General features: G+C 68.4%; 55 protein-coding genes, 4 tRNA genes and 1 riboswitch (2 of these 60 only partly in view). Of the genes, 17 read left to right on the forward strand and 42 right to left on the reverse strand.

Translation table 11 applies throughout. The annotated features are described in order from the left end of the window. From rplK to ACN8HC_RS00250, 4 genes are all read right to left on the reverse strand, one after another. Positions 1 to 171: the beginning of a 50S ribosomal protein L11 gene (rplK, locus tag ACN8HC_RS00235; protein ID WP_490072859.1), read on the reverse strand. Its footprint begins 258 nt before the window's first position; the window shows 171 of its 429 coding nt (coding positions 1-171); the start codon lies at positions 169 to 171; the stop codon falls past the left edge of the window. Positions 172 to 263: 92 nt separating this feature from the next. Next, complete coding sequence (gene nusG / locus ACN8HC_RS00240) at positions 264 to 1,139, reverse strand: transcription termination/antitermination protein NusG (RefSeq protein WP_490073670.1); 876 nt, start codon at positions 1,137 to 1,139, stop codon at positions 264 to 266. Between the two features lie 389 nt (positions 1,140 to 1,528). Continuing rightward, positions 1,529 to 1,768, reverse strand: coding sequence for a preprotein translocase subunit SecE (gene secE, locus ACN8HC_RS00245; RefSeq protein WP_490072860.1), 240 nt, complete (start codon positions 1,766 to 1,768; stop codon positions 1,529 to 1,531). Between the two features lie 39 nt (positions 1,769 to 1,807). Continuing rightward, positions 1,808 to 1,880: transfer RNA gene (locus ACN8HC_RS00250), tRNA-Trp, on the reverse strand. A 201-nt stretch (positions 1,881 to 2,081) separates the two neighbouring features. Here ACN8HC_RS00250 and ACN8HC_RS00255 point away from each other — a divergent pair. Next, positions 2,082 to 3,164 (forward strand): adenosine deaminase, encoded by a 1,083-nt coding sequence (locus ACN8HC_RS00255; RefSeq protein ID WP_490072861.1) that lies wholly within the window; start codon positions 2,082 to 2,084, stop codon positions 3,162 to 3,164. A gap of 25 nt (positions 3,165 to 3,189) precedes the next feature. Here the strand turns inward: ACN8HC_RS00255 and ACN8HC_RS00260 are convergent, their stop codons facing one another. From ACN8HC_RS00260 to ACN8HC_RS00305, 10 genes are all read right to left on the reverse strand, one after another. Next, entirely contained in the window at positions 3,190 to 3,588 is a 399-nt protein-coding gene (locus tag ACN8HC_RS00260; RefSeq protein WP_490072862.1) for a hypothetical protein, read from the reverse strand. Positions 3,589 to 3,647: 59 nt separating this feature from the next. Further along, the gene (locus tag ACN8HC_RS00265) at positions 3,648 to 4,736 is read right to left on the reverse strand and encodes a UDP-N-acetylmuramate dehydrogenase (protein ID WP_490072863.1); all 1,089 of its coding nucleotides are present in this window, start codon (positions 4,734 to 4,736) and stop codon (positions 3,648 to 3,650) included. Next, positions 4,736 to 5,152: a MaoC/PaaZ C-terminal domain-containing protein gene (locus ACN8HC_RS00270; RefSeq protein WP_490072864.1), complete on the reverse strand. Its 417-nt coding sequence runs from the start codon at positions 5,150 to 5,152 to the stop codon at positions 4,736 to 4,738. The genes ACN8HC_RS00265 and ACN8HC_RS00270 overlap by 1 nt, the downstream gene beginning before the upstream one ends. Continuing rightward, on the reverse strand, positions 5,149 to 5,598 hold the full coding sequence (locus ACN8HC_RS00275; protein WP_490072865.1) for an FAS1-like dehydratase domain-containing protein: 450 nt from the start codon (positions 5,596 to 5,598) through the stop codon (positions 5,149 to 5,151). Before ACN8HC_RS00275 ends, ACN8HC_RS00270 begins: the two co-directional genes overlap by 4 nt. Before the next feature lie 118 nt (positions 5,599 to 5,716). Continuing rightward, entirely contained in the window at positions 5,717 to 5,887 is a 171-nt protein-coding gene (rpmG, locus tag ACN8HC_RS00280; RefSeq protein WP_325550922.1) for a 50S ribosomal protein L33, read from the reverse strand. 51 nt (positions 5,888 to 5,938) lie between these two features. After that, positions 5,939 to 6,015, reverse strand: a tRNA-Met gene (locus ACN8HC_RS00285). A gap of 27 nt (positions 6,016 to 6,042) precedes the next feature. Further along, positions 6,043 to 6,115, reverse strand: a tRNA-Thr gene (locus tag ACN8HC_RS00290). A gap of 76 nt (positions 6,116 to 6,191) precedes the next feature. Next, the gene (locus tag ACN8HC_RS00295; RefSeq protein WP_490072866.1) at positions 6,192 to 7,061 is read right to left on the reverse strand and encodes a MaoC family dehydratase; all 870 of its coding nucleotides are present in this window, start codon (positions 7,059 to 7,061) and stop codon (positions 6,192 to 6,194) included. 126 nt (positions 7,062 to 7,187) lie between these two features. Beyond that, positions 7,188 to 8,555, reverse strand: coding sequence for a 3-oxoacyl-ACP reductase (locus ACN8HC_RS00300; RefSeq protein ID WP_490072867.1), 1,368 nt, complete (start codon positions 8,553 to 8,555; stop codon positions 7,188 to 7,190). After that, positions 8,552 to 9,835: an acetyl-CoA C-acetyltransferase gene (locus tag ACN8HC_RS00305; RefSeq protein WP_490072868.1), complete on the reverse strand. Its 1,284-nt coding sequence runs from the start codon at positions 9,833 to 9,835 to the stop codon at positions 8,552 to 8,554. Before ACN8HC_RS00305 ends, ACN8HC_RS00300 begins: the two co-directional genes overlap by 4 nt. A gap of 89 nt (positions 9,836 to 9,924) precedes the next feature. On the opposite strand from ACN8HC_RS00305, the gene ACN8HC_RS00310 reads away from it, so the two are divergent. Together ACN8HC_RS00310 and ACN8HC_RS00315 are read left to right on the forward strand one after the other, a co-directional pair. Next, the gene (locus ACN8HC_RS00310; RefSeq protein ID WP_490072869.1) at positions 9,925 to 10,605 is read left to right on the forward strand and encodes a TetR/AcrR family transcriptional regulator; all 681 of its coding nucleotides are present in this window, start codon (positions 9,925 to 9,927) and stop codon (positions 10,603 to 10,605) included. Beyond that, on the forward strand, positions 10,602 to 12,509 hold the full coding sequence (locus ACN8HC_RS00315; protein ID WP_490072870.1) for an acyl-CoA dehydrogenase family protein: 1,908 nt from the start codon (positions 10,602 to 10,604) through the stop codon (positions 12,507 to 12,509). Before ACN8HC_RS00310 ends, ACN8HC_RS00315 begins: the two co-directional genes overlap by 4 nt. Positions 12,510 to 12,722: 213 nt before the next feature. Here the strand turns inward: ACN8HC_RS00315 and ACN8HC_RS00320 are convergent, their stop codons facing one another. The 11 genes from ACN8HC_RS00320 to ACN8HC_RS00370 all read right to left on the reverse strand — a co-directional run bounded on the left by ACN8HC_RS00320 (position 12,723) and on the right by ACN8HC_RS00370 (position 23,122). Beyond that, positions 12,723 to 12,926 (reverse strand): cold-shock protein, encoded by a 204-nt coding sequence (locus ACN8HC_RS00320; protein ID WP_490072871.1) that lies wholly within the window; start codon positions 12,924 to 12,926, stop codon positions 12,723 to 12,725. Positions 12,927 to 13,171: 245 nt separating this feature from the next. Beyond that, a complete protein-coding gene (locus ACN8HC_RS00325) occupies positions 13,172 to 13,642 on the reverse strand; it encodes a hypothetical protein (RefSeq protein ID WP_490072872.1) in 471 nt (156 codons plus the stop codon). Positions 13,643 to 13,691: 49 nt separating this feature from the next. After that, positions 13,692 to 15,125, reverse strand: a complete 1,434-nt coding sequence (locus ACN8HC_RS00330) for an MFS transporter (protein WP_490072873.1) — start codon at positions 15,123 to 15,125, stop codon at positions 13,692 to 13,694. A 71-nt stretch (positions 15,126 to 15,196) separates the two neighbouring features. Then, complete coding sequence (locus ACN8HC_RS00335) at positions 15,197 to 16,051, reverse strand: PHP domain-containing protein (RefSeq protein ID WP_490072874.1); 855 nt, start codon at positions 16,049 to 16,051, stop codon at positions 15,197 to 15,199. A gap of 43 nt (positions 16,052 to 16,094) precedes the next feature. Further along, on the reverse strand, positions 16,095 to 16,895 hold the full coding sequence (locus tag ACN8HC_RS00340) for an ABC transporter permease (RefSeq protein WP_490072875.1): 801 nt from the start codon (positions 16,893 to 16,895) through the stop codon (positions 16,095 to 16,097). Next, on the reverse strand, positions 16,879 to 17,796 hold the full coding sequence (locus ACN8HC_RS00345; RefSeq protein WP_490072876.1) for a 2-aminoethylphosphonate ABC transporter permease subunit: 918 nt from the start codon (positions 17,794 to 17,796) through the stop codon (positions 16,879 to 16,881). Before ACN8HC_RS00345 ends, ACN8HC_RS00340 begins: the two co-directional genes overlap by 17 nt. Continuing rightward, on the reverse strand, positions 17,789 to 18,922 hold the full coding sequence (locus ACN8HC_RS00350) for an ABC transporter ATP-binding protein (protein ID WP_490072877.1): 1,134 nt from the start codon (positions 18,920 to 18,922) through the stop codon (positions 17,789 to 17,791). Before ACN8HC_RS00350 ends, ACN8HC_RS00345 begins: the two co-directional genes overlap by 8 nt. A gap of 10 nt (positions 18,923 to 18,932) precedes the next feature. Beyond that, on the reverse strand, positions 18,933 to 19,994 hold the full coding sequence (locus ACN8HC_RS00355; protein WP_490072878.1) for a 2-aminoethylphosphonate ABC transporter substrate-binding protein: 1,062 nt from the start codon (positions 19,992 to 19,994) through the stop codon (positions 18,933 to 18,935). Between the two features lie 197 nt (positions 19,995 to 20,191). Continuing rightward, positions 20,192 to 20,968, reverse strand: coding sequence for an MgtC/SapB family protein (locus tag ACN8HC_RS00360; protein ID WP_490072879.1), 777 nt, complete (start codon positions 20,966 to 20,968; stop codon positions 20,192 to 20,194). A 108-nt stretch (positions 20,969 to 21,076) separates the two neighbouring features. Continuing rightward, positions 21,077 to 21,988, reverse strand: coding sequence for a LysR family transcriptional regulator (locus ACN8HC_RS00365; RefSeq protein ID WP_490072880.1), 912 nt, complete (start codon positions 21,986 to 21,988; stop codon positions 21,077 to 21,079). Between the two features lie 36 nt (positions 21,989 to 22,024). Then, positions 22,025 to 23,122: a pyridoxal-phosphate-dependent aminotransferase family protein gene (locus ACN8HC_RS00370; protein ID WP_490072881.1), complete on the reverse strand. Its 1,098-nt coding sequence runs from the start codon at positions 23,120 to 23,122 to the stop codon at positions 22,025 to 22,027. Between the two features lie 143 nt (positions 23,123 to 23,265). Between ACN8HC_RS00370 and ACN8HC_RS00375 the strand changes: the two genes are divergently transcribed. After that, positions 23,266 to 24,234: an inorganic phosphate transporter gene (locus ACN8HC_RS00375; RefSeq protein WP_490072882.1), complete on the forward strand. Its 969-nt coding sequence runs from the start codon at positions 23,266 to 23,268 to the stop codon at positions 24,232 to 24,234. Next, entirely contained in the window at positions 24,231 to 24,866 is a 636-nt protein-coding gene (locus tag ACN8HC_RS00380) for a DUF47 domain-containing protein (RefSeq protein WP_490072883.1), read from the forward strand. The genes ACN8HC_RS00375 and ACN8HC_RS00380 overlap by 4 nt, the downstream gene beginning before the upstream one ends. 13 nt (positions 24,867 to 24,879) lie before the next feature. Here the strand turns inward: ACN8HC_RS00380 and pbfA are convergent, their stop codons facing one another. Beyond that, the gene (gene pbfA / locus ACN8HC_RS00385; protein ID WP_490072884.1) at positions 24,880 to 26,253 is read right to left on the reverse strand and encodes a (R)-1-hydroxy-2-aminoethylphosphonate ammonia-lyase; all 1,374 of its coding nucleotides are present in this window, start codon (positions 26,251 to 26,253) and stop codon (positions 24,880 to 24,882) included. Positions 26,254 to 26,265: 12 nt separating this feature from the next. Then, on the reverse strand, positions 26,266 to 27,726 hold the full coding sequence (locus ACN8HC_RS00390; protein WP_490072885.1) for an aldehyde dehydrogenase family protein: 1,461 nt from the start codon (positions 27,724 to 27,726) through the stop codon (positions 26,266 to 26,268). Between the two features lie 231 nt (positions 27,727 to 27,957). On the opposite strand from ACN8HC_RS00390, the gene phnA reads away from it, so the two are divergent. From phnA to ACN8HC_RS00405, 3 genes are all read left to right on the forward strand, one after another. Then, positions 27,958 to 29,223, forward strand: coding sequence for a phosphonoacetate hydrolase (phnA, locus tag ACN8HC_RS00395; protein WP_490072886.1), 1,266 nt, complete (start codon positions 27,958 to 27,960; stop codon positions 29,221 to 29,223). Between the two features lie 34 nt (positions 29,224 to 29,257). Beyond that, positions 29,258 to 30,403: a TIGR03364 family FAD-dependent oxidoreductase gene (locus tag ACN8HC_RS00400; protein ID WP_490072887.1), complete on the forward strand. Its 1,146-nt coding sequence runs from the start codon at positions 29,258 to 29,260 to the stop codon at positions 30,401 to 30,403. Positions 30,404 to 30,518: 115 nt separating this feature from the next. After that, a complete protein-coding gene (locus ACN8HC_RS00405) occupies positions 30,519 to 31,283 on the forward strand; it encodes a G1 family glutamic endopeptidase (RefSeq protein WP_490072888.1) in 765 nt (254 codons plus the stop codon). Positions 31,284 to 31,341: 58 nt separating this feature from the next. On the opposite strand, the gene ACN8HC_RS00410 is transcribed toward ACN8HC_RS00405, so the two are convergent. Next, positions 31,342 to 31,422: transfer RNA gene (locus tag ACN8HC_RS00410), tRNA-Tyr, on the reverse strand. Between the two features lie 126 nt (positions 31,423 to 31,548). Between ACN8HC_RS00410 and ACN8HC_RS00415 the strand changes: the two genes are divergently transcribed. After that, on the forward strand, positions 31,549 to 32,046 hold the full coding sequence (locus ACN8HC_RS00415) for a YajQ family cyclic di-GMP-binding protein (RefSeq protein ID WP_490072889.1): 498 nt from the start codon (positions 31,549 to 31,551) through the stop codon (positions 32,044 to 32,046). A gap of 148 nt (positions 32,047 to 32,194) precedes the next feature. Further along, positions 32,195 to 32,806: a hypothetical protein gene (locus tag ACN8HC_RS00420; RefSeq protein WP_490072890.1), complete on the forward strand. Its 612-nt coding sequence runs from the start codon at positions 32,195 to 32,197 to the stop codon at positions 32,804 to 32,806. A 50-nt stretch (positions 32,807 to 32,856) separates the two neighbouring features. On the opposite strand, the gene ACN8HC_RS00425 is transcribed toward ACN8HC_RS00420, so the two are convergent. Further along, positions 32,857 to 33,456 (reverse strand): TetR/AcrR family transcriptional regulator, encoded by a 600-nt coding sequence (locus ACN8HC_RS00425; protein ID WP_490072891.1) that lies wholly within the window; start codon positions 33,454 to 33,456, stop codon positions 32,857 to 32,859. 135 nt (positions 33,457 to 33,591) lie between these two features. Between ACN8HC_RS00425 and ACN8HC_RS00430 the strand changes: the two genes are divergently transcribed. The 5 genes from ACN8HC_RS00430 to ACN8HC_RS00450 all read left to right on the forward strand — a co-directional run bounded on the left by ACN8HC_RS00430 (position 33,592) and on the right by ACN8HC_RS00450 (position 39,425). Then, positions 33,592 to 34,395 (forward strand): SDR family oxidoreductase, encoded by an 804-nt coding sequence (locus ACN8HC_RS00430; RefSeq protein ID WP_490072892.1) that lies wholly within the window; start codon positions 33,592 to 33,594, stop codon positions 34,393 to 34,395. Beyond that, positions 34,392 to 35,378, forward strand: coding sequence for an NADPH:quinone oxidoreductase family protein (locus ACN8HC_RS00435; RefSeq protein ID WP_490072893.1), 987 nt, complete (start codon positions 34,392 to 34,394; stop codon positions 35,376 to 35,378). The genes ACN8HC_RS00430 and ACN8HC_RS00435 overlap by 4 nt, the downstream gene beginning before the upstream one ends. 30 nt (positions 35,379 to 35,408) lie before the next feature. Then, positions 35,409 to 36,164, forward strand: a complete 756-nt coding sequence (fabG, locus tag ACN8HC_RS00440; protein ID WP_490072894.1) for a 3-oxoacyl-ACP reductase FabG — start codon at positions 35,409 to 35,411, stop codon at positions 36,162 to 36,164. Between the two features lie 127 nt (positions 36,165 to 36,291). Continuing rightward, positions 36,292 to 36,498 carry a hypothetical protein gene (locus ACN8HC_RS00445; RefSeq protein WP_490072895.1) on the forward strand — a complete coding sequence of 69 codons (207 nt, stop codon included), beginning with the start codon at positions 36,292 to 36,294 and terminating at the stop codon, positions 36,496 to 36,498. 59 nt (positions 36,499 to 36,557) lie between these two features. After that, positions 36,558 to 39,425, forward strand: coding sequence for a helix-turn-helix transcriptional regulator (locus tag ACN8HC_RS00450; RefSeq protein WP_490072896.1), 2,868 nt, complete (start codon positions 36,558 to 36,560; stop codon positions 39,423 to 39,425). A gap of 28 nt (positions 39,426 to 39,453) precedes the next feature. Here the strand turns inward: ACN8HC_RS00450 and ACN8HC_RS00455 are convergent, their stop codons facing one another. The 13 genes from ACN8HC_RS00455 to ACN8HC_RS00515 form a co-directional block, all read right to left on the reverse strand. After that, complete coding sequence (locus ACN8HC_RS00455; protein ID WP_490072897.1) at positions 39,454 to 40,257, reverse strand: serine hydrolase; 804 nt, start codon at positions 40,255 to 40,257, stop codon at positions 39,454 to 39,456. Continuing rightward, positions 40,254 to 42,737 (reverse strand): aminopeptidase N, encoded by a 2,484-nt coding sequence (pepN, locus tag ACN8HC_RS00460; protein WP_490072898.1) that lies wholly within the window; start codon positions 42,735 to 42,737, stop codon positions 40,254 to 40,256. The genes ACN8HC_RS00455 and pepN overlap by 4 nt, the downstream gene beginning before the upstream one ends. 914 nt (positions 42,738 to 43,651) lie before the next feature. Beyond that, entirely contained in the window at positions 43,652 to 44,533 is an 882-nt protein-coding gene (gene htpX / locus ACN8HC_RS00465) for a zinc metalloprotease HtpX (protein WP_490072899.1), read from the reverse strand. 42 nt (positions 44,534 to 44,575) lie between these two features. Next, positions 44,576 to 46,024, reverse strand: a complete 1,449-nt coding sequence (locus ACN8HC_RS00470) for an NADH-quinone oxidoreductase subunit N (protein ID WP_490072900.1) — start codon at positions 46,022 to 46,024, stop codon at positions 44,576 to 44,578. Next, positions 46,021 to 47,523, reverse strand: a complete 1,503-nt coding sequence (locus tag ACN8HC_RS00475; protein ID WP_490072901.1) for a complex I subunit 4 family protein — start codon at positions 47,521 to 47,523, stop codon at positions 46,021 to 46,023. The genes ACN8HC_RS00470 and ACN8HC_RS00475 overlap by 4 nt, the downstream gene beginning before the upstream one ends. After that, positions 47,517 to 49,562, reverse strand: coding sequence for an NADH-quinone oxidoreductase subunit 5 family protein (locus ACN8HC_RS00480; RefSeq protein WP_490072902.1), 2,046 nt, complete (start codon positions 49,560 to 49,562; stop codon positions 47,517 to 47,519). Before ACN8HC_RS00480 ends, ACN8HC_RS00475 begins: the two co-directional genes overlap by 7 nt. After that, positions 49,559 to 49,864, reverse strand: a complete 306-nt coding sequence (nuoK, locus tag ACN8HC_RS00485; protein ID WP_490072903.1) for an NADH-quinone oxidoreductase subunit NuoK — start codon at positions 49,862 to 49,864, stop codon at positions 49,559 to 49,561. Before nuoK ends, ACN8HC_RS00480 begins: the two co-directional genes overlap by 4 nt. Further along, entirely contained in the window at positions 49,861 to 50,397 is a 537-nt protein-coding gene (locus tag ACN8HC_RS00490; protein ID WP_490072904.1) for an NADH-quinone oxidoreductase subunit J family protein, read from the reverse strand. Before ACN8HC_RS00490 ends, nuoK begins: the two co-directional genes overlap by 4 nt. Next, positions 50,394 to 50,861, reverse strand: coding sequence for a NuoI/complex I 23 kDa subunit family protein (locus tag ACN8HC_RS00495; protein ID WP_490072905.1), 468 nt, complete (start codon positions 50,859 to 50,861; stop codon positions 50,394 to 50,396). Before ACN8HC_RS00495 ends, ACN8HC_RS00490 begins: the two co-directional genes overlap by 4 nt. Then, complete coding sequence (locus ACN8HC_RS00500; protein ID WP_490072906.1) at positions 50,858 to 51,817, reverse strand: complex I subunit 1/NuoH family protein; 960 nt, start codon at positions 51,815 to 51,817, stop codon at positions 50,858 to 50,860. The genes ACN8HC_RS00495 and ACN8HC_RS00500 overlap by 4 nt, the downstream gene beginning before the upstream one ends. Beyond that, complete coding sequence (locus ACN8HC_RS00505) at positions 51,814 to 52,353, reverse strand: NADH-quinone oxidoreductase subunit C (RefSeq protein WP_490072907.1); 540 nt, start codon at positions 52,351 to 52,353, stop codon at positions 51,814 to 51,816. Before ACN8HC_RS00505 ends, ACN8HC_RS00500 begins: the two co-directional genes overlap by 4 nt. Next, complete coding sequence (locus ACN8HC_RS00510) at positions 52,350 to 52,919, reverse strand: NADH-quinone oxidoreductase subunit B (RefSeq protein ID WP_490073671.1); 570 nt, start codon at positions 52,917 to 52,919, stop codon at positions 52,350 to 52,352. The genes ACN8HC_RS00505 and ACN8HC_RS00510 overlap by 4 nt, the downstream gene beginning before the upstream one ends. 7 nt (positions 52,920 to 52,926) lie before the next feature. Beyond that, entirely contained in the window at positions 52,927 to 53,388 is a 462-nt protein-coding gene (locus ACN8HC_RS00515) for an NADH-quinone oxidoreductase subunit A (protein ID WP_490072908.1), read from the reverse strand. A gap of 165 nt (positions 53,389 to 53,553) precedes the next feature. Next, a riboswitch (SAM riboswitch) is annotated at positions 53,554 to 53,691 on the forward strand. Between the two features lie 90 nt (positions 53,692 to 53,781). Between ACN8HC_RS00515 and ACN8HC_RS00520 the strand changes: the two genes are divergently transcribed. Together ACN8HC_RS00520 and ACN8HC_RS00525 are read left to right on the forward strand one after the other, a co-directional pair. Then, positions 53,782 to 54,741, forward strand: coding sequence for a MetQ/NlpA family ABC transporter substrate-binding protein (locus ACN8HC_RS00520; RefSeq protein WP_490072909.1), 960 nt, complete (start codon positions 53,782 to 53,784; stop codon positions 54,739 to 54,741). Beyond that, a protein-coding gene (locus tag ACN8HC_RS00525; RefSeq protein ID WP_490072910.1) for a methionine ABC transporter ATP-binding protein crosses the window boundary here: on the forward strand, positions 54,738 to 55,501 show its 5' portion. The gene runs 307 nt beyond the window's last position; only the first 764 of its 1,071 coding nucleotides appear in the window; the start codon lies at positions 54,738 to 54,740; the stop codon falls past the right edge of the window. The genes ACN8HC_RS00520 and ACN8HC_RS00525 overlap by 4 nt, the downstream gene beginning before the upstream one ends.

Raw genomic sequence — 55,501 nt, forward strand, 5'->3', positions numbered from 1 at the left:
CGGGATCACGTTGCCGCGCTTGTCCGCCGTGGCGTCGTTGTACGCCTTGACGAACTCCATGATGTTGACGCCGTGCTGACCCAAGGCGGGACCGACGGGCGGGGCGGGGGTGGCCTGACCGGCCTGGATCTGCAGCTTGATGAAGCCGGAGACCTTCTTCTTGGGAGGCATGCTCTGTTCCTTTTCGTGGGCCTACGCCGTGGGCGATGACCCGGTTGCAATGTCCTGGCAGGGTGATCCCTGTCAGTTTGTCGTCATACCGATCAGATCTTTGCGACCTGGTTGAACGACAGCTCGACCGGGGTCTCCCGGCCGAAGATGGACACCAGCACCTTGAGCTTCTGGGTGTCGGTGTTGATCTCGGAGATGGAGGCCGGCAGCGTCTCGAACGGACCCTCCATGACGGTGACCGACTCGCCGACCTCGAAGTCGACGTCCGCGGACGCCGCCGCCTTGCCCGGCTTGGCGGTGCCACCGGCGGCGGCAGCCGCACCGGCCCCCGCCTCACCGGCCGGCTCCTCGAAGACCGGGTCGAGCATGGTGACGACCTCGTCGATCGAGAGCGGCGAGGGCTGGTGGGCGTTGCCCACGAAGCCGGTCACCCCAGGGGTATGGCGGACCGCGCCCCAGCTCTCGTCGGTCAGATCCATCCGGACCAGCACGTAACCGGGCATCCGCACGCGGGTGCCGGTCTTGCGCTGGGAGTTCTTGATCTCGGTGAATTCCTCCATGGGGACCTCGACCTGGAAGATGTAGTCCTCCATGTTGAGGCTCGTCATACGGGTCTCGAGATTGGCCTTCACGCGCTTCTCGTAGCCGGCGTAGGAGTGCACGACGTACCACTCGCCGAACTGCGCCTTCAGGTCGGCGATGAACGCCTCGCGCTGCTCCTCGGCGCTGAGCGCCGGGGCTTCGTCCTCGGTGTCGTCGGAACTCGTGTCGGTGTCCTCATCCGACGCGAGGTCCTCACCGAGGTCGGCTGCTTCACCGGCGACCGCGGCCTCGGCCTCTTCGTCGCCCTCGGCGCCGTCGACGTCGTTCTCGTCGTGTTCGGCATCGGCCTCGGCCAGCGGGTCGGCGTCGGCCTCGGCGATCTCGGCCTCCACCTGCGGGTCGTCCGTCGCCTCGGCGGCATCCAGGTCGAGGTCGCCGTCGTCGCCGTCAGCCCCGTCGTAGTCGCCGTGGATGGCCTCGAGCTCCGCCGGGTCGTCGGGGTCAGCACCCTCACCAGCGGCAGCCAGGGTTTCCTCGCTCAGGCTGTCGCCGTCCGCGAGGTCGAGGTCGTCCTCGTAGCTCTCACGCAGATCGTCGGCGGGCGCCGTCCGGGCGGCCTCGTGCTCGATCTCGAGCGCGTCCGCGTCCTGCGCGTCCTCAGCCCGGAGATCGGCGTTCCACGCCTGGTCCTCGGCGCGCTCCGCGTCCAAGGCTGCAGCCTCCTGCGGGTCCAGCTCGCCAGTCATTGCCCTGCTTTCCTTGATGTTCGTGTCGGGACCGATGCCTCCGCGAGACGCTTCGGCAGCGTCGCGGGTCAGCCGAAGACCCAGCCGACGAGATGCACCATCAGCTGATCCAGACCGACCACGTAGGCCATGATCAGCACCAGGAAGACGATCAGCGCCACCGTGTAGCTGACCAGCTCGTCGCGTGTCGGCCGCACGACCTTGCGCAGCTCATCGATGACCTGCCGGATGAACAGCAGGATCTTCCCAAGCCCGCGGGGGGATTTCTCCTCCGTCGAGCCACGCATGGAGGCGGTGCTCGTGCTCACGATGAATCCTGCCTTGTCGGTGCTGATGGACCTGTCCTGCAGGGCACGAGGGACTTGAACCCCCAACCCCCGGTTTTGGAGACCGGTGCTCTGCCAATTGAGCTAGTGCCCTCCGAGCGTTCAAACCGCGTCGCAGGCCCGTTTTTCGGGCATGCCACATCAGCTTGAGGTTGATCGGTGTGTCAAGCATACGGGGTCGGCCCCGCTCCCAACAAAACGGTGACCGACGACGTGCGGTTCCGTCGGTCCACGTCCCGTTGCCTCAGGGCCGCCCACGGTCTCGACCACCGAGCCGGTCCATTAGGTTCGAGCCATGCCGGAGCCGAGCACGGGCGCGCAGCACGGATCCCCGACGCGGTCGGTCCTCGCGCTGCCCAAGGCGCACCTGCACCTGCATTTCACCGGGTCACTGCGGATCTCGACGCTGCGCGAGCTGGCGGCCAAGCACGACGTACGGCTGCCCGAGGCGCTGCTCGCGCAGTGGCCGCCGACGCTTTCGGCCCGGGACGAACGCGGCTGGTTCCGCTTCCAGCGGCTGTATGACGCCGCCCGCGCCTGCGTCAGGGACGAGTCCGACCTGCGCCGCCTGGTGCGGGAGGCGGCCGAGGACGACGTCGCGGAAGGCTCGCGCTGGCTGGAGCTCCAGGTCGACCCGACGTCATACGCTGCCGGGCTGGGCGGCATCACTCCGGCGCTGGAGATCGTTCTGGACGAGGCACGGTCCGCGAGCGCCGAGCTGCCGATCGGGGTCGGCGTCATCGTCGCGGCCTCACGACTGAAGCACCCGATGGATGCCCGGACGTTGGCCCGTCTGGCGGTCAAGCATGCAGGCGATCGACCGGGCGAGGTCGTCGGCTTCGGCCTGTCGAACGACGAACGTCGCGGGGTGACAACCGACTTCGCTCCGGCCTTCGCGATTGCCCGCAAGGCGGGGCTGGCGTCGGTCCCCCACTCCGGGGAACTGCTCGGGCCGTCCGCCGTCAACGAGACGCTCGGCTCGCTGCAGCCGACCCGGCTGGGGCACGGCGTGCGATCGGTCGAGTCGACCTCGGTGCTGAACCGGGTCGTCGACTCCGGCGTCGCGCTCGAGGTCTGCCCCGGCTCCAATGTGGCTCTCGGTGTCTATCGGACGCCCGGCGAAGTGCCGCTGCGCACGCTGGTCGACGCGGGCGCGACGATCGCACTCGGCGCCGACGATCCGCTGCTCTTCGGCAATCGGCTTGCCGATCAATACCGTTCGGCGCGGGAAGACCACGCCTTCACCGATCGTGAGCTGGCCGCGCTCGCCCGTTCCTCCATCGACGCGTCCCTGGCGCCGGGGGACGTCCGCGAGGCGGCATACACGGACATCGAGAGGTGGCTCAACTCAGCGCCCGGGGGCCGGCCACCGTCGTGACCGAGCGGAGTAGTCGGTCATCTCGTCACCAGCGCAGGCCGGCCTCCTCCAGGGTGGCCTCCACCTCGAGCCGCTCCACCGAGGACCATTCGCGCGGCGGCAGATTATCGGTGACTTGCAGCGCCGCACAACAGGATTCGAGGACGTCGTCGTAGGCGAGAGTCGTGGCGCGCAGCCGGTGGACCCGCGCCGCCGCCTTCGACGAGCGGAGGACGTCGAGCTCGGCATACAGGCGGGTCAGGTCCGAGGAGAGACGGGCGATGTCCCGTGCGGCGGGGGCCGGCCCGGCCGCACGCGAGTGGTCGCGCTCGATCCAGGCATGGACCGCTTTGTCACACGCGAGCAGGATCGCCGCCGGTGCCACGCAGGCCGCCGCGTATTCGACCAGTCGCCACATCGCGACCTCCTCGTGCTGCGAGGTCACACCTTCCATGATGACACCGCGGACGCCGCGGCACGAGAGCACGAGGTCCGGCGCGATCCTCAGAGCTCGTGACCGACGAAGACCGGCTCGTTCACGAGCGTGATACCGAAAGCCGCCCGCACGCCGTCGCGCACCTCACGAGCCAGCTCGACGACGTCGGCGGCCTTCGCGTCGCCGCGGTTGGTGATGGCGAGCGGGTGCTTGGTCGACAGAGCCGCGGGACCGGGCAGTCCGTGCCCCTTGTCGAAGCCCGCGTGCTGGATCAGCCAGGCGGCACTGGTCTTGACGCCGGTCCCGTCCGTGGGCCACTGCGGCGGTGGCGGTGCGTCGACGCCAAAGCGCGCGGCCGCGACGCGCGCGAGGTCGTCATACGCAGCCGCGCTGATGATCGGGTTGGTGAAGAACGAGCCGCACGACCAGGTGTCGTGGTCGGCCGGGTCGAGGACCATCCCGCGACGCCGGCGCTGCTCGAGCACCGCCTCCCGTGCGTCCGCGAGCGGCACCCGATCGCCGATCTCGACGCCCAGCCCCTGCGCGAGCGCGGCGTAGCCCACCGGCTGCGAAAGCTCCGTCGGGCGCAGCGCGAAAAGGACGTCGAGCACGACGTATCGGCCGCCGTCACGGTATGACGAACCCTTGAAAAGCGAGTGTCGATAGGCAAACTCGCACTCCGCGTTGGCGAAGGTGCGTACCTGCTGCTCCTGCCGGTCCCAGGTGCGCACCGACGCGATCGTCTGCGCGACCTCCTGGCCGTAGGCGCCGACGTTCTGGACCGGCGTCGCGCCGGCCAGGCCCGGTATGCCGGACAGGGCCTCGACACCCGACCACCCTTCGACACAGCAGCGCGCGACGAAGTCGTCCCACTCCTCGCCGGCGGCCACTCGCACCTGCACGCCACCGCAGGCGTCGGCCGACTCGACGTCGATGCCGGCGTTGGCGATGCGCACGACCGTGCCGGCGAACCCGCCATCCGAGACCACCAGATTGGATCCGCCGGACAGCACGAGCAGCGGCTCCTCCGCGTCGTCGACCTCGCGGACGACGTCGACGATCTCGTCCGTGGTCTCGGCGACGACGAGCCGGGCGGCCGGGCCCCCGACGCGCATGGTCGTCAGCGGGGCCAGCTCGACCCCGGTGGCCTCACGCATCAGGCGGACTTCTCCTCGAGCCGCACGGTGGCCCGTGCGCGCATCAGCACCTTCTGCCCTCCGGACGTCGCGGTGATGTCGATCATCGCGGTGTCGCCATCGACATCCTTCACCGTCGCACCGAACTCCACGTCCGCGCCGCCGTCGTGCGGCACCGGCACCGGGGCGCTGAACCGCACGCCGTATGACGTGACACGTCCCGCGTCGCCCAACCAGTCGACGACCGGCTGGATGGCGGCACCCATGGTCCACATGCCGTGTGCGATGACGTCGGGCAGGCCGACCGACTTCGCCACCTGCTCGTCCCAGTGGATGACGTTGAAGTCACCGCTCGCACCGGCATAGCGGATCAGGGTGGCGCGGTCGACGTGCACGGTGCGCGAGGGGAGCACGGTCCCCGCTTCGACCCGGGTCATGCCTCTTCCCCCCGGATGACGACCACCGACGTCGCGCTCGTCACGACCTCACCGTCCGGTGTCGTGAGCTTGGTGCCCATGGTCACCATGGAGTGGCCGCCCGCTTGGCGGACCTTCTCAATGGTCGTCGTGGCCCGCACCTCGTCGCCGGCGACCAGCGGACGGTGGTGCTCGAACGACTGTTCGCCGTGCACCAGCCGGGTGTAGTCGATGCCGGCCTCCGGGTCCGTCATCACGTTGGCGTCACCCTGCTGGGAGATCATCACCGCGAAGGTGGGCGGCGCGATGACGTCGGCATAGCCGCGCGAGCGCGCGACCTCCGGATCGAAGTGCGCCTCGTCCGTCGCACCGACGGCCTTCGCGAACTCGGCGATCTTCGCGCGTGACACGACATACGGAGCCGACGGCGGGTAGCTCCGCCCGGCCACCTCAGGGTTCACAGCCATGGCGTCAGAGTAGTCGGCGCCGCACCGACGAATCGCCACACCCGCGATTCGGGATCGCAAACCCGAAGCGCCCCGGACCGTGGTCCGGGGCGCTTCTCGTGCGTATGGCGAGTCTCGATCAACGAGTCTCGCGGTGCACGGTGTGCTTCTTGTCACGCGGGCAGTACTTCTTGAACTCCACGCGGTCGGGGTTGTTGCGACGGTTCTTCTTCGTCACGTAGTTGCGCTCTTTGCACTCGGTGCACGCCAAGGTGATCTTGGGGCGAATGTCTGCGCTCTTGCTGGCCACGGCAACCTGCTCTCGGAGTTTCTCTGTCTTGGTGCGTCTGTCGGTCTGTCTTGGTAGCGGGGGCGGGGCTCGATCCCGCGACCTCACGATTATGAGTCGTGCGCTCTAACCAGCTGAGCTACCCCGCCTCGGGGGATGGACCTTCGGCCCACCAGAGCCCCCAAACGGAATCGAACCGTTGACCTTCTCCTTACCATGGAGACGCTCTACCGACTGAGCTATAGGGGCCTGCCTGTCACGAGCGCGACGTGTCGTCGCTCTGCCCGAGCAGCGCAGCGAAAAGGCTACCTCACAGCCTGTTCGATCACGAAATCGGCGCAACCTCCCCGCGGACGAGGACGGTTCCCTTGCGATGGTCGCGCAGCGCCAGGTTCCAGGAGCCGCCGCTCCGGTGGGCGACGAGGCGCACCGTTCCGGGAATCAGCACCGGTTTGCGGAACGACATCGCGGCGACATACGCCTCGGGCAGGCGGTTCTCGACCGCGGCGAGCATCGCCGCCTGGCTCCACATCCCGTGCACGATCGTGGTCGGGAACCCCATGGCCCTGGCCATGACGGAACGCAGGTGGATCGGGTTGACGTCACCGCTGACGGCGGCGAACCGGCGGCCCAGGTCGCCGGACAGCCGCCAGATCATCCCGGGACCGTCCGGCGCATCGGACTCGGCCGGGCGCGGCGGTACCTCTCCATCGATCCGCTGGCCGCGATAGAGGTATGTCGCCAGGCCCTCCCACACCAACTCGTCGCCGACGTGTGCCTCCGACACGACATCGACCTGCACCCCGGCCTTGTGCGGGCGGGCATTGGTGGCCCAGGTCGACAGGTCGAGCGGCTCGCCGATCCGAACCGGACGGTGCACGGTGAGGGTGTTGTCCAGGTGCACGCTTCCCATCAGCGGGTAGGGGTAGCGCCGGTCCGCGAAAAGCGTGACCTGCAAGGGGAAGACGAGGTTGTGCAAGTAGGTCGCGGGAAGCTGATCACGCAGCGCAAAGCCGGACACGTGGTCGTAGTCCGCCAGGGCTCCCGGGTCGACCTGCACGCCGCGACGGACCACCTGCAGACCGGGCAGGCCGCCCTTGCCGTGGCGACCGCGAGAGGTCGCCAGGGCACGCGCGAAGATCCTCGGCAGGCTCGGGGTGCCTTCCAGTTCGATGACCTCCGTCAGCTGATCCATGTGTCGTGCCTCTCCCCTGGTCTGCGGGCCTCGCAAGCTCGTGTCCTGCACCCCACGAAGTTTCTCCTCCGCTTCGCTCCCCCGAATACTTCGCGGGGACCCCGCTTCCTCGACTCGGTCGGCACTTCAAGCACCCAACTGGCTCTGGCCGCACACACGCAGCACCTGCCCGGTGACACCGGCCGCGCCGGGCTCGGCGAAGAACGCGATCGCCTCACCGACGTCGACGGGCCGGCCGCCCTGCAGCAGGGAGTTGAGGCGGCGGCCGACCTCGCGGGTGGCGAACGGGATCTTGGCGGTCATCTCCGTCTCGATGAAACCGGGAGCCACGGCGTTGACGGTGATCGCGCGGTCGGCGAGATTCGCCGAGAGCTGCCGCACCATGCCCATGACACCGGCCTTGGAAGCGGCGTAATTGGACTGGCCCCGGTTGCCACCGATGCCGCTGATCGACGCGACCGCGACGATGCGGCCACCATCGGCCAGCCCGCCGGTGACCGTCTGGTCCAGCAGCACCTTGTTGATGCGGAACTGCGCGCGGAGATTGACGTCCAGCACACTGCCCCAACGGTTTTCGTCGGTGTTGACGAAGAGCTTGTCGCGGGTGATGCCGGCGTTGTGCACCATGATGTCGAGCTTGTCGCCGTGGCGGGCGACGGCTTCCGCGATCCTTGCTCCGGCGTCGTCGGCGGTGACGTCGACCTGCAGCGCGGTCGCTCCGAGTTCGTTGGCGACCCTGCTGAGCGCATCGCCCGACGCGGGGATGTCGACCAGGATCAAGGTTGCCCCGGCACGAGCGAACACCGCGGCGATCTCGGCGCCGATGCCGCGCGCCGCACCGGTGATGACCGCGATCCGTCCCCGCAACGGATGCCGCCAGTCGGTCACGTCCGGCACGTCGGCGGCCCGGACCCGCACCGGCTGACCGTCGACGTATGCCGATCGCGCGGACAGCAGGAAGCGCAGCGGTGCCGCCAGCACAGAGGCGTCGCTCTGCGCGTCCCGGTCGGTCCAGAGCAGATTGGCGGTGCTGCCCCGACGCAGTTCCTTGCCAACGGAACGCGTGATGCCCTCCAATGCCTGCTGCGTGGCGGCTGCCTCGGCGTCGTCGAGGTCCGCCGGGGTGGTGCCGATGACCACCAGTCGCGCGGACGCGCCGAGCTGCTTGATCGCCGGCGCCACCGTGGCGCGGAACTCGTCGAGCTGATCCAGCGTGCGCATCGCGGTCGCGTCGAAGACGATCGCGCCCAGGCGCGCGTCATACGAGGTCTGCGGCGCGGCGTGCATGACGACAGCGCCGGACGCCTTGAGGATCGCGACCGCCGACGTCGCGACCGGTGCATCACCGATGCCCGCGACTGCGGCCGGCCCGACGAGCAGGTCCTGACCCTCCTCGTAGCGCCGCAGGATGGCCGGCTTGGGCAGTCCGAGCTGCCCGGCGACCTTCTTGCCGAGCGGGTTCTTGTTGACCAGGTTCGAGTAGCTGTCGCTCATGCCTGCACCGCCTCCAGGATGGCGACAACGCCGTTCCCTCCGGCCGCGCAGATCGAAATGAGCGCCCGGCCGGAGCCCTTCTCCCGCAACATCTTTGCGGTCGATGCGACGATGCGTCCGCCGGTTGCCGCGAAGGGGTGGCCGGCGGCCAACGAGGAACCGTTGACGTTCAGCTTGGCGCGGTCGATCTCCCCGAGCGCACCGTCCAGACCGAGCTTTTCCTTGCCGAACTCGTCACTCGCGAGCGCGGCCAGGTGGCACAGCACGGTGGACGCGAACGCCTCGTGGAACTCGTAGAAGTCGAAGTCCTGCAAGGTGAGGTTGTTGCGCCGCAGCAACCGGGCGATGGCGTAAGGCGGCGCCATCAGCAGCCCCTCCTCGCCGGTCACATAGTCGACGGCCGCGGTCTCGGCGTCGACGAAGCGCGCGAGCGGGGTGATGCGGTGCTCGTCGGCCCACTCCTTCGAGCCGAGCAGCACGACCGACGCGCCGTCGGTGAGCGGAGTCGAGTTGCCGGCCGTCATCGTCGCGCCGTCGCCCTTGCCGAAGACCGGCTTCAGCTTCGCCAGCTTCTCTGGGGAACTGTCCGGACGCATGTTGTTGTCCTTGGTGAGACCCAGGTATGGCGTCAGCAGGTCGTCGAAGAAGCCACGCTCGTAGGCCGCTGCGAGCCGCCGGTGGCTGGCGGCGGCCAACTCGTCCTGCGCTTCCCGGGTGATCCCCCACTCCTTGGTGGTGATGGCCTGGTGCTCGCCCATCGACAATCCGGTGCGTGGCTCACCGTTGCTCGGCTGGTCGGGAGCCAGCTGACTGGGGCGGATCTTGGTCAGTGCCGAGATCCGCTGCTGCGGAGTCTTGGCGTAGTTGAGCTTCAGCAGCGTCCGACGCAGCGAATCGTTCACCGCCAGCGGCGCATCCGAGGTCGTGTCGGTGCCGCCGGCCACGCCGGAGTCGATTTGGCCCAGGGCGATCTTGTTCGCGACCAGGATGGTCGCCTCAAGCCCGGTGCCGCACGCCTGTTGCACGTCATACGCCGGTGTCGTGGGTGAGAGATGGGAGCCGAGCACCGACTCGCGGGTGAGGTTGAAGTCGCGTGCGTGCTTCAGCACGGCGCCGGCGGCGACTTCGCCGAGCCGCTCCCCCGCGAGGCCGAAGCGAGCGACGAGCCCGTCGAGGGCCGCCGTGAGCATGTCCTGGTTGGACGCCTTGAGATAGGCGCCGCCGGACCGGGCGAAGGGGATACGGTTGCCGCCGAGGACGTAAACGTCACGAATGGTCATGTGCAGAAGTCTCCGTGGTTTCACCGGTTGATTCGATTACCGATACCGAGAGTAGCAGGTACGACTAGTTTCGGGTATTGTTACCACCCATGGGCATGACCGAGGACCGGATCGACGGTCGGGACGCGCGGTGGACCGCACACCGCGAACAGCGACGCCGGGAGTTGACCGAGGCGGCGATCCGGGCGATCCGAGCACACGGCGCGACGGTCGGCATGGACGAGATCGCAGCGGAGGCGGGCACCAGCAAGACGGTCATCTACCGCCACTTCGGTGATCGGCTCGGTCTCTACCTGGCGGTGTGCGGCACCGTGGACAACAACGTGCTGGGCGATCTGCAGCAGGTGCTGGACCGGGCTGGCGAGGCCACCGGCTCGGCACCGTTGGCCGGCGACACACGGGCCGTCATCGAGGCGGTGATCGACAGCTATTTCGCACAGGTCGAACGAGACCCGGAGGTCTATCGCTTCGTGGTGCGCCGCCCGGCGCTCAACGTCTCACCCGAGGACGACCCGGTCATCGGCATCAGCGACACCATCGCCGGCGTGCTCCAACCGATCTTCGCCGACGCACTCGAGGCCGCGGGGCAGCCCACCACCGCATCCCGGATCTGGGCCCATGGGCTGATCGGCTTCGTTCGCGAGTCGGCCGACCGGTGGCTCGCCGATCCACAGCGACCGCCCCGCGCGGTCGTCGTCCGACACCTTGCCGAGTTCGCGACCTATGGACTGTCCGGAGCACTCGGACTGGACCCGAGGAGTACCCCATGACCAACCCCATCGCACAGACCCTTCGTGACGTCCTCGACGGTCGCTGGATCGAGTTACGACAGCGTGCCCGGGCGGAGCTGCCGGCCGACGTGATGCTGGCCCCCGCCGGTCTGACTGTGGAGGAGCACCGCACGCGCACCACCGAAGCCCTGCTGAAGATCGCCGAACTCGGCTACGGCCGGATCGGATTCCCGACGGAGTTCGGCGGCGAGCTGGACTACGCCGCATCCTGCGTGCTGTTCGAGATGCAGGCCTACGGAGATCTCTCGCTGCTCGTCAAGACCGGCGTGCAGTTCGGGCTCTTCGGCGGCGCCGTGGCACGGCTCGGCACGCGGCGCCACCATGCGGCATACCTGGAGGACATCATGACCGGCCGGCTGCTCGGCTCCTTCGCGATGACCGAGGTCGGGCACGGCAGCAACGTACAAGCCCTGGAAACCACTGCCACGTATGACGGCTCGACAGGCGAGCTGGTCATCGACACACCGACGGAGAGCGCGACGAAGACCTACATCGGCAACGCGGCGCGCGACGCGCGGATCGCGGTGGTCTTCGCGCAACTCGTGACCAGCGCAGGCGAGCACGGCGTGCACGCGGTGCTCGTGCCGATCCGCGACGAACACGGAAAACCGTTGCCCGGCGTGACGATCGGTGACAACGGTCCCAAGGGCGGGCTTCCCGGCGTGGACAACGGCACGTTCGCGTTCGATCAGGTGAGAGTGCCGAAGGACAACCTCCTCAACGCCTTCGGGGACATCGACGCGGACGGCAGTTACGTCTCGGACATCGACAACCCGAACCGCCGCTTCTTCACCATGCTCGGCACGCTCGTGCGCGGCCGGGTATGTGTCGGCGGCGGCTCCGGAGCGGCCGCGAAGAAGGCGCTGGCGATCGCCCTCCGGTACGGCTCGACGAGGCGGCAGTTCGCCGCGTCAGCGGACCAGGAGGAGATCGTCGTGCTGGATTACCTTGCGCACCAACGCAAGCTGCTCCCTCGACTGGCGAAGTCGATCGCGCTCAGCTTCGCGCAGAACGCCGTGACCGAACGGTTGCAGGAGCTGCAGGGAGGTCCGCCGGGGACCGAGCGCGATGTCGAGGGACAACGTGAACTCGAGTCGCGGGTCGCCGGGCTCAAGGCCGTCACCACGTGGCACGCGCTCGACACCATTCAGGCGTGCCGCGAAGCGTGCGGCGGGGCAGGTTATATGGCCGAGAACCAGCTGAGCCAGCTGCGTGCCGACGTCGACGTGTTCACCACGTTCGAGGGTGACAACACGGTCCTGTTGCAGCTCGCGGCCAAGGGACTGCTCACCGACTACCAGGCGATGTGGGGGGACCTCGACATACCGGCCATGGTCGGGAAGATCGCGGGCCAGGTCAGCGAGCGCATCGTCGAGCGCACCACGGGCCGGGCGAGGATTCAGCGGTTGATCGACGCCGCCACCGGACGCGACGACGAATCCGCGATGGACAGCCTGGGCTGGGCAGCTTCGATGTTCGAGCAGCGGGCCGATCACGTCCTGGAGACGCTCGGCGCGCGGCTTCGGAAAGCCGACAGGGACAATGCTTTCGAGCTCTTCAACAATGCCCAGGACCACGTGTTGCTCGCTGCTCGCAGCCATATCGACCGGTGCGTGCTCGAGGACGCGATCGAGGCGCAGCAGGCCATGGCGGACGGCGCGGCCAAGAACCTACTCGAGCGAGTGCTCATCCTCTACGCGTTGAGCTCGATCGAGGAGGACAAGGCGTGGTTCCTCGAGCACGGTCGCCTCACCACCGCTCGCAGCCGGGCAGTCGCCCGCGCGGTGAACGATCTGTGTCAGGAGCTGCGGCCGCAGGTGGCGACGCTGGTGGATGCCCTCGGCATACCGGAGGAGCTGATCACCGCGCCCATCGCGCAGTAAGTCGTGGGCGCATGACGTCGGACGCCTGGGCTGGTGGGCAGGACAGGTGGACAGAGGACGAGGTGGCAGTTCGCACGCGATTTCCAGCTCTTTATGCAGCGGGCTAGGAGATGGCCGGACGCCCGGTGGCCGCACACCTGAGACACGAATGAGGCGGGGCTCCAGAGACGAAATCTCCGGAGCCCCGCCTCGTTCAGCAGGTTCGGTGGCGAATCAGATCGCGCGAACGTTCTCTGCCTGCGGGCCCTTCTGGCCCTGGACAGAGTCGAACTCCACTCGCTGGTTCTCGTCGAGCGACTTGTAGCCGCTGCCGGTGATGGCGGAGAAGTGGACGAAGACGTCGGGGCTTCCGTCCTCGGGGGCAATGAAGCCGAAGCCCTTTTCCGCGTTGAACCACTTGACGGTTCCTGTTGCCATGTGGCGATTCCCTTCGGGTTTCTTCCGGACCGTGCAGGGTGCGACGGTCCGGGGCCAAACGTCGAGTCGTATCAGACTGGCACCGATTCGCCAGCTTCTTCTCGTCGAGCGCTGCATGCATCCAGCGCGCTCAAGACGTGAAGGAACAATTGCCGACCGGGTCCGAGTCTACCCGGATGGACCGTGCAGCCGAAATCGCAGCTCCGTCGCTCAGCGCTGACACGTGTCCAGCCGGCACTGAACGCTCAGCCTTCTCCCGCCGAATAGATGCGCCAGGGTTGGCTGCTCGTGTGCCGCACGAGCGTGAAGTCGTACGCGTGCCCGGGCTCGGGATCCGGCGTGCCGTCGAAGTTCTGCAGCGTCTCCATGGTCTCGACGTCCACGGACTGCTCCCAGTGGCGCAGGCCCGGCTGCGACCAGTACGTGGCAGCGTGTGACCCGGTCATTACTCGCCCGACATGTTGGATCTTCAGATCACGAATCTGCGGACCCTGCAACGTGGTCCAGTCCCCGGAGGGATCATCTCCCATTCGCCGGCAGGCGCCGTAGTCGCGCTCGTTCAACGCCCGGGCGTACGTCCGCACCACGTCGGCGGGGGACGTCGTCGCGGTCGGCAACGCCACCTCCGCTCGCGGACGTCCCCACAACCACAGCCCGCCGATCGGCACCGCCACTATCAGCGCGAGCGCCAGCAGCATCCCCCAGTACCACTTCATCCGCCGAGTATGACGCGCCCCGGTCACGCCCCGCGGGCGAACGTCTCACTCAGTCCGGCAGCTCGGCCCGCGGCCGAGTCGCGCTGGGCCGCCGGAGACCGAGCAGCGTGATGATTCCACCCACGACGACGAGAGCGACGCACCACCACATCGACGCGCGGTAGGCCCGCCCGACGGCGCCGGCATCCTGGTATGCCGTGCCGGACAGGCCGGTCAGCAGCGGCAGCGCCGCCACCGCAACCAGTCCCCCGGTGCGTGAGACGGCGTTGTTGATGCCGCTGGCGAGTCCGGCCTGCGTGTCGGACACCGCGGCCAGCACGGCACCGGTCAACGGCGCGACGAGCATCGAGAGACCGAAGCCCATCACCACGACACCCGGCAGGATCTGCGTGATGTATGACGGGTCGTCCGGAGCGACGGCGAGCCACGCGAAGCCGGCGGCCAACACGGTGGCGCCACCCACCATGAGCGGACGAGCGCCGAGCTTTGTTGCGAGTGCGCCGAATCGGGAGGCCAAGAAGAACATCAGCACCGAAACCGGGACGGTCGCCGCGCCCGCTTCCAGCGGTGTCCATCCGGCACTCACCTGGAGGAAGATCGCGAGAAAGAGCATGGATCCCGCGAGCGCGGCGTAGATGAAGAGTGTCACCACGTTGATGACCGAGAAGTCCCGGGAGGCGAAGATCGCCGGCGGCAGCATCGGGTGTCGCCGTCGGAGTTCGAGCGCCACGAACGCCATACCGCCGACGACACCGATCACCAGTGCTGCCACCGTGATCGCCGACGTGCCGTTGCCCGGCCACGCCGTCAGCGCCCACGTGATGCCCGCGAGCGTGACGGGCGCGAGAACCACCGCGGGCCAGTCGACCTCGTGCACCGCTCCGGGGTCTCGCGACTCCGGAGCCGTCCGCAACAGCCACAGGACGACCGCAGCGAGCGGCACGTTGATCCAGAACGCGAGCCGCCAGTCGATGCCCACGAGCCAGCCCCCGACGACGGGGCCACCCGCCGTCGCCACGCCGAGGGCACCGGTCCAGGCACCGACGGCCTTCATCCGGTCGTCCGGGCGGAACGACGCCTGCAACAGCGCGAGCGACCCGGGGGTCAGCAGCGCGGCGGCCACCCCTTGCACGATGCGGGCCAGCACCAGCAGCTCGATGGTCGGGCTCAGGCCGACCAGAGCGGACGCAACAGCGAAGCCCGCGACTCCCCAGGCATATACGCGCTTCCGGCCGAGCCGGTCACCGAGTGACCCGCCCACCAGGATCAGCGACGCGAGCGCAAGCGTGTAGCCGTTGACCACCCACTGCAGGCCGGCGAGGTCAGCGTGCAGGTCGTCACCGATGTGCGGCAGCGCCACGTTGGCGATGGTTCCGTCGAGGAACCCCATGCCGGACCCGAGCACGGTCGTCGCGAGCAGGCGGCGTCCGGGCGCTTCGCTCAGCACGAGCAGCCGCGCCGCGGTCGCGGTGTCGTCGCTCATGTGCTCCACAAGGACGCTGCGCGCGACATCATTCCCGGCCGCCGTCTCGATCGCGTGGGCAGGTCGCGCAATTATCGGGTCCAGAAGTCCTCCGGCCGCCGCCCGGGGCGGAACCCGAAGTGCTCGACCATGGCCATCGCCTCCGGAAAGCCGTGCGCCAGCGCCTCCGGCACATGGGCGTCGCTGCCGAAGGTGACCGCCCGGCCGCTCTCCTCGCGCCACCATTGCGGCACCCATGGCCAGAGCCGACGGGTGTTCATCTCCAGGGCCCTGCCGCTGCGGGCGATCGCCCGCAGCGCCACGCGAAACTCGTCCTCGAAGCGCCGCGGGTCGAAGGGACCGAGCGCCTCCTCCGGCCAATACCGTGCGGCGTAGTCGATGTGCGTGAACACCTCGAAAACCGCGGAGCTCTCGGCCATTTCGGGGACACCCGCCAAATACGCACGTATGACGTCCTCCGCCGCCCACTCGCCGTACAGCGTGACCGGCTCCGCGCGGTCGTCCCCGATCGGGAGCGTGTGCAGCGATCCGTTGATGCGGTCGAAACGCCCGAGATCGACGAGCGCGCGCGCTCGCGCCTCGCGCAGGTGCGGCTGGCCGAACTCCACGCCGGTGAGGATGCGCAGTTGGGGAAAACGACTCCGGCACTCCTCGATCGCGGCGAAATACCCTTCGACGTCGAGCGGCGGTGCCCGGAAGTAGCCGTCGGCTCCGAGCAGCGCCTCGTCAGCTCGCGGGTAGTCACCGGCGACCGCCCGCCAACGATCCTCGAGGTCGAGATGCTCGGTGAAAACCAGTGCAGGAAGGCCGATCCGGACTGCCCTGCGACAGGTGCGCTCCATCGTGCCCGCAGCGGCGGACAGCGGGCCGCCGGTGTCCCACGACCACTCACTGTGCACGTGGCTGTCCGCGGGCAGGGCGGCCACCCGGGTCACCTCCTCGACGAAGAAGAGCGGGCCACCCCGGCCGTCACCGCTGGGACGCCTTCGTCCGGATCATGCCCATCGCGGCAAGCACCACCACGGTCGTCAGCAGCAGCACCGTCGTGTAAGCGCCGCCGGTGAGGAAGTCGGCACTCTTGTCGGTCAGCTGGAAGATCGTCACCGGCTCCGTCGCAAAGTTGGCCGGGTAGACCATGATCGTCGCGCTGAGCTCGCCCATCGACAAGGCGAAGGCCAGCCCGGCTCCGGCGATGAGCGCCGGGGTCAGCAACGGCAACGTCACCCGCCGCAGGACGTAGCTCGGCTTCGCCCCCAGACTGGCGGCCACCTGCGGGTAGACCGGGTCCGCGCGGGTCAGCGCAGCCGACGCGGTGCTGTAGGCGAACGCCATGACCAGCACGATGTGGGCGATGACGACGAGCAACGGCAGGCCGTTCAGGCGGAACGGCGGCCGGCTGAAGCCGACCAGGACGCTGAGACCGACCACCACCGACGGCACCGCGATCGGCACCAGGAACATCGCGTCGATGCCCATCCGTGCCCGGTTCTTCGCGTGATGTGCCACCAGCGCGGCCCAGGTGCCGATGGTGAGTGCGATGACACTGGCGATGATCGCCGTCTCCAGGCTGGTCAGCAGGTAGAGCTGGCCGCTCCCGCTGAGTGCCTCGCTCAGCCGATGGAGCGTGAAGCCCTGGGGCAGTGTGGAATTCCAGCTCTTCGCGACGCCCATCACGAAGACCGTCACCAGCGGGAACCCGAAGATCGGGACGAAGAGCAGGGCGAACACCAGCCAGGCGACCGCCCGTCCGACCCTAGAATGCACCAGCACTGGAGCCTCCAACCCGTCGCAGGATGAATCGGTAGAGGGAGTAGAGCGAGAGCGACAACGCGATGCTCACCACGGCCATTGCCGAGGCGACGGCACTGTCGTTGTTGATGATTGCCTCGCTGTAGATCTGCAGAGTGAGCGTCGTGACACCCTTGGCGCCGATCATCGCGATGATGCCGAACTCGTTGAGCGTCAGCACGAGCGTGAGACTGCCACCGGCGAGCAGCGCCGGCATCGCCTCGGGCACGATGATCTGCCGGATGATGCGCAGCGGCCGGGCACCCAGGCTGCTGGCCACCTCGATCACCGACGTCTCGAGCTGGGCGAAGGCGGCGATCACCGGCCGGATGACGAACGGCGTGTAGAAGGTGACCTCGGCGAGAATGACGGCCCACCGCGTGCTCACGAAGTCGCCGAGCGGTGGCGTCGAGGTCCCGAAGAGATGCATCAGCATGCCGTTCACCACGCCGTTGGAGCCGTAGAGGAAGGTGAACGACATCGCGATGAGGAACGACGGGAACGCCAGGTAGGCGTCGATGAACTTGCTCAGCACCCGGCTTCCCGGGAACGGCACGAACGACACGATGAGCGCCAGCACGAACCCGAGGACAAGACATCCGACCGTTGAAAGCACGGCGATCTCAACGGTGTTCATCAACGCGCTGCGGAATTCCTCCGAGCCGAGGACCTTCCCGAAGACGGACCCGAAGCCGGTGGAGCCGGCATACAAGAGGCTCTTGCCGGTGAACGCCTCGACCACGATGAAGCACAACGGGTAGAAGACGAGCAGCACCAGCACCGCGATCGGCAGCAACTTGATGATCGTGCTCGCCGCCGCTGCGCTGATCCGCCGGTCGTCCGTGGTCTTCGCCTTGCGGAGGAGCACGGCCGCGCTAGTCATGCGCCGCCTCCTCCAGCAGCATCGCGTCCTGGCTCTCGACCTGCACGGTGAGGTCCTCGCCGATCTTCGGCGGCTTGCGCATGGCGGCGTCGACCCGGATGTCGACGTCCTGCGCGGAGAGGGATACCCGGTATGCCGAACCTCGCCACTGCACGTCGCGTACGGTGCCGGTGACGCTGTTCTGGACGGCCGCCGACTCCACCGGCTGCAGGCAGTGCGGGTGCACGCAGACCGTTGCACTCGAGCCAACCTCGTGCTGACCACGGGACTGCACCCGCAGCGACTGGGTGCCGAACCGGACCTGGCTCCAGCCGCTCGTCGGGTCGCACCGCTCGACGATCACCGGTAGCAGGTTGCTGTTGCCGAGGAAGCCGGCAGTGAAGTGTCTGACCGGCCGCTCGTACAACTCGCGCGTCGCACCGACCTCCACCAGCTTCGCCTCGGACATCACCGCGATGCGGTCCGCGAGCGTCAGCGCCTCTATCTGGTCGTGGGTGACGTACAGGATTGAGAGTTCGGGCAATTCGCGGTGCAGGCGGGCGATCTCGGCCAGCATGCCGGTCCGCATCTGCGCGTCCAGCGCGGAGAGCGGCTCGTCCAGCAGGAGCACCTCGGGACGGATCGCGAGCGCGCGGGCGATGGCCACCCGTTGCTGCTGGCCACCGGACAGCTCGCGCGGGTAGCGGTCGGCGTAACTCTCCATGCCCACCATCGCCAGGGCTTCGCGCACCCGGTCCGGGATCACCTTGCGGTCGGCCTTCTGAGCCTTCAGGCCGAACGCGACGTTCTCCCGGACCTTCATATGAGGGAAGAGCGCGTACTGCTGAACCACCATGCCCACGCCCCGTGCGTATGGCGGCAGCCGGGTCACCTCACGATCGTTGACGAACACCCTGCCGGAGACAGGACGGACGAAACCGGCGACACTCCGCAACGCGGTTGTCTTCCCCGAGCCGCTCGGGCCGAGCAGTGCCATCACTTCGCCGGGCTCGACGGTGAGCGAGAAGGAGTCCAGCACAACGGTTTTGCGGTAGGCGACCGTGACCTCCTCGAATCTGATCCCACTCGCGACCGCCCCCTCGGAGACCGTCGGCTCCGGAACGGCGCTGGCGGATCGTTGCATCATCGACATCACGTCAGCTCCCCGTCGCCTTCTGCCAGGCCTGCACCAGTTGCGGCACCTGGGCATTGATGCTGTCCCAATCCGGGTTCCAGACGGTGACGTCCTTCATCAGGCCGTGCAGCACCTTCGCCGTGGAGTCCGTCGCAGTGACGTCGTTACGGACCGAGAACCCGCTGCCGTCGGAGCTCACCCGCTGCTGGGCCTCTTGGGACAGCAGGAAGTTGATCAACTTCTTGCCGTTATCGCTGTGCGGTCCGCCCTTGATCAGGCCGATGTCGTAGGGCAGCGGGAACGTCGTCCTGGCACCGTTGCCGTCGGCGAGGAAGAAGATCCCCACGTTCGGATTCTGCGCCAGCTGTGACTGATTCATCTGGACGTCACCGTTGGCGACGAGCAGGTCACCGTGATTGACCTTGGAGGTCAGCTTCCCCGTCGACGACGACGGTCCCACATTGTTCTTCTGCAGTTTGCCGAGATAGGTCATCGCGGGGCCCTGGCCGCCCATCAGGTGCATCAAGTTGATGACGACCGCCGTGCCGTCGCCGGCCTGCCCGGGTGTGGAGTACTGAATCTTGCCCTTGAACGACGGCGCGAGCAGGTCCTGCGGTGTGCCGGGAGGCGTCTTGAGCAACTTCTTGTTGTAGATGAAGTCGGCATAGTTGTTGACGACCGCGTACCAGGTGCCGTTCTTGTCCTTCAGCGCGGGATCGATCTGGTCGGCACCGTCGGGAGTGAACTTCTCGAGCAGGCCGTCCTGGCTCGCGCTCTGGATGAACGGCGGCAGCGTCACCAGCACGTCCGCCTGCGGGTTGCTCTTCTCCTTGTTGGCTCGGGAGACGACCTCGGCGGACCCGGCCTCGATGTAGTTGACCTTGATGCCCGTGGCCTTGGTGAAGGCGGCGAACTCGGTGGTGTACCAGCTCGGGTTGCCGTCGTGCAGTCCGTCGGCGCTGTAGATGGTCACGGACTTGGAGCTACCGCCGCCGGACTCCCCGCCGCTGAGTGCGCATCCGCTGAGACCGCCGGCGAGCGCACCACCCACCAGGATCGCCAACCACTTCTGGGAACTGTTCATGATCTGGGTTCCTTCCGTCCCAAGGCGTTTCGACGGCGCCTGGACTGATTTCGGGCCGGCCGCTCGACCGGGTCATGACCGTTTCTACAAGGAATGTGAGCCGCGCGACACAGGCATTCGGCTATGGGCCGGATAAGTCATCCGGTGATGAATTCAGTTGTGCGCCATGGCTTCTTCACCGTGCCGCCACGTCGCTGTCAGTCCGAGTCGTGCGTCGGCGACGAGACGGTGAGGACACCGTCCAGCTCCGCGAGCGTGTCGGACAGATCGAGCACGCTGCCTCGTCCCGCGAGCACCAGCTCGACGTCCACGGTCCTGCCCTCGTGGTGAGCAGCGTTGTCCGCGAGAGGTTTTCGCTGTTCGTTGGGACGGGACAAACCAGCGACACCATGGACGTCGACCGTGGTCAGTTCGTGCACCACGAAGCCACTGTCGGTGGCCCGGTTGACGATCTCGCGGAGCAGTCCGTGCCCGTCGAGATAGGCGATCCGCACGGCAACCTGTGCGCCGCCGAGACGAGTTGCCAGCTGGGACAACGGTTTAACGGCGTACAGGACCAGGAAGTAGATCGCCGTCCCGAGGATCGCGAGCAGCCACAGCCCGGATGCGGCGGTGGCCGCGATCGCTGCCGTGAGCCAGACGCTCGCCGCGGTGGTCAGCCCGCGGACGACGTCCCGTCGCACGAAGATGAGTCCTCCGCCGATGAAGCCGAGACCGGACACGATCTGCGCGGCGACCCGGGAGGGGTCGAGGGTGACGTGCTGGGCGAGCACATCGTTGAAACCGAACTTGCTGACCAGCATGAACAGTGCCGCACCCATGCCGACGAGCGTGTTGGTGCGGATGCCTGCGGCCTTCTGTTGTGCCTCCCGCTCGATGCCGATGAGCAGCGACAACAGTGCGGCGAGGGCGAAGAGACCGATCTGGTCCCATCCCTGGCCGGCCGGGTCACCGAGGGAAGCTGCTGCGGACATGGATTCGTCCCTCCAACCTGCACCGTGACGATGGTGTCGAAATCAGCTTCGCCCAGGTGCGCCCGCTGCGAAATACGGGTTTGCGCTATAGCGTCGATAAGCCGGATCTCAAACGGATTCGCGCACGACCGGCCAGTCGTCGATCCCGCGCACCAGCTGCAGGAAGGACCGCTCCGCCGGGGAGAGCAGCCGGTCCCGCCGGTGGGCAACGGTGACCGGACGCGCCGGCAGTGCCGGCTCGACGTCGACCACCCCGAGCCAGCCTTCGGCGACCTCCTGCTCGACCGCGTGCTCGGAGACGAGAGCGACCCCGAGGGACGCGTGCACCGCTTCCTTGGAGGTCTCCGGCCCGGTGATCTCGGACCGCGCGACGTCCTGCAGACCCCAGGTGAGCAGGGCGTCCTCCTGCAGGTCGCGGGTGCCGGACCCTCGCTCGCGGAGGAGGAACCGCTCGCCGGCGAGCGCGCTGGGCTCGACGCGCTGTCCGGCCAGCGGGTGCCCGGGCGCCACGATCAGCAACAGCCGCTCCTCGAGGACGTTCTCGATGAGCAGTTGGGCGCTGTTCGGACGTCCGGCGAAGAGGGCGAGGCCCACCTCGCCGTCGACCAGGCGCTGCATCAGCTGCTGGCCGTTGCCGACGAAGATGTCACACTCCACTGCCGGATAGCGCCGGCGGAATCGGGCCAGCAGCCGCGGCACGAGGTAGGTGCCGACACTGGTGGTGCCACCGACCACGATGCGACCGGACTGCAGGCCCGACACCTGCCGGATCGCCCCGACGGCTTCGTCCGCCAGCAGGAAGACCCGCTTGGCGTACTCCATGAGGACCTCGCCCTCGGCGCTCGGCCGGATCCGGGCGCCCGACCGGTCGATCAGGGTGACCTGCAACGACTGCTCCAGCTGCCGGATGTGGTTCGACACCGACGGCTGGCTCATGTAGACCTTGCGCGCGGCCGCGGAGAATCCGCCGCACTCGACGACCTGCATGAAGATCCACAGCCGGTGGAGATCCAATTGCATGCCGGCGCCTTCCGCTCGTCGATCCGCACACCATACTCAGGGACGCAACACGGAGAGCACCTCGTCCAGGTCGACGAGCAGCCGCTCCAGCGTGTCGAAGCTGAGTTCGCCCATGGTGCAGATGCGGAAGTACTCCTCGGCCAGCTTGCCCTGGCCCGCGTAGATGACGTAACCCCGCTTCTTGAGCTCGTCGTGCAACGCGTCGTAGGTGACGCCCTCGGGCAGGCGCAGGAGGTTGACCGTGTTGGAGCGGTGCTCCTCGGCGATCGGCATGGTCAGGCCGAGCTTGTCGAAACCGGTGCGCACCAAGGCCGCCCGGTCCCGATAGAGCTGCGAGCGGGCCTCGAAGCCGCCCGCCTCGCGGTATTCCTTGATGGCTTCGTCGAACGCGAAACACACCTGCACCGCGGGCGTGAACGGGACGTTGCCGCGACGTTGCCCGTCCAGGTAGGTCGCAGCGTTGAGGTAGAGGCTGCGGACCGGCACCTCGTAGAGGCGGTAGACCGCGTCCTGGGAGGCGAGGATGAACGACATACCGGGCAGTCCGTGCAGGCCCTTGTTGGCGGTGCCGCAGATGATGTCGGCCGCGACCTCGCCGAGGTCCTGGTTCTCGATGGCGGTGCCGCTGATCGAGTCGACGACGAAGAGCACGCCGGCGCGCTGCGCGATCTCACCGATCGCCTTGATCGGGTTGATGATCCCGGTGGTCGTCTCGTGGTGCACGGCGGCGATCGCGTCGATGCGCGGGTTGGCGGCCAGCGCCTTCTCGATCGCGACGACGTCGATCGGGGTGAACCAGTCACCGACGACCTCGGTCACCGGGATCCGGTGCGCCTCCGCGATCTTGCGCAGCCGGTCACCGTAGACGCCGTTGTTGACGACGAGGATCTCCCGGTCCTCGCGTACGGAGCTGATGACCGCCATCTCCATGGCGGACGTGCCCGATCCGGTGACGAGGATCGCCTCGTGGCCGGGCACGTTGAGCGCGCCGGGAAGCGCGTTGCGGATGGACCAGAGCACCTGGGTGAACTCTTCTTCACGGTGGCACATGTCCCCGCGGTCGAGGGCGTGACGGACCCGGTCGCTCGTGCAGGAGGGGCCGGGATTCAGCAGGACGAGAGCTTCATCTGACATACCGATGACGCTAGCCGCGCCGCCGCGGCTACGGCACCACGCGATTGGCAATGAGCCCCATAGCGACAACGGCATTGTGGGGCTGCGCACCGCACAGGAGCATTGGCTGCGAACCCATCAGACCCTGCCCGGGAGGCCGCCGCATGTCGCCAGACCAGTTGGCCCTGCTCGGGGTCCCGGCCGCCTTCGCGCTCATCACCGGCGCGAACGACGGCGGTGCGCTGCTGGCGCCAGGGCTGAAGCTGCGCGGCATACGCACCCTCTCCGCCATCGCCGTCCTCGGCGCGTTCGTCGTCCTCGCACCGATCTTCCTCGGCGATCGGGTCGCCGAGATGTTCGTCTCGCACCTGGTCACCTCCGGACCCGGCGGACGCCTGCCGCTCCTGCTCGGGATCGGCGCAGCGGTCCTCGTCGTCGCGACACTCACCCGCGCCGGCCTCCCGACGTCGTTGACGCTGGCGGTGATCGGCGGCATCACCGGCGCCGGGCTGGGCGCCGGCCTGGACGTCTCGGTGCCCGGCGCCCTCACCGTCCTGGGAGTCGGTATGGCAGCACCGTTCGTCGGCGGTCTGCTCGGCTACGGGCTGACCCACCTGACCCGGGCCCTGCCCCGCCGGCAGTCCGCGATGCGCAGCATCGCCCGGATGCACCGGCTGGCCTTCACCACCCAGTGCCTCGCGTACGGCGTCAACGACGGGCAGAAGATGCTGGCCGTTCTGGTGATCGCGACGAGCACCGGCACGGGCACGTTCCGGCCGAGCACCGAGGATCTTCTCCTGCTCGCGATGTTCTTCGTGGCGGGCACGATCGTCGGTCTCCCCCGGGTCGCCGCCTCACTCGGCGACCGCCTGCTCGCCGTGCGCCCGGTGCACGCGGTGTCGGCCGAATTCGCCGGTGCCGTCTCGGTCCTCGGCAGCGCAGCCGTCGGAGTCCCGGTGAGTATGACGCAATCCCTCGCCGGTGGCCTCGTGGGCTCGGGCATGGGACACGGCCACGGCCGGATCCGGTGGCAGGCCGTGCGCCGCATCGGACTGGCCTGGCTGCTCACGCTTCCGGCGAGCGTCCTGGTCGCCGCCACCGTCACCATCGCAACACTGGAGGTCCTGCCGTGACCAGACTCGGCCGCGTCGTCGGAGTGCTCGCCGGTCGCACCGACCAGGACGTCGTCGACGCCCTGCTCGGTCAGCTGGCTGCCGTCCGGGAAGGTGTCCAACTCGCCACCGAGATGGTCACCGGGCTGGCGCGGGCAACCGCCAGGACGCAGATGGAGCAGCTGGAGCACGACGGGGACGAGGCACGCGCCCGGCTGGTCGACGTGCTGTCGCAGAGCCTGGCGACGCCGATCGACCGGGAGGACCTCTTCCGGGTGTCCCGCTCGATCGACGACGTGCTCGACTCGTTGCGCGACTTCGTGCGCGAGTCGGACCTCTACCACGTGTCCGACCAGACACGGTTCGAGCCGATCCTGGAGGTCGTCGGAGCCGGCATCGACAGCCTGGAGACGGCGGTCGGTGCGTTGCCCGGGCAGGCGGCGACGCTCACCCAGGGCGCGCTGGACGCCAAGAAGTCGGGGACCGCGATCGGCCGGCTCTACCAGTACGGCATCGCCGAGCTGTTCGCCGGCGAGATGTCGGCGGAGCGGATGAAGACCCGCGAGCTGCTCCGGCGGCTGGAGATCGTGGGGTCGCACATCGCCACCGCGGCCGACGCCCTCGCCGACGGAGCGATGAAGCGCTGGCACTGAAAGACTTTGCCTGTCAGTGCTGTTCGAGCACCGAGGTCGCTGCGTCCTCGAGTATGCCGAACGCTCGCCGCAGCTCGGCGTCCGTGATGTTCAGCGGTGGGCACAGTGTGATGACATCGCCACCGCCGATCTTGAAGCTCAGGCCGCGCTGGAGGCAGGCGTAAAGCAGCTGGTCGGCGATCTCGGCGGAGCCGCGCCCGCCATACCCGGCGGTCTGCAGGCCCCAGTACATGCCGAGTCCGCGAACCGTGTGAAACAACGGCGAGCGCCGCACCAGCTGCTGGAGGGCGTCGAGGCCCGTGGCCCCGACGACGCGCGCACGCGCCACCAGATCCTCGGACTCGATGACGTCCAGGGTGGCGAGTGCGGCCGCTGCACCCAGCGGGCTCTTCTCGTGGGTGTAGTGCCCGAGCGCACCCTGCGGTGCGACGTCGAGGCCGGCTCGCACGAGCGTCGCCGCGAGCGGCATCACTCCGCCACCGAGGCCCTTGCCGATCACCAGGATGTCCGGGGTCGCGCCCAGCTCCTCGCACACGAACATCGACCCGGAACGGCCCAAACCGCTTGGTATCTCGTCGAACACGAGAAGAGCACCATGAGCGTCGCAGCTGCGGCGGACGCGGGGCCAGAAATCCGCGGGGGGTACCTGCACCGTGGTCCACCGCATCGGTTCGGCGATGACGGCGGCCACGTCACCTTGGACCTCGAGGACGTAGTCGAGATAGTCGGCCAACCGCTCGTAGGCGTGGCCATCGCTGCCGAAGAAGCGTTCGGCGAGGTGCAGGGGTGGGACGTGCTCGGTGCCGGGCAGCAGCGGGCCGACGTTGCGGCGGAAGAGTTCCTCGCCGCCGACCGAGATCGCGTCGAGGCTCGCGCCGTGGAACGAGTCCCACATCGACACTGTCTTGTGCCGGCCCGTCGCGTACCGGGAAACCTTCAGCGCCATACCGATTGCGAGCGCACCACTGGGCGCCAGCAGGACCTTCTCGATCCCCGGCGGCGCGATCTGGACGAGCCGCTCGGCGAGCCGGATCGCCGAGCGATTGGTGAACCGCCGCGGCGAGAACGGCAGGCGGTCGAGTTCCGCGTGGACGGCGGCGACGACATCGGGGTGCCCGTAGCCGACCTGATGGACGCTGTTGCCGTGGAAGTCGAGGATCTCCCGGCCCTCGACATCGACCAGCGTCGCGCCGTGCGCGCGCTCGAGGACGTCGAGGCAGGGTGTCGAGAGCGACTGCCGCACGTAGACGGCTTCGTCCGCGTCCAGCAGCTCCCGGGTCTGGACGCCGAGGCCGTCATACCAACGGCGCCGGCCTGCCGAGGAATTGGTGTCGCCCTCGGTGACACCGTCGAGTTCCAGCGGGCCGGGCGCCGTCGGCTCATGCATGCCGGTCGCTGCTCAGTAGCTGATGCAGGCCGAGCGCCAGTCGGTGTAGAAGTCCCACACCTGCGGCGAGCACTCCGGCGCGCCGAACTGCGACGCCTTGGCGCCCATGTGCGGGAGGTGGGCGTACGCACCCACACCGGGCCGATTGACGTGCAGCATGCCGGCCTCGAACTGATTGAGTGCCTCGAAGGCGCGCGACTGGCTCTGGGTGAAGATGGTGCCGGACATGCCGTACTTGACCGAGTTGGAGATGCGCATCGCATCCTCGAAGCCGTCGCAGTCGACAACCGAGAGCACCGGGCCGAAGACTTCCTCCTGGGCGATCTCGGAGTCCCACGGCACGTCCCGCAGCACCGTCGGCTTGACGTAGAAGCCCTTCGGCAAGCCGTCCGTCGCCTGCTCACCGCCGACGGCGACCGTGGCGCCGGCCTTCTTGGCCGACTCGATCCCGGCGAGACACGCGGCCATCCGGTCCTCGTTGACGACCGGGCACACGTTCGCCGTCTCGTCCGTGGCGATGCCGACCCTGAGGTCCGCCACCCGAGCGACGAGCCGCTCGAGCAGGTCCTCCTTGACCTGGCGGTCCACGATCACCCTGCTGGTGGCCGAACACCGTTGTCCTGCTTGCCCGAACGCGCCGTGGATGATCGCGTCGGTGGCCTTGTCGAGGTCGGCGTCGTCCAGCACGATGACGGCGTTCTTGCCGCCGAGCTCCAGCTGCATCCGGGCCAGCCGCGGTGCTCCCGCGACGTGGATCGCCGTGCCGACCGGCAGCGACCCGGTGAAGGAGATGCCCGCGACCGCGGGGTTTCCGACCAGCGCCTCACCCGCCGCCCGATCGCCCTGGACCAGGTTGAGCACACCGGCCGGGACACCGGCCTCGTTGAAGATGTCCTGCAGCAGCGCCGGGGTGAGCGGCGTGAATGGGGAGGGCTTGAAGACCGAGGTGCACCCGGACAACAACGCCGGCGCGACCTTCCACATCGGGATCGCCAGCGGGAAGTTCCACGGGGTGATCAGCCCGACGACACCGAGTGGCACCCGGAAGGTCATCGCCCAGGTGCGCGGCTCTTCCGCGGGGGTGGTCACGCCGTTCAGACGCCGGGCCTCCCCCTGGGTGAAGTCGATGATCGCCAGCGCCCGCTTGACCTCCCCGCGGGACTCGTTCAGCAGCTTGCCCTGTTCGCGACTGATCGCCGTCGCGACTTCCTCGGCGCGCTGTTCCAGGATGCGGCCGGCCCGCTTCAAGTATTCGGCGCGCTTGATCGGCCCGAGGTCACGCCAGGCCGGGAGGGCCTCGCTCGCCGCGTCGACCGCAGCATCGACATCCGGACCACCCGACTCGGCGAATTCGCCGATGATGTCCTCGATGTCACCGGGATTGGTGTTGGTGCGCGTCTGCCCGCTGTCCGCCGGTCGCCACTCACCCCCGATGTAGTTCTGCGTGAGCCGGCTGTCAACCATGGTCCCCATCGGGCGTCCCTTTCGTCGTGGCTGCTGCTTGTCCAGCAGCCTTGTCGGTCGGCTGCGCACCCACAACCGGGGTTTGGCAATGCCGCGCATCAAGCACGCCTATATGCGGGTTCGGGTATGCCGGACATAGGCACTTCAGGTGTTCCCCGCCGCAGCGGGTTCGCTTTTGATGAATTCGACAGCACGGTCTGCGGGAGTGTCCGTGCCTATCGACGACGAGGGAGAACTCACATGTCAACATCGACCGACCAGGCGGCCCTGGCCCAACAAGTGGTCGTGAACGGCCGAAGCTACGGGCCGGCGTCCGGACCGGTCGTCGTCATCTGTGTCGACGGCAGTGAGCCGGCATACCACGAGACCGCGATCAAGGAAGGCCTGATGCCCTTCCTGCAGTCGGTCATCGAGGGGACAGGGACCTCCTTGCCGGCCGAGTGCGCGATGCCGGCGTTCACCAACCCGAACAACCTGTCGATCGCGACCGGTCGGCCGCCTGCTGTCCACGGCATCTGCGGCAACTTCTTCTACGATCCCGCGTCGGACGAGGAAGTGATGATGAACGCGCCCGAACTTCTGCAGGCGCCAACGATTTTCGCGTCATACGAGGAGCTCGGCGCATCGGTCGCGATCATCACCGCCAAGGACAAGCTGCGGCGGTTGCTGGGCGCCGGCCTCACGCGGGGTATCTGCTTCTCGGCGGAGAAGGCCGACCAAGTGACCATGGCGGACAACCGGATCGAGGGCGCGCTCGAGCTGGTCGGTATGCCGCTGCCGAGTGTCTACAGCGCCGATCTCAGCGAATTCGCGCTGGCCGCAGGCGTGAAGGTGCTCGATCGCGACCGGCCGGACCTGATGTACATCTCGCTGACCGATTACATCCAGCACAAGTACGCGCCCGGGTCGTCGGTGGCCAACGACTTCTACGCGATGCTCGACCGGTACTGCGCACAACTGGACGCGCTGGGCGCGACGCTGGTGGTCACCGCCGATCACGGGATGAATGCCAAGTCCGACGCCGGCGGCAAGCCGCAGGTCGTCTATCTGCAGGACCTGCTCGATGGTTGGCTGGGTGCGGGCACTGCCCGGGTCATCCTTCCCATCACCGACCCCTACACCGCGCACCACGGCGCGCTCGGTTCGTATGCCACCGTCTACCTGCCGGGCCAGCCGGTCGCCGAGATCATCGAGCGGCTCCGGGCGGTCGACGGTGTGGAAGTTGTTCTCGACGCCGAAGAGGCGTGCGAGCGTTACGAATTGCCGCGCGACCGGATCGGGGACATCGTCCTCGTGACGGAGCAGGACACGACGGTCGGGACCACACCGGAGCGACACGATCTGAGCGCCCTCGACCGGCCGCTGCGCTCGCACGGCGGCCTCAGCGAGCAGAGCGTTCCGTTCATCGTGAATCGCCAACTGCATGACCTGCCGGCCGATCACCGGTTGCGCAACTACGACGCCTACTGGGTGGCGCTCAACTTCGCCCAGCAACCGGTCAGCTGACGCGTCGCAAGACACCGTCCCGGAAGGAGAGGCCATGACCTCGACCGGCCCCCGCGTGGCGGTCGTCGGCGCCGGCATTGCCGGCCTCGCGCACGCACTCGCCGCTGCCCGGCAGGGCCGGGAGGTCGTGGTCTTCGAGCGGGACCAGCGTGCCCTCGGTGCCTCGGTCCGCAACTTCGGGCTGGTCTGGCCGGTCGGGCAACGGCCGGAGCTCTACCGGACCGCCCTTCGCAGCCGCGACATCTGGCTGGAGGTTGCCGCGGCGGCCGGCTTCTGGGCCAGCGCGTGTGGCTCGCTACTGGTCGCGCGGCGGCCGGAGGAACTGGCGGTGCTGCACGAGTTCATCGACACCAATCCGGCAGCGGCAGAGCGCGGTTGCCGCGTCCTCGGACCCGGCAAGGTCCGCCTGCGCAGCACCGCCGTCCGCGAGGACGGCCTGCTCGGTGGCCTCTGGAGCCCGACAGAGGTGAATGTCGACCCACGGCAAGCGATTCCGGCGATCGCCGATCATCTTCGACGTGAGTACGGGGTGCGGTTCGAGTTCGACACCACCGTCACCGGCATCGACCTGCCGGTCGTGCACACGAGTCGTGGGCGCCGGGTCGCCGACGAGGTGATCATCTGCAGCGGGCCCACCTGGGACACCCTCTATCCCACCGAACATGAAGCGGCCGGCCTCAGACGGTGCAAGCTGCAGATGCTCCGGACCGTGCCACAGCCGAACGGCTGGCGACTGGGTCCGGCGCTGTGCTCGGGCCTGAGTCTCTTGCATTACGAGGCGTTTGCCGACCTGCCCAGCCTGCCTGCCCTGCGTGACCGGCTGGACGCCGACCATGCCGTCCAGCGGAAGAGCGGCGTGCACGTCCTCGTCTCGCAGACGGAGGCCGGCGTGCTGTCCGTCGGCGACAGCCACGACTACGGCTCGGCCCTCGACCCGTTCCTGCACGAGCCGGTCTACGCGGCGCTGCTCGACTACCTGGACGGCTTCACCCGCGTACCGGACACTCGAGTGGCCGAACGCTGGATGGGTGTCTACGCCTCCGGGGGCCGGCTCCCGACCCGCTTCTCACCTGCGCCCGGTGTCACCGTCGTCAACGGCCTGGGCGGTGCCGGGATGACGCTGTCCTTCGCGGTCGCGGAACAGACGCTCGCGGAACCGACGCTCGCCACGCTGCCCTGACCACGAGGGACCCTGGAAGTCAGCTGCGAACGAGCTGCATTCAAGGCTCGGTATGACGAAATCCATGGGACCGGAACGATCGTCAAAACTGCGTCATGCAGTCGTAAAGCCTTTCGTGCCAAGGGGATCCAGTAGCCCCTTCTCGGCATACAGTCCAGCCGTCCCGCCGCCGCACGCGCTCACCCCCGGTCTCGCGCACGCGCAGTTCGGCCGACACATCGGCACACCGGCGAGCCACCCAGCGGTCGGTGCAACGGCGCACGCACAGGCGCTCGCGTCGACCCGGAAGGGCTTCAACATCAACGGTTACAACTGCTCCGGCATGGTGGCGACCGGTTCCGGCTTCACCGCCACGAAGGCGTCCTGGGTCGAGCCCAGCGTCACCTGCAACTCCAGCAACGACCTGATGGCCCCCTGGGTGGGCATCGACGGCTACGGCAGCACCTCGGTGGAACAGACCGGTGTCGCCACCGATTGCTCGACCGGCTCACCGGTCTACCAGGCGTGGTACGAGATGTACCCCAAGAGCCCGGTCTACTACTCCAACACCGTGCGAGCCGGTGACCACATCACCGCCTCGGTGACCCGGAGCAACCGGTCCTACACACTCACCCTGAGCGACACGACGCAGGGCTGGACGCAGACCACGACCAAGTCCTACAGCGGCGCCAACGCGAGCGCGGACTTCGTCATGGAGTCGCCGACGGGCGCCTATCCCGCCTTCGGCTCGGTCAGCTTCACCGGGTCCACCGTCAACGGCAGCGCCTTGGGCAACTTCAGCCCGATCGCGATGGACGCTTCGAACAGCTCCGGTTACGAGGACCACACCAGCGCACTGAGCAACGGCACCGATTTCTCGATCACCTACCTGCACGAGTGATCGAGCCGGGTATGGCGAAGGGCCCCGGCGAGATCGCCGGGGCCCTTCCTGCACGGGGTGCCAGGTCTAGGATTCGAACCTAGGTAGCTTTCGCGACGGATTTACAGTCCGCTCCCATTGGCCGCTCGGGCAACCTGGCGTGGTGCGTGGACGAGGATAACAAGCATCGGGCGGCTCGGGCCAATCGGCGTCCCGCGGCCACCACGCCGGCCGTCGCCCGGCATACTCTGCCCAGCACTGCACCGATCCGAAGGAGCTGGAGATCATGGCCGACTCGTCGTTCGACATCGTCAGCAAGACCGACAAGCAGGAGGTCAGCAACGCCCTCAACCAGGCTGTCAAGGAGATCTCCACCCGCTACGACTTCCGCAATGTCGGCGCGTCCCTCGAGTGGTCCGGCGAGAAGATCGTGATGAAGGCGAACTCGGAGGAGCGCACGCTCGCGGTGCTCGACGTCTTCCAGACCAAGCTGGTCAAGCGCGGCGTCTCGCTGAAGTCGCTGGAGCTGTCGCACGACGGCGAACCGCAGCTGTCCGGCAAGGACTACCGGCTCGAGGCGACGCTGAAGAACGGCATCAGCCAGGAGAACGCCAAGAAGATCTCCAAGATCATCCGGGACGAGGGCCCGAAATCGGTCAAGTCCCGCATCGAGGGCGACGAACTGCGGGTCACCAGCAAGTCACGCGACGACCTGCAGGAGGTGCAGCGGCTGCTCAAGGCCGCCGACCTCGACGTCGCGCTCCAGTTCACCAACTACCGATGATTCTGTTGCGGTTACTGCGATGTGCTGCCCCTCGGTCCGCAAATAGTCCACAGGATCACCCAGAGGTCCGAGCACTGAGGTCGTGACGTCGGCGGCGACCGCAATGACGGGCTCCCGACCATGAGCCGTCCTCGGGCACAATCACCGCATGACCCCACAGAGGGACCGCTTCGCCGGCGAGATCCTCGGCGTCGGCACCACCGAGGGCACGCGCGTCGTTGTCGGCCACTGGGTCGCTTCACCGTACGGGCCGTTCACCGACCTGATGATCGAGCGCCGCGACGGCAACCGCATCTTGCTCGCGCCCACGCCCCAGGTAGCGGAATTCGTTTCATCGACGTACACGTTCGACGAGGTCCGGCTGGCCCAGATCGACGTCAGTCGCCGCGACGGCCGGCTGGACGTTGTCGGAGGACCGCTACGGCTGCACGCCGTGGTCGGCAAACGCACCCGCATCGGGTGGGCGTTGCAGCTCCTGCCGGACACCATGAGCGCACAGAGCTGGTTCTGCAGGATCAGCGACCCGATCGCCCGGATCCTGCTGCCGGGCGTGCGCACCCACGGCACCGCAGGGCACGACCGGTATGAGTTCTACGGCGCACACGACGTGCATGCTGTGACCTCCGTCAGCGGGTCCTGGGACGGCGAGGACCTCGGCGGCCTCGCGGCGGTGATCCCTGCGCCGCGGTTCGGATTCGCCTCGACGCCGCGCTCTCCGGCGCTGACCCGCATCACGACCACGGTCGTCCATGCCCCTTGAGATGCACCCCGCCCAGCGCCCGCGTGAGCCTTGCGCGCCGGGCCCTCCGCTCACGGAAGTTCCGCGCCCGCCATACGCAACGCCATCCGGGCACTGTGCTCGGCGATGCGCTCCGGCACCCACGCGTCGCGTTCGTCATACCAGCGGGCGACATCGATGGACATGCCCATGATCGCGTTGGTCGTCATACCGATGTCGGCGCAGTCGAAGTCGCCGGAGGCGGCGCCGTCGGCGAGGGTGGCGCGGATCAGCTGCTGTATGTCGCGCCGCAGCCCGTCGATCGTGTCGCGGTGCTCGGGCGTCAGTGCGGACAGTTCGTAGTTGACCACCCGAGCCATCGTGTGGTCGACGACGTGGGTCAGGACGAGCCGCCGGATCAGCGCGGCGAGCCGCGCCGGCGGCGCCACGACCTCCCGTTGCGCATCCAGCAGCGCCGCCAGCGTCGCCTGATGGCCACGGAGCGAGATGGCGAAGAGCAGCGACTCCTTGGTGCGATGGTGGACGTAGACGGCGGCCGGCGACATGCCGGCCGCAGCAGCGATGTCGCGGGTCGTCGTACCGTGAAAGCCCTTCGCAGCGAAGGCATCTCGTGCGGCATCCAGCAGCCGCCGCTGGGTGCCGCTCGGCGATGCGTTCACGGTCTCGGCCATCCGTCCCTCTCATCGCCGCTGCACGACAACCGCCGCATCGATTCCTGCATGCTTCGTTGACGAGCATGCCGCAGCATGCGACGCTAAGCAAGCGCTTAGTAGTGCGCTGAACCCACCACTTGCGAGGAGCCGACGGTGCCCACACCTCTCACCTCATGGTCCGGCCGGCGGGTGGTGGTGACCGGTGCCGCTCGTGGCATCGGAGCGGCCGTCGCGGAGCGGCTCGTGGGCCTCGGTGCCCGGCTCGTCGTCACCGACCTCCTCGATGAGGAGCTCAAGGCAACAGCGGATCGCCTGCACGCCCAAGCGATCTCGGCCGACATCGGCACCGTCGACGGAGTCGGCGAGGTCGTCGACGGGGCGTTCGCAACGCTGGGTGAGATCGATGTCTGGATCGGCAACGCGGGTGTCGCAAGGGGCGCGGGCCTGGATGCAGCGGAGAGCGACTGGGACCTGTCGTGGCAGGTCAACGTGCTCGCCCACGTCCGCGCCGCCCGCTTGCTGATCCCCCGCTGGCTCCAACGCGGTTCCGGGCGCTTCGTGGTCACCGCGTCGGCCGCCGGACTGCTGACGGTGCTCGGGCAGCCGTCGTATGCCGTCACCAAGCACGGCGCCGAGGCGTTCGCCGAATGGCTCGCCGCCACCTACGGACACCGTGGCATCGACGTGCACGCCATCTGTCCGCAAGGTGTCCGCACCGACATGTACCCGGGGCCGGGGGCCGACCCGGCGGCCGACATCATCGGTCACGACGGCGCACTCGATCCCTCCGACGTCGCCGACGCCCTGGTGACGGCCCTGGCCAATGGCGACTTCCTGGTGCTGCCGCACCCGGAGGTCAAGGACTATTTCGCGCTGCGTGGCGGCGACACCGACAGGTGGCTGCGCGGGATGCAACGGTTGCAGGCCCGGATCGACCAGATAGGAGCGAGCCGATGAAGGCGTGGCAGGTGGCGCAGCTGGCCGAGCCGGCACGGGCCGTACACGTGGCGCAGATACCCGAGCCGGAGCCAGGGCCGGACGAGGTGCGGGTCAAGGTGCTGAGCACGGCGCTGAACTTTCCGGATGTGCTGATGTGCCAAGGGCTTTACCAGGTGCGCCCGGAGCTGCCGTTCACTCCGGGGGTCGAGTTGTGCGGCGAGATCACCGCACTCGGAGAGCGGGTCTCCGGCCGGTCGATCGGTGACCGTGTCATGGGCATGGCCGCCATACCGCACGGAGGTTTTGCCGAGTCGGCCCTGATGCCGGCCGACAGCGCACTCGCGCCGGAAAGTCTGGACGACGACGCGGCAGCCGTGCTCACCATCGCCTATCAGACGGCGTGGGCGGCGCTGTTCCACCGCGCCGGACTGCGTACCGGCGAGACCGTGCTCGTGCAGGCGGCTTCCGGCGGCGTGGGCTCCGCCGCGGTCCAACTGGCGAAGATCAGCGGCAACCGGGTCATCGCCGTCGTCGGCGGCGACGCGAAGACCGACGCCGCACGGGAGCTCGGCGCCGACGTCGTGATCGACCGGACCATCGACGACGTCGTCGCCCGGGTCAAGGAAGCCACCGAGGGACGCGGGGCGGATGTCATCTTCGACCCGGTCGGCGGGGACGCCTACGACCTGTTGGCCAAGTGCGTGGCCTTCGAGGGACGCATCGTGGTCGTCGGCTTCAGCGGTGGCCGGATCCAGGCACCGCCGCTGAACCATTTGCTGCTCAAGAACTACGCAATCCTCGGATTGCACTGGGGCTATTACCGAACCATGCGGCCCTCGGTGATCGCCGAAGGTTATGAACACCTGGACCGGCTGGCCGCGCAGGGCCTGATCCGGCCGCTCATCACCGGCCGGCTCGGCTTCGACGAGCTGCCCGACGGCCTGACCCGGCTGGCCGCCGGCCGAACCATCGGCCGGCTGGTCTGGCACCCGTCCGCCTGACCTGAAACCAACGCAACCAGAAGGAGACACATGTCGGAGACTCGAACCGCCATCGTCACGGGAGCGGCCCGCGGCATCGGCGCCGCCATCGCCGAACGCCTCGCGGACGACGGCCTGGCAGTTGCCGTGCTCGACCTCGACGAGGGCGCCTGCCAGACCGTGGTCGACAGGATCACCGACGCCGGTGGGAAGGCCCTTGCCGTGGGGTGCGACGTCAGCGACGAGACGTCCGTGACGGCGGCCGTCGCGCACGTCGCCGGCGAGCTCGGCGATCCCACCGTGCTGGTCAACAACGCCGGGGTGTTGCGCGACAACCTCATCTTCAAGATGTCGGCCGACGACTGGGACACCGTCATGAACGTGCACCTGCGTGGCAGCTTCCTGATGACTCGCGCCGCCCAGAAGTACATGACCCAGACGCGGTTCGGCCGCATCGTCAATCTGTCGAGCACCTCGGCTCAGGGCAATCGTGGTCAGGTGAACTACTCGGCGGCCAAAGCGGGACTGCAGGGCTTCACCAAGACGCTGGCAATCGAACTCGGCAAGTTCGGCGTCACTGCCAACGCGATCGCGCCCGGCTTCATCGTCACCGACATGACCAAGGCAACGGCCGAACGCGTCGGCGTCGACTTCGAGGAGTTCCAGCAGTTGGCGGCCAAGGAGATCCCGGTGCAGCGCGTCGGACGCCCGGCGGACATCGCCAATGCCGCGTCGTTCTTCTGCAGCGAGGCCTCGGGTTTCGTCAGCGGTCAGGTGCTGTATGTCGCAGGCGGCCCCTACGACTGAGGTGTCGGTGGATTCCGCCCCTGAGGCACTGCCTCAGGGGCGGAAATAGGGCATCCGCCCGACGCGGCGTGCTACCTCAGACGAGCAATCTCGATGTCAACAGCACACGACATCGAAAGGCACGCTCATGAACTTCTCCTTCTCCACCGCCCCCATCGTCGAAGCCGAGATCGCCTACCGCCAGCAGCAGATCGCGCACGACTTCGCCGTCGCGCACGGCTGGGAGCTGAGCGTCCGCCGGTTGTTCGGCCGCCGGCGCAGTCCCGCCGAACGGAAGCCGGCACCACGCAAGGGCCTCAACCTGGTCACGCCCGGCCGCCTCGGCTGGCGATGAGCCACCCCGGATCTGCCGTCGCCGATCCGCTGCCGCAGGTCACCGGCGAGAATGACGGGATGAGCTCCGACTCCTCGCCCGCCGGCCCGATCTTCGGCCGCAGCCGGGAGATCGACGACTTCGCGCGGTTGCTCGGGGACACCGCCCGGTCGTCGATCACCCTGGTCGCCGGCGATGCCGGCATCGGCAAGACCCGCCTGCTGCAGGAGATCGCCGCGACCTGCCGGGCCTCCGGTGGCGTGGTGCTCGTCGGGCGCTGCCTGGATCTCGGCGACAGCGCAGCGCCATACCTGCCGATCTCCGACATCGCCCGCTCCCTCCGCGAGCTGCCCGCCGCGGCCGAGCTGGCAGCCGACTTCCTGAAGCCCGTCGACGGCGTGCGGCCGGTCGAATTCTTCGAGACGGTCGCCACCATGTTCGACGCCCTCGCGCAGCTCGCGCCGGTGCTCGTCGTGCTCGAGGACGTCCACTGGGCCGACCGGTCGACCCGCGAGCTGCTGACCTACCTCTTCACCCACGACGTGCGGCCCGGCGTGCACGTCGTCGCCACCTACCGCACCGACGACCTGCACCGGCGGCATCCACTGCGGCCGGCCCTCGCCGAATGGTCCCGGCTGTCCACCGTGCGCCGCGTCGTGCTCGACCCGCTCGAGCCCGGTCCGGCAAGGGACCTCGTGCGCCACCTGCAGCCCGATCTGGCCGATGACACCGCGCGCCAGATCATCCGCCGAGCGGCCGGAAACCCTTTCTTCACCGAAGAACTCGTCGCCGCATCGTCACCGTCCGGCGATCCCGACGAGCCGTTCCTCCCCGCCGATCTCGCCGACATCCTGCTCGTGCGGACGGATGCGCTGGACGAGGACGCCCGTGGCGTGCTGCGCGCCGCCTCGGTCGCCGGCTCCGGTGCGTCCGATGCCACGCTGCGCGAGCTGACCGGGCTGCCGAGCGACCGGTTGCAGGCAGCCTTGCGGGCCTCCGTCGATGCGCATCTCCTGGTCACGACACGCAGCGGCGACTACGACTTCCGCCACGCACTGCTCGCCGAGGCGATGTATGACGACCTCCTGCCCGGTGAGCGCGTGCGACTGCACGACCGGCTGACCGACATCCTGATCGCCCAGAACGGCTCAGCAGCAGCGATCGCCCTGCACGCCGAGCGCGCGTCGCGTTTCGCCGACGCGCTTCGGGCGCGGGTGACCGCCGGTGCGGAGGCGCTCGGCACCGCTGCGCCGGCGAATGCCGCCCGCCACTTCGAGAGCGCGATCGCCCTCGCCGCCGGACATCCGGAGCTGACCGACGTGCCGGACGATCTGGTCGAACGTGCCGCCGAAGCACTGCTGGGCGCCGGCGACCCGCACCGCGCCGCGGAGCTGGTTCGCGACGCCCTGCGCTCCTTCACCGGACCGACTCTCGATCGCGCCCGGCTGCTGCGGCTCTATCTGTCGGCACTGCTGCTCACCGACCTGCCGACGATGCACATCAAGCTCTGCATCGCCGATCTGCCGGACGAGGCCGACGCACTGCTCGACACGGCGATCGGCTGGGCACGGCAGGCCGACGACAACGTGCTGCTCGGCCAGCTGCTGGCGCTCAAGGCGCACTACCTACTGGCCTTCGAGAGGCACGAGGAGGCCACGGTCGCCGCGGCTGACGCCCTCACCATCGGTCGCTCCGTGGACGAACCGTCGATCATCAGCGATGCCATGACCACCCAGGCGAAACTGGACGGCCTCGCCGGCGACCTCACCTCGGCGCTCACCACGCTGGAGCAGGTCCGCGAACGCGCTGCCGCGGAAGGCGACATTCGCGCCGAGCTGCGAGCACTGCATCAGCTCGCCGGCCTGCACGCGAGGACCGACCAGCACACCAAGGCGGCGGCCGCCTACGCCGAGGCGATCCGACGTGCGGCGGAGGCGCACGCCCGCACGGAGATGTACGGTCTCGACTCGATCATCTTCGCGGCCACGCTCGCAGCGAAACTGGGCGACTGGGAGCGCGTCGACGAACTGCTCGCCGACACCGACGACCTGCCGCCGCTGGCCAGGGCGTCGACCGCCGCGGTGCAACTCACGGTCGATGTCGCCCGAGGCCGCTTCGACCGGGTGAGGACGGCACACGAGGAACTGCATCCCCACTGGCGGCAGGACATGTTCATCCTGGTGAACGACGCGCCCGGGATGATCGAGGTCCTCGGGGCATCCGGTGATCTGGAGGGCGCGGTCGCGGTGTTCGACGAAGCGGTCACCACCGTCCGGAAGGTATGGCGCCTCCCGGTTTTCGACGCGCAGATCCGGATGTCCGCCCTGTTGCTCACCCAGCTGGCCGACGCCGTTGCCGGGAAGCCGCGAGAGGCCGGCGTCTGGGCACCACGAGTGAAGCAGCTCGAGGCGACGCTGGAAGCCGTGCTCTTGGTGCGCGGCTCGCGTGATTCGCTCGGTGTGGAGTCGCGGGCGTGGTTCGCGCGGGCTCGGGCCGACCTCGCGCGGCTGGCCGGTGACGACGCCCTGGCGATCGACGAATACCGTGAATCGGTGCGCCTCTTCGCCGCTGCGGGTTTCTGTTACGAGGAAGCCGCGGCGAAGCTGCTGCTGTCACGTGCGCTGCACGCTGCCGGTGATCGGGAGAACGCTCGCTCGCTGTCGGAGCAGGCGCTGCACACCGCGCGTCGTCTGGGCGCTTCCCGCCTCGTGGCTCAGCTGCGCACCCGTCCGCGTGCGGAGGGCTCGGGTGACGGCAGCCTGACGCCCCGCGAGCGGGACGTGCTCGAGCTGGTCGCCGCCGGCATGACGAATGGGCAGCTCGCCGGCCGGCTCTTCATCAGCACGAAGACGGCCAGTGTGCACGTCTCCAACATCCTCGCGAAGCTCGGAGCGTCGACCCGCACCGAGGCGGTCGACCTGGCCCGGCAGCGCGGCCTGCTGGACTGAGCCGGCTCAGTCCTGGGTGACCGCCTGCTCACTCCTGGGTGAGCCGGTCGCGGATCTCCGCGCCGATTCTTCGCATTCGCCTCATCACGGATGCCGCCCCGGGCGCCGACTCATCGGTTGGCCAGTTCGCGATCGCGGCATAGGCCACGGCCCGGTCACCGTGGCGGACAAGACCCACATCCGCCCGGATGCCGTCGTCGGTGCCGGTCTTGTTGATCAGCGCCGGATGCCCCGACTCACCGATGACGTTGTGCGCCAACGGATCCTCGCCGAAAGCGGACGCGATCATCGACAGGTCGGTGCTGAGCGACATCCACTCCGCCACCAGGGGCGAGACGCTCCCGTCATACAGCCGGCGGGCGAAGCCGATCAGCGAGGCGGCACTGGCGCGGGACAGCGTCGGCGGTGTACCGGGGATCGTCAGGTCCCGCGCCTCACCCCGCACGTAGTCGAGCAGCTCCATCGGTGCGCTGCTGATCGAATCGGCATAACTGGCAACCGCATCCAGGCCGACCAGGTCGAGCAGTACATTGGTCGCAAGATTGTCACTGACCGCGCCGACCAGCCGGCAGACGTCCACCACCGTCAGATCGGGCTGGTCGAGCACGTGCCAGAGTCCGGAGTCGCGCACGAAGCGTGCGCCGTCCTTGGTCACCCGATGATCCGGTGTCAGCTCACCGGCGTCGATCCGGCGGGCCACTTCTCCGAGCAGCAGCAGCTTGCCGACCGACGCGGTTTTCAGCACCTGGTCCGGTGCCTGCTGCAGCCACGGCTCCGCATTCGGCTCGTCGAGCGGCACGACCAATACGCTCCACCCCGCGCCATCGCTCATTGCAGTCCCCCGAACGTCTGCTGGCAGCGCAGTTGCTCCCGCAACCGGCTGGTGCCGTCCACGAACGAGCGCCGGACACCCGCCGGCAGATCCTCGGCCAGCGCACGCTCCGCCAACTCGATGGTGCGCTGCTCCACGACCGTCGACGGGTAGCCGTCACCGGCGAGCAGATGCAACACCATGTCGCCGAGTTTGCCTGCCTGTCGGGGAAGTTCATCGAAGAAGCGCTCGACGTAGGGGCGGGTGACGTGCTGATCGGTGGCGCCGAAGAAGTTCGCGGCGACGGCGCTGAGCTCGGCATTGCTCGAGGTGTCGGACCCGGTGAGCCGCTCCCATGCCCAGGCCTTGGCCTCATCGGTCGGGATGCGGGTGCGCGCGGCCAGCGCACGCAACACACCACTGGCCGACGGATCCTGCTTCTGCCAATGGGCGATCTCGTCCTCGTCCAGCTCACCCAGGGCGGCGAGCCGGCCGATGACCGCCCAGCGGAACTGGTCGTCGCCGACGAGGAAGTCGGGCAGACGGCGGCCGGCGAGCCAGTCGCGCAGCAGCGCCACGTCGGCGGAAGTCCATGCCACGAGCCGGCCGGCGGTCAGCGTGCGGGAGTCGCTCACGCCGGGCGCGTCGAAGACGGCCCGTCCGGTGGCCGCAAGACGCTCGAGCGCCTGCGGTGTCTGCTGCGGCGACAGGAAATGACCGGGCATCGCCCGCGCGACGAAGGTCGCCACCGCTTCCAGCAGCGGGTCGACGTCTTCGGCCGGCCAGGCGGCCTCGAACACGTCGAGCACCAGTGCCGGGTCCACGGAGCCGAGCGCGAGTCCGTTGAGCAGCGAAGACCACACGACTCCGCGGGTGGTCGGATCGGCGATCGACGGCAGCTCGGCGGGCAGCAATTGCCGGCTCGCACTGTCGAGCTGCACGATCGCCCAGGTGCGGTCGGTTGCGTTGGGCACCAACAGCTTCGGCGCACCGTCCAGTCCCAGACCGTCCACCCGCGTGGTGTCATCGCCGATCCGGACGTCGGCGCGCGCGACTTCGACGCCGTCGCCGAAGACGGCGATGTCGGTCACGTGCGGCCGGTCCGCCGGGTAGGAGTGCGGGGCGGTGCGGCTGATGACAGCCGACGTGCCGTCGACTTCCACCGAGAGGGTGTCAGTGCCGGGTGTCAGCAACCAGCCCCGTGCCCAGTGCGCGAGCTCGGTGCCGCTCTCGGCGGTCATCGCCGCCAGGAAGTCCTGGAGGGTGGCGTTGCCGAATTCGTGCTGTTGCAGATAGTTACGCACGCCGGAGAGGAACGTCTCCTCACCGATGTATGCCGCGAGCTGCCGCAGAGCGGAGGCACCCTTCGGATACGTGATGCCGTCGAGGTTCTCCAGCGCCGCGTTCGCGTCGGGCGCGGGTGTCCCGGCGATCGGGTGGGTGGAGGGGGCGCGGTCGGCGGCATACCCCCAGTTCTTGCGCATGGCCGAGAAGTCGACCCAGGCCTCGGTGAACTCGGTGGCTTCCGCCGTGCCCTGTTGCGCGAGGAACTCCGCGAACGACTCGTTGAGCCACAGGTCGTCCCACCATTGCATGGTGACCAGGTCCCCGAACCACATGTGCGCCATCTCGTGGATGATGACGACCGCGCGTAGGAGGTGTTCCGCACGGGACGCGTGTCCCTGGAAGACGAACTCGTCGCGCAGCGTGACGCAACCCGGGTTTTCCATTGCACCCATGTTGAATTCGGGCACGAAGACCTGGTCGTACTTCCCCCACGGATAAGGAATGCCGTAGACCCGGTGGTAGTAGTCGAAGCCCTGTTTGGTCACGGTGAAGATCTCGTCGGCCTGGTCGCGCAGCTGGTCGGCGAGGGTCGCCCGCGCGTAGATGTCGAGCGGTATGCCGTCGTGCTCATCCGTCCGGACGGCGAACGGACCGGCGCAGACCGTGAAGAAGTAGGTCGCGATCGGCTTGGTCCCGGCGAAGGTGCGCAGTCCGTCCTCGTCGCCGGTCAGCGCACCGTTGGCGATGACCTGCCAGTCCTTCGGCGCCCTCACCCGCACCCGGTACGGCGCCTTCAGGTCCGGCTGCTCGAAGCAGGCGTAGATCTTCCCGGCCGACGACGACGCCGGGCTGCCGTAGAGGTAGGCCTTACCGTCCTCCGGGTCGACGGCCCGGTGCATGCCCTCGCCGTCACGCACGTAGGCCATCACCGCATCGACCACCAGCTCGTTGTGAGCCTCCAGGTGATCCAGCCAGAGCCGACCGTCGCGCACCGCGGATCGATCGATCGGGTTGCCGTTCAAGGCGATCGACCGGATCTCGTGCGGCTGCAGCTCGACGAATGTGGACGCGCCCGGCGTCGCGCTGTCGAACCGCAGGACGGTGTGTGAGCCGAACAGCTCCTCGCCCTGGGTGAAATCAAGTGTGAGGTCGTATGCCGAGACGTCGACCAGCGCGGCGCGCTCCTGCGCCTCGGTGCGCAACAAGGAACCCATGGGTCTCACCCTGTCATGCGGTTCCTCCGGGTCCAGTAGATAGTGCGGTATTACGCACCATCTACTGGACCGGAACGTCGGGCTGTCCGTCCACATCGTTGCTCCGGTGTGCTGGCCGTCGACAGCTTCGGCGCTCCTGCTGTCGGTCCGGGTGCAGCGTTCCGGATACTCCCGGCATGACAGAGGCAGTCCAATTGGTCGGCGTCCGGCCATTGGTGACCCCGGCCGTTCGTCGCGCGGACCGGCGCGCGATTGCTCGTGAGCTGGCCGCCGATCACGGCGGTGTAGTGCACCGAATGTCCTTAGTACAACACGGCATCGACCGGTTCAGTGTGCGCAATGAGGTCGCCGCCGGTCGATGGTTCAAGGTGGGGCGACATACCCTGAGCGTCGGCTCGCCCGAGCTCGGCGAGGTTGCCCGGTTGTGGCGAGCCGTGTGGGAGTCGGGCTCGCGTGCGCGCCTCGACGGCGCGAGTTCCCTACTGGGCGCCGGTATGACGGGCTTCGCCCCCTCGGTCATCGACGTCACGCTGCCGAAGACGAGCCGCACCTACCCGGTGGACGGCGTCCGCACGCATCTGCCGCGCGTGCCGGAGCCGGTGATCGGCGGCGGCATCCCGCGGGTCGCCACGGAGTTCGCCGCGATTCATGCCGCGCAGTGGGCGGCGACCGATCGGCAAGCAGCCCTGCTGATCTGCTTGCCGATGCAGCAGCGGTTCACGTCGCCACCACGACTGCAGCTCGCCTGGCGTGGCGTTCGCCGGTCGCCTCGGCGCAAGTTGCTGGACGAGATCATTTCGGACGTCAGGCCGCTGATGCGCTCCGCTTGCTTCGGTCCAGTAGTTCGTGCGCTATTGCGCACGTTCTACTGGGCCTACCGCTCGACACCAACTGCCGGCCGCCGGCTGCCCGGCTCAGCTGCGGATCTGTCGGCCGTAGGCCTGATCCTCGAGCCGCTTGACGCGCTCGGCGGTCGGCGGGTGGGTCGACATGAGCCGCGAAACATCCTGCGCGCGGAAGGGATTGGCGATCATCATATGGCTGGCGTTGACGACCTTCGGCTCCGGCGCCAACGGGATCTGCGCGGTGCCGACCTCCAGCTTGCGCAACGCGGACGCGAGCGCGAGCGGGTCGCCGGTGAGCTGCGAGCCGTCCTCGTCGGCGTCGTATTCACGCGTGCGGCTGATCGCCAGCTGGATCATGCTCGCCGCCACCGGTGCGAGGAATGCCATGGCCAGCATCGCCAGGGGGTTGGGGCGGTCGTCGTCGTTGCTGCCTCCGCCCCCGAACATCCCGAACCACATCATCATCTGCGCGATCGAGGTGATGATGCCGGCCAGCGCCGCAGCGATCGAGGAGGTGAGGATGTCGCGGTTGTAGACGTGCATCAGCTCGTGGCCGAGCACCCCGCGCAGCTCCCGCTCGTCGAGCAGTTCCAGGATGCCCTGGGTGCAACAGACGGCGGCATGCTGTGGGTTGCGGCCGGTCGCGAACGCGTTGGGCGCGTCGGTCGGCGAGATGTAGAGCTGCGGCATCGGCTTGCCGGCCTTGGTCGACAGTTCACGCACGATGCGGTACATCTCCGGGGCCTGGATCTCACTCACCGGGTAGGCGCGCATCGCCTTGATGGCGAGCTTGTCGGAGTTCCAATAGCTGTATGCCGTGGTCCCGACACCGATCAGCGCGAAGATCCAGATGTAGCGCCCACCGGCCACCAGTGCGCCGATGGCGAGCAGGATGACCCAGATGCCGCCGAACAACGCGGCCGTCTTGAGGCCGTTGAAGTGACGGTGCATATCTGGCGAACGAGCCTGACCACATGCTTTGTTCCGGACTTTTCAGCGACCGACGATCTGCAGCAGCGACTGCGGCGCGATGCTCGTCACCACCAACGCGCAGGCCCCGACGACGACCAGGACCCGGTGCACCGGATGCAAGGCGTCCGCCTGGTCAGGGTCCTTCCGAGCGCCGAAGAGGATCCGCAGCCACCGGAGATAGACCGCGACACCCAGCATGGCGTTGAGTGCCGCGATGATCGCGAGCACCCACAGGCGTCCGCCTGCAACGGGACCGATGGCCGCCACCTTCGCGACCAGCCCGATCACGGCCGGCGGCAATCCCATCAGGGTCAGCAGGGCGAGTGCCAGGGTCACGGCGAGCAGTGGTCGCCGCCGCAGTAGCCCGCCGTATGACGAGAGGGAAGTCGCGTGTTCGCGTCCGTCCGCGTGCGCCAGCGCGGTCACCACCGCGAACGCGACGAGCGTCGCGACGGCATACACGACCAGATAGGCGGCGGCGGACCGCACCGCGCGGGTCGACACCGCCGCGAGCGGCAGCACGACCCAGCCGGCCTGCGACACGGTGGACCAGGCCAGGAAGCGAAGGGCGTTCTTCTCCCGCAGCGCCATCACGTTGCCGAGCGTCATCGAGAGCGCCGCGAGCACCCCGATGGCGGCGAGCGCGGAGGTGCCGAGCACCGTGACCCCGCGGAAGATGACCAGCAGCGCGGCCAGCGCGGCGACCTTGGAGGTGACGGCGAGGAAGCCGCCGATCGGCACCGATGCCCCGCCGAACGCCTCCGGCGTCCACGCGTGGAAGGGCGCGAGCGACAGTTTGAAGGCGAGTCCAGCGACGATGAACACGACTGCCAGCACAAGAATTCGGCGGGAGTCGGCGTCGTGGGTGGCCTGCAGCACCGCGTCACCGGTGAACACCGCCGAGCCGGTGGCGGCGAACCAGAGGGCCGCGCCCATGGCGGTGATCGCGAAGCTGACAAGTGAGGTGGTGAGCAGCGCGAGGGCACCGTCGACGGCTGCCTGCCGGGCGCGCAGCGCCACCAGGGCGATCACCGGCAGGGTCGCCAGCTCGAGCATCACCAGCCAGGACCCGAGGTCGCGGGCGGCCGCGACACCCGCCGCGCCCGCGGTCGCTGCGAGCAGCAGTGTCGCCTGGATCGCGGCGCGTTCGGCCGGCACCCGGATGGGCAGGGCCAGCAACGCGATCACGGCGCCGCTGACGAGGGCGGTGAGCTGCAGACCCACGCCGATGTGGTCGACCGAGTAGAGACAGGTGCCGTTCGGAAGGCAGAGGGTGGTGCGGGGGTTGTCCGCCGACGGCAGTGCGCCGGGGACCGCCGCGGCCGCGCCGGCGAGCAGCAGGACGGCGGTGATCGCCCAGTGCACCCGGCCGAGCAGTGGCAGCAGCGCGTCGAGCAGGAGCAGCAGCACGCTGCCGACCGCGGGGATCAACACCGGGGCCAGCAGCCACCAGTCGAAGGTGAGCTTCATCGACCGGCCACCGCCATCAGCTGGGTCACCGCACCGGCGGTCGTGTGCAAGAGCACGATCGGTATGACGCCGAGCGCGACCGCAGCTGCTCCGAGCACTCCGGCGACGATCCACTCGTTGCCGTGTGCGTCGGTCTCGGGCTCCGGCTCCGGCGGCGTCCCGCCGGCGGCCGAGCCCTGCCAGACGACCCGCAGCACGCGCAGCGCGTAGCCCGCGGCGAGCACTGCGCCGACCGATGCGACGGCGGCCAGCACCCGGAACCAGCCCATCGGACGGTCACCGCCCGGGTTCCACGCACCGAAGATGGCCAACACCTCGCCCCAGAATCCGGCCAGCCCGGGCAGCCCCATCGAGGCGGCGAAGCCGATCACCAGGGCGAGGCTGAGCCGTGGCGAGATGTCGCGCAGGGATCGCCGGACGGTGTCCAGGTCGTCGCCGCCCCACCGGTGCTTCAGGCCGCCGACGACGGCGAAGAGCAGTGCCGAGATCACGCCGTGCGCGATGTTGGCGTAGAGGGCGGCCTGTAGTCCGACGGTGGTGCCGCTCATCAGCCCGAGCAGCACGAAGCCCATGTGCGCCACCGACGACCACGCCACCAGTCGTTTCAGGCTGCGCTCCACCAGGCAGACCAGGCCGCCCCAGATGATGCCGATGACCGCGAGCGTGCCGATGTATGGCGCGAGCCGCTCGATGCCCTGCGGCAGTGGCGCGATCACCAGCCGGACCACGCCGTAGGTGCCCATCTTCAGCAGCACCGCCGCCAGCAGCATCGAGCCGGCCGTCGGAGCGATCGTGTGCGCGCGCGGCAGCCAGGAGTGCAGCGGCCACATCGGCACCTTGATGCCGAGGCCGACGAGCAGGATGGCCGCGACAGCGGTCTGGCTGCTCGCCGGCAGCGGGTGCGCGGCGATGCCGGCGAGGTCGCTGGTCCCGGCGGCGAAGGTCATGGTGAGGATGCCGACCAGCATCAGGGTCGAGCCGAGCACCGTGTAGAGAACGAAAGTGTTGGCGGCCCTGGCACGTTCGCGGGCGTCACGGCGGTCGCCGAAGCGGCCGATCAGCACCCACATCGGGACCAGCACGACCTCGAAGGCGAGGAAGAAGCTGATCGCGTCCTGCACCAGGAAGGTCGCGATGCCGCCGCCGATGACCAGCAGCAGGCAGCCGAAGAAAGTTGCCGGCGTGCCGCCCTGCGGCTGCTCATGCCGGGCGTGCAACACCACGAGTACGCCGATCGCGGCGGTCATCAGCAGCAGCGGCACGCTGATGCCGTCGACCGACAGGTGCAGGCGCATGCCGATCTCGGGCACCCACTGCCGGTTGAGCACCGGCCGGTCCTTGGCGATCAGCGCCGAGGCGACCAGCGACACCACGGTGACCACCAACGAGACGAGGTATGCCGTGTGGCGGCTCACCGACCGGATGCTCCGGTCGCCCACGACGAGGGCCAGGCCGGCGACGATGGGTGCGAGCGGTGCGACGAAGAGCGCGGCTACCACAGGATGACTCCCATCAGGCCGACGACGACCAGGCCACAGGAGACGGCCACCAGGCCGCTGGTGGGACGGCGGGTGTGCAGCCGGTCCGACCGGCCCGCGACGGCCGCCGACAGCTCGGGCAGTCGCTGCACACCGCCGTCGAGCAGCCGTTCGGCGCGGGTGACCGCGTGCGCAAGAGCCAGCACCGGACGCATCGCCGCGACGTAGATGCGGTCGGCGTCGAAGCCACGGGACGCCGAAGCGCGCACGAAGATCGGGAAGCGGGCGGCTGCATCGCCATACACGGTGCCGATGGACAGCATCCGCACCAGCAACGCGATCGCCCCCATGAGCAGCAGTGACGCGCCGATCAGCCAGCCGTTCGGGTGCTGCCAGTCGACGTCGAGCATCGGCGAGAAGACGAGCAGTCCGCCGACGACCGACAGCAGCGCGAGCAGTTGCAGGCCGAACCGCGCGCCGCCGCCGGGCTGCTGGTCGACCAGCGGATCCTCGTCCTCGACGACCTGGACCGGCACCGGCTCAGGCCGGTCCAGCGGTCGCCCGTGCGGGTCGACCTGGGGCAGCTCGGTGAGCATCTCGACGATGCCGACGTCCTCGACGCGATAGCTGTCCTCGATGACCTCACGCACCTGCACGCGCTGCAACCCGCTGCGGTGGATGAGGATCAGCCACATCCGCATGCTGTATGCCGCGGTCAGCAGGACCACGCAGGTCAGCGCCGCGAAGGCGATCCGCGAGCTCAGGTCACCGTCGATGCCGCGTCGCGCCGCCTCGTCGACGATCAGGTCCTTGGACACGAAACCGACGAGCGGCGGCACCCCGGCCAGCGCCAGCAGCCCGATGCCCAGCATCCGGCGGCAGACCGGGTGCTTGCTGAGCGCGCCGGACAGGCGCTCGACGGTGGTCCCACTGACCAGCACCGACAGCCAGCCGATCATCAGGAAGAGCAGGGCCTTGAACATCGCGTGCGACAGCAGATGCGCGATGCCGAGGTCGGCACCGGTGCGCGGCGCCAGCACCGCGAGTCCGAGCAGCATCAGCGCGACCTGGGACACCGTCGACCAGGCGAGCAGCCGTTTGAGGTCGTGCTGGAGGAAGGCCAGGATGCCGGCGCCGACCATCGAGACGGACGCGACGACGGTCAGCACGACACGCGCGGTGTCGGACAGCTCGAGCAGGGTGACCAGCTTGCCGAGCACGACCGTGCCGGCCGCGACCATGGTGGCCGCGTGGATCAGCGCCGACGCCGGTGTCGGGCCCTCCATCGCGTCGGGCAGCCAGTCCTGGAACGGCACCTGGGCGGACTTGCCGGCGACCGCGCAGATGATGCAGAGCAGTGCGGCGGTGAGTGCGGTGTGGTGTCCTGCCGCCGCGTGCGTCCAGTGCACGACGATCGCGGCGATGTCGGTGCTGTGCGCGCCGAGGGAGAGGATCGCCATACCGATGACCAAGGGGGTGTCCGCGATGCGGGTCACCAGGAAGGCCTTGTATGCCGCCCGCCGCGCCTTCGGTCGCTCCGACTCGTGGCTGATGAGCAGGTAGGAGCACCAGCCCATCAACTCCCAGCCGATCAGAGTGAGCAGTAGGTCGCCGGACAGGACGACCAGCTGCATGGCCGCGGTGAACAGCCCTACAGTGGCGGCGAATTGGCGATAGCGGGGGTCGCTGTAGAGGTACCACCGGGTGAAGAGCTGCACCGCCCAGGAGACCAGCCCGACGGCGACGGCGACGAGCACCGACGGCCGGTCGACCTGCAGGTGCAGCGGGATGCTGAGGCCTGGACCGACCGGCAGGTCACCGATCGTCTGCGGTGCGGCGACGGCTCCGCCGCGGACCTGTTGGAGCAGCAGGCCGATCGGCGCGAGCAGTCCCAGGAAGCTCAACACGGCCGTGACGGCGAACGCCGGAGTGCTGCGTCGGGTCAGCAGGATGACCAGCACCGGGACGGCGGCCGGCAGCAGCACGACCAGGTGACTCGGCTGGAGCGGGAAGTCCACTGCGAGCGTCGTGGGGTCGAAGCGGCCGTCGGCGAGGATCACTCGGACTCCCCCGGCTGCGCCATGTCGACGTTTCCGCGGCCGCGGAACACCGCGAGGATCACGCCCAGGGCGACTGCGATCTCGGCAGCAGCGATCGTGATGACGAAGATCGTCATCACCTGCCCGGCCCGCAGCGTGTCACTCGTCAGCGAGCCGACGGTCACGAAGAGCAGCCCGGCGGCGGCGAGCATCAGCTCGACACCGATCAGCACCAGGATGGCGTTGCGGCGGGCGAGCACTCCGTAGAGGCCGATGCCGAAGAGCAGCCCGACGACGAGCATCGGCAGCGCGGAATGGATCACTGCAGCTCTCCCTGCATCTCCGACCGGCCACGTCGCCCGATCGGCAGCCGGGCCAGCGCGAGCGCGGCGATCAGCGCGACGAGCAGCAGCGCCGAGAGCACTTCGAACGGCCACACCCAGCTGCCGAAGAGCCGGACGGCGAGCAGGTGGGTGCCACCGCCGTTGATGCGCTGCTTGTCGTTGCCGAAGGCGCTGATCAGCACCGTCGCGAGCAGTGCCGCGGTGGCCGCGCCGACGACCAGTGCGGCGGCACGTTGCATCAGCGGGGTGTCGTGCTCATGACTGCGCCCGATGGGTGCGCGGGTGAGCATCAGCGCGAACAGCACGAGGATGACGACGGCGCCGACGTAGACGAGCAGCTGCACCAGTGCGACGAATTCGGCGCCGAGCACCAGGTAGCAGCCGCACAGCGCCGCCAGGCTGACGATGAGCCAGAGCGCCGAGTGCACCAGGTGTTTGGTGGTCACGGCGAGCAGCGCCGAGGCGACACTGATCGCCCCGGCGATGGTGAAGAGCACGTCGTATGTGGTCACGACGGCTCATCCTCCACCGCCGCCGGGGGCGGCACCGTCCGCATCCACTCACCGAGCTTTTCCTTCTCGTGCAAGAGGTTCCGGATGTCGCCGTCGGCGTATTCGAACTCCGGGCTCCAGAAGAGCGCGTCGAAGGGGCACACCTCGATGCAGATGCCGCAGTACATGCACAGGCTGAAGTCGATGGCGAAGCGGTCCAGCACGTTGTGCTGGCGGGCGCGGCCGCCTTCGGGTCCGGGTGGTGTCGTTTCCTTGTGGGAGTCGATGTAGATGCACCAGTCCGGACACTCCCGCGCGCACAGCATGCAGGACGTGCAGTTCTCCTCCAGCAGCGCGATGACGCCGCGGCTCCGGTCCGGCAGGTCGGGCTGCACGTGGGGGTACTGCTGGGTGTGGGCGTGCGTGACCATGGTGCGGGCCGTGGTCGCCATACCCTTCGCGAGGCCGGTCAGGAATTTGCTCATGAGCTCACCACCACTCCGACTGCGGTGATCGCCAACTGCAGCAACGCGATCGGGACCAGACCCAGCCAGGCCACGCGCTGCAACTGGTCCTCGCGCAGCCGCGGCCAGGCGACCCGGATCCAGATGATGACGAACGCGAAGATGCCGCCCTTGACCAGCATCCAGAGCCAGCCCACCGAGTCGGCGAAGGGTCCCGCCCAAGCACCGAGCCAGAGCGCTGCGAGCAGGAACGACATGACCACGATGCCGGCGTATTCGGCGAGCAGGAAGAGCGCGAACCGCAGCCCGGTGTATTCGGTGTAGGGGCCCATCACCAGCTCGGAGTCGGCGACCGGCATGTCGAAGGGCGGGCGCTGCAGCTCGGCGGTGGCCGCGACCAGGAAGACGATCGCGCCCGGCAACTGCCAGAGCAGCCACCACGGGTTCCATGCGTGCGCGATGCCGACCAGCGACAAGGAGCCGGCCGCGATCGCGAACGACGCGCAGACCAGGATCAGCGGCAGCTCGTAGGAGACCAGCTGAGCGGCGGTGCGCATGCCGCCGAGCAGGGAGTACTTGTTGCCGCTGGACCAGCCGGCCATCAGCGTGCCGAGGGTGCCGACACCGCTGATCGCGAGGAACCAGACGAGGCCGCCAGGAACGTTGGCGCCGAAGAAGTCGGGGCCGAACGGGATCACTCCGAGCGCCAGCAGGTAGGCCACGATGCCGAGGGCCGGCGCGACCCGGAAGACGCTCTTGTCCGCGGCGAGCGGGACGACGTCTTCCTTCTGAGCGAACTTCACGCCGTCGGCGATGAGCTGGGCCCAGCCGTGGAAACCGCCGGCCTCCATCGGCCCGAGCCGTCCCTGCATGTGGGCCATCACCTTGTGCTCGGTCTGCCCCACGAGGAGCGGCAACACCAGGAACGCGGCGAGCACACAGACGGACCGTACGACGACTTCGACGAAGTCATTCATCGGGGACCCCAGGATTCGTCGGGCACGCCCGGCGGCTGCAACCGGCGGCGGGGCGCGCGGGCCGGTTTGCCGTCGGTGCCGCCACCGCCGGGCTCCTTGGCGCCCGGCCACGGCTTGCTCGCGCGTGCCGCGAGAACGAACGACTTGCGCAGCGGGTTGCCGTCGAAACCGTCCGGCAGCAACAGCTTTCGCAGCTTGCCGTTGCCCGTCTCGGTGAAGTCGTCGAAGTGGATGCCGAACATTTCGAACGTTTCCCGTTCGTGCCACGCCGCGCCGTGCCACAGCACCGTGCAGCTCGGCAGGCTCGCGCCGTCCGCGATGCGGGTCTGCACGAGGATTTCGCGCAGTGCGCCGGGCGTCACGTCATACAGGTGCACGACGACGTCCAAGCCGGGGTCTTCGTCGACGTCGGTTTGATCGACGGCGGTGAGAAAGTCGAAGAAGGTGAAACCTTCGTCGCGTTGCTGCTCGAGCGTGACGATCCATTCGCCGGGCGGGCAGGAGACGCGAGGGACTTCGTAGGGTTCGACGCTCACGCGGACTCCCCCGGCGGTGCCACGAGCGGGCGGCTCACTTCGCCGGCGGTGACCTTGCGGCCTGCGTAGCCGCTGAGCTTGGCGCGCAGGCCCTTGGTGTGCAGCTTCTCCTCGGCGATCTGCTCCTGCAGGACGCGGATGCCCTGCAGCAGCGCCTCGGGACGCGGCGGGCAGCCCGGCACGTAGACGTCGACCGGGATCAGCTGGTCGACGCCCTTCGTGACGCAGTAGGAGTCCCAGTAGGGGCCGCCGGAGTTGCTGCACGCACCGAAGCTGATGACGTATTTGGGTTCGGGCATCTGGTCGTAGAGCCGGCGGACCGCGGGGGCCATCTTGTCGGTGACCGTGCCCGAGACGACCATCAGGTCGGCCTGCCGCGGGCCGGGTGCGAACGGTATGACGCCCAGCCGGATGAAGTCGTGCCGTGCCATCGATGCTGCGATGAATTCGATGGCGCAGCAAGCCAATCCGAAGTTGAACACCCAGAGGGAGTAGCGGCGGCCCCAGTTGAGCACCACCCGCATGGGCTTCGGGGCGACTTCTTGCCCCGCGCCGACGCGGGGCATGGGCAGGTCAGTGGTCACCGGTCAACTCCTTCCCGGACACGCTCCGCGGTGGCCGAGGAGCGACGAAGGAGCGTCTCGAGGTCCCCGTGTCCGCTTCGTCCGCCCAGGTCAGCAGGCGGCGGCGGGCGGCGTGCAGCAGGCCGACGAGCACGACCGCGATGAAGATGCCCATCTCCACCAGGCTGGCGATGCCGAGGTGATGGTCACGCAGCACCAGCGCCCAGGGGAAGAGGTAGACGGCGTCGACGGCGAAGACGACATACAGGAAGGCATAGGTGATGTAGCGGAAGTGTGTCTGCGCCCACCCGCCCGCAACCGGGTCCACGCCGGACTCGTAGGTCGTCAGCTTGGCCAGGCCGGGTGCTCGCGGTGCCAGCAGCCGCCGGGCGATCATGGCAGCGACGAACAGCACCGCTCCGGCGACACCGACGCCGAGCAGCACCACGTAACCGGTCACTCCCGAGGACACCCGGGCAGCCTAACGAGCGGACGCCTCCGGGTGGGCGAGGCGCTCCCAGAGTGGACGCTTCGGGGCGACCGCTCGGCGGCGAGCGCGGCGTGTGATCCACCTCACGAACGTGAAGAATTGCTGTTCATTTTGACTATTCCGGTAACTCGTACTTATGGTTGCACCAGTCACGAGTTCCAGCGTCAAGCCCTGGCTTGCTGGACGGCAACCCTCACGCACGTGGCGGGGTGCCCCAGGTGAATGACTAGGCCGCACAGGCTGGTTCGGCGTATGCCGGATCGGTCGGCGCGGCAAGCACGGCAGTTCCCACATCACCGGGCGATGCGGCACGACGCGTCGCACGGTTCGAGCACGGCCGGGCGCCTTCCAATTGCCAGCGACCCTGAGGAAACCATGTCCGACGACACCTCCGACGCCCCGACGACCATTCCTTCCCTGCCGCCGAGGCGCACCTCCCGCCGCGGAGTGGTGATCGGCGCCGCCGTCATCGCCTTCGTCGTGGGCGGTGGTGCCGGCTTCGCCACCGGCCGGGCCACTGCGAGTGGCGACGCTGCACCTGGGCAGCACCTGACCATCGTGAAGATCGGCGTCACCGACGCCGACCAGGGCTATTGGCCGGTCTTCAAGAAGCTCGCCCGGCAGCACGGCATCAACCTGCAGACCGTCAACTTCCAGGACTACACACAGGCGAATCCTGCTGTCGCCCAGGGCCAGCTGGATCTCAACCTCTTCCAGCACCTGGTCTTCCTCGCGAGCTACAACGAGCAGGCGCACCAGAACCTGACGCCGATCGGGTCGACGTATGTCGTGCCGCTCAGCCTCTACTCGTCGAAATACAAGAAACTGCAACAGATCCCGGCGGGCGGCACCATCGCCATACCGAATGATCCGACGAACCAGGCGCGTGCGCTGCTCGTGCTGCAGGCGGCCGGCCTGGTGACGCTGAAGAACGGGGGCAACATCCTGGCCACTCCGGCGGACATCGTCCGGAGCCGGTCAAAGGTCACGGTGACGCCCGTCGACGCGGCGCAGACGGTGACGTCGCTGTCCTCCACCGCCGGCGCGGTCGTCAACAACAACTTCGCGCTCGACGGTCATCTCGACCCGACCAAGGCGCTCTACTCGGACAACCCGCGGTCGGCGACGGCCGAGCCCTACATCAACGTCATCGTGGCCCGAGCTGCGGACAAGAACAACCCGACGTACGCCGAGGTCGTCAAGCTCTACCAGGACCCGCGCGTGCAGAAGCTGGTCGTCGCCGAGTCGAAGGGGACCAGCGTCCCGGTGAAGAAGTCAGCGGCCCAGCTGCAGCAGATCCTGTCCGGCCTGCAAAAGACCGTGAGCACGCAATGACCGAGGTCGTGTCGAGAACCGTTGACTCCGAGCCTGATTCGGCAGCGCCGTTGGTCCGTCTGCAGTCGGTGTCGAAGACCTTCGGCCGCCGCGACGACCAGCACCACGCGCTGACGGACGTCGACCTGGAGATCCGGCGGGGGGAGATCTTCGCGGTCATCGGCTACTCCGGGGCGGGCAAGAGCATTCTCGTGAGGCTGATCAACGGGCTGGAACGGGCCACCTCCGGCACCGTGATCGTCGACGGGGTCGACATCACCAGGCTGCGCGGGAAAGCGCTGCGGGCGGTGCGGCAACGCATCGGCATGGTCTTCCAGCGGTTCAACCTGATGCGGTCGCGGACGGTCTTCGGCAACGTCGCCTACCCGCTGCAGCTCGCCGGACTCGGCCGTGCCGAGCAGGAGCGGCGAGTCGCCGAACTGCTTTCCTTCGTCGGCCTGCTCGACAAAGCGTGGGCTCACCCCGAGGAATTGTCCGGCGGCCAGCAGCAACGAGTCGGTATCGCCCGGGCGCTGGCGACGCAACCGGATCTGCTGCTCGCCGATGAGTCCACCTCCGCGCTCGACCCGGAGACGACCCGGGAGGTGCTCGCGCTCTTGCGACGGGTCAACGAGGAACTCGGGATCACCATCGTGGTCATCACCCACGAGATGGACGTCGTCCGCGCAATTGCCGACCGCGTGGCGGTCCTGGACTCGGGCCGGATTGTCGAAACCGGCACGGTGCGAGAGGTTCTCGGCTCACCGACGGCGGAGACGAC

The organism is Flexivirga sp. YIM B11880 (assembly GCF_058148645.1).

What these genes read in the sequence shown, in the direction of transcription:
- ACN8HC_RS00255 (WP_490072861.1), top strand. Translation starts at nt 2,082, where the DNA reads ATGCCGGAGCCGAGCACGGGCGCGCAGCACGGATCCCCGACGCGGTCG.
- ACN8HC_RS00265 (WP_490072863.1), bottom strand. Translation starts at nt 4,736, where the DNA reads ATGCGTGAGGCCACCGGGGTCGAGCTGGCCCCGCTGACGACCATGCGC.
- ACN8HC_RS00270 (WP_490072864.1), bottom strand. Translation starts at nt 5,152, where the DNA reads ATGACCCGGGTCGAAGCGGGGACCGTGCTCCCCTCGCGCACCGTGCAC.
- ACN8HC_RS00275 (WP_490072865.1), bottom strand. Translation starts at nt 5,598, where the DNA reads ATGGCTGTGAACCCTGAGGTGGCCGGGCGGAGCTACCCGCCGTCGGCT.
- ACN8HC_RS00295 (WP_490072866.1), bottom strand. Translation starts at nt 7,061, where the DNA reads ATGGATCAGCTGACGGAGGTCATCGAACTGGAAGGCACCCCGAGCCTG.
- ACN8HC_RS00300 (WP_490072867.1), bottom strand. Translation starts at nt 8,555, where the DNA reads ATGAGCGACAGCTACTCGAACCTGGTCAACAAGAACCCGCTCGGCAAG.
- ACN8HC_RS00305 (WP_490072868.1), bottom strand. Translation starts at nt 9,835, where the DNA reads ATGACCATTCGTGACGTTTACGTCCTCGGCGGCAACCGTATCCCCTTC.
- ACN8HC_RS00310 (WP_490072869.1), top strand. Translation starts at nt 9,925, where the DNA reads ATGGGCATGACCGAGGACCGGATCGACGGTCGGGACGCGCGGTGGACC.
- ACN8HC_RS00315 (WP_490072870.1), top strand. Translation starts at nt 10,602, where the DNA reads ATGACCAACCCCATCGCACAGACCCTTCGTGACGTCCTCGACGGTCGC.
- ACN8HC_RS00320 (WP_490072871.1), bottom strand. Translation starts at nt 12,926, where the DNA reads ATGGCAACAGGAACCGTCAAGTGGTTCAACGCGGAAAAGGGCTTCGGC.
- ACN8HC_RS00325 (WP_490072872.1), bottom strand. Translation starts at nt 13,642, where the DNA reads ATGAAGTGGTACTGGGGGATGCTGCTGGCGCTCGCGCTGATAGTGGCG.
- ACN8HC_RS00330 (WP_490072873.1), bottom strand. Translation starts at nt 15,125, where the DNA reads ATGAGCGACGACACCGCGACCGCGGCGCGGCTGCTCGTGCTGAGCGAA.
- ACN8HC_RS00345 (WP_490072876.1), bottom strand. Translation starts at nt 17,796, where the DNA reads ATGACTAGCGCGGCCGTGCTCCTCCGCAAGGCGAAGACCACGGACGAC.
- ACN8HC_RS00350 (WP_490072877.1), bottom strand. Translation starts at nt 18,922, where the DNA reads ATGATGCAACGATCCGCCAGCGCCGTTCCGGAGCCGACGGTCTCCGAG.
- ACN8HC_RS00355 (WP_490072878.1), bottom strand. Translation starts at nt 19,994, where the DNA reads ATGAACAGTTCCCAGAAGTGGTTGGCGATCCTGGTGGGTGGTGCGCTC.
- ACN8HC_RS00360 (WP_490072879.1), bottom strand. Translation starts at nt 20,968, where the DNA reads ATGTCCGCAGCAGCTTCCCTCGGTGACCCGGCCGGCCAGGGATGGGAC.
- ACN8HC_RS00365 (WP_490072880.1), bottom strand. Translation starts at nt 21,988, where the DNA reads ATGCAATTGGATCTCCACCGGCTGTGGATCTTCATGCAGGTCGTCGAG.
- ACN8HC_RS00370 (WP_490072881.1), bottom strand. Translation starts at nt 23,122, where the DNA reads ATGTCAGATGAAGCTCTCGTCCTGCTGAATCCCGGCCCCTCCTGCACG.
- ACN8HC_RS00375 (WP_490072882.1), top strand. Translation starts at nt 23,266, where the DNA reads ATGTCGCCAGACCAGTTGGCCCTGCTCGGGGTCCCGGCCGCCTTCGCG.
- pbfA (WP_490072884.1), bottom strand. Translation starts at nt 26,253, where the DNA reads ATGCATGAGCCGACGGCGCCCGGCCCGCTGGAACTCGACGGTGTCACC.
- ACN8HC_RS00390 (WP_490072885.1), bottom strand. Translation starts at nt 27,726, where the DNA reads ATGGGGACCATGGTTGACAGCCGGCTCACGCAGAACTACATCGGGGGT.
- phnA (WP_490072886.1), top strand. Translation starts at nt 27,958, where the DNA reads ATGTCAACATCGACCGACCAGGCGGCCCTGGCCCAACAAGTGGTCGTG.
- ACN8HC_RS00400 (WP_490072887.1), top strand. Translation starts at nt 29,258, where the DNA reads ATGACCTCGACCGGCCCCCGCGTGGCGGTCGTCGGCGCCGGCATTGCC.
- ACN8HC_RS00415 (WP_490072889.1), top strand. Translation starts at nt 31,549, where the DNA reads ATGGCCGACTCGTCGTTCGACATCGTCAGCAAGACCGACAAGCAGGAG.
- ACN8HC_RS00420 (WP_490072890.1), top strand. Translation starts at nt 32,195, where the DNA reads ATGACCCCACAGAGGGACCGCTTCGCCGGCGAGATCCTCGGCGTCGGC.
- ACN8HC_RS00425 (WP_490072891.1), bottom strand. Translation starts at nt 33,456, where the DNA reads ATGGCCGAGACCGTGAACGCATCGCCGAGCGGCACCCAGCGGCGGCTG.
- ACN8HC_RS00435 (WP_490072893.1), top strand. Translation starts at nt 34,392, where the DNA reads ATGAAGGCGTGGCAGGTGGCGCAGCTGGCCGAGCCGGCACGGGCCGTA.
- fabG (WP_490072894.1), top strand. Translation starts at nt 35,409, where the DNA reads ATGTCGGAGACTCGAACCGCCATCGTCACGGGAGCGGCCCGCGGCATC.
- ACN8HC_RS00445 (WP_490072895.1), top strand. Translation starts at nt 36,292, where the DNA reads ATGAACTTCTCCTTCTCCACCGCCCCCATCGTCGAAGCCGAGATCGCC.
- ACN8HC_RS00450 (WP_490072896.1), top strand. Translation starts at nt 36,558, where the DNA reads ATGAGCTCCGACTCCTCGCCCGCCGGCCCGATCTTCGGCCGCAGCCGG.
- ACN8HC_RS00455 (WP_490072897.1), bottom strand. Translation starts at nt 40,257, where the DNA reads ATGAGCGATGGCGCGGGGTGGAGCGTATTGGTCGTGCCGCTCGACGAG.
- pepN (WP_490072898.1), bottom strand. Translation starts at nt 42,737, where the DNA reads ATGGGTTCCTTGTTGCGCACCGAGGCGCAGGAGCGCGCCGCGCTGGTC.
- htpX (WP_490072899.1), bottom strand. Translation starts at nt 44,533, where the DNA reads ATGCACCGTCACTTCAACGGCCTCAAGACGGCCGCGTTGTTCGGCGGC.
- ACN8HC_RS00470 (WP_490072900.1), bottom strand. Translation starts at nt 46,024, where the DNA reads ATGAAGCTCACCTTCGACTGGTGGCTGCTGGCCCCGGTGTTGATCCCC.
- ACN8HC_RS00495 (WP_490072905.1), bottom strand. Translation starts at nt 50,861, where the DNA reads ATGAGCAAATTCCTGACCGGCCTCGCGAAGGGTATGGCGACCACGGCC.
- ACN8HC_RS00500 (WP_490072906.1), bottom strand. Translation starts at nt 51,817, where the DNA reads ATGAATGACTTCGTCGAAGTCGTCGTACGGTCCGTCTGTGTGCTCGCC.
- ACN8HC_RS00510 (WP_490073671.1), bottom strand. Translation starts at nt 52,919, where the DNA reads ATGCCCCGCGTCGGCGCGGGGCAAGAAGTCGCCCCGAAGCCCATGCGG.
- ACN8HC_RS00520 (WP_490072909.1), top strand. Translation starts at nt 53,782, where the DNA reads ATGTCCGACGACACCTCCGACGCCCCGACGACCATTCCTTCCCTGCCG.